We start from the raw sequence: 57,282 nt of genomic DNA, 5'->3' as shown, positions 1-57,282 counted from the left end.
CTGCTCGGTGGCGGGCTCACCCCGGACGGCCGTACGGCGTCAGCCCGGGCGCCCCGCGAGTCGGCGCTGTTCGACGGTGGCGTGCCGCTGCTCGGTGGCCTCGGCGGGCTGCTGCCGGCGAACGAGACACCGCGCACCCTCCCGGCCACCGGCGACGACACGCCCACCGGCATGCCGGCCGGCGGTACCGACGTCGACCCCGCCCTGGTCGACCCGTCCCAGGGGAAGCCGGCCGACGGACCGACCGGCGCCGGCCAGGACGGCGACGACCGGGCGGCCGGCCCGGCCGCGGACCAGCCGGTCGACGACCCGCGCCTGCACGAGGAGCCGGTCGACGACGAGGCCGGGGGCAAGAAGCGGCACTTCTCGGACGGTGGCCGGCCGGTCGCCGGCGAGGACGAGGACTTCCGGTAGGACCCGGACAAAGCACGAGCCCGCCCCCGGTCAGCGCCGGGGACGGGCTCGTGGCGTTGCGGTTAGTTGACCGCGCCGATCGAGACGGTGCCGCGGCCGACGACCGCACCCTCGTCCGTGATCAGCGTCATCTCACCGAACAGGTTGCGACCGGCCGCGGGCGCTGCCGCGGCGGTCACCGAGCCGGTGACCGTGGCCGTGGCACCGTTCGCGAGGGTCAGCACCGTGGCCGGCACCGTCATCGCGCCCAGCGCCGGGCTCAGGAACACGTCCCGGTAGTCGTACTGCGTGCTGCCCGAGGGCACCGCGTAGCCGTCCACCACGACCGTGTACGTGCCGGCCGCCGGGTTCGGGATCGACACCGACTCCTCGGAGTCGCCGTCGGCCGACGCCGCGACCTGCTGGCCGGCGAGCGACACCGTCAGGTCCAGGTCGGCCGCCGGGTCGCTGACGTTGCCGATCGCCACGTCGAGCCGCTGGGCACCGGCCGGCACCTCGACCGTGTACTCCTGGCTCGCGCCGTCCTCGATGGTCGGCCGCGCGGACTTCGCGCTGCCGAGCGGGCCGCCGGTGGCGGTGAGCCGCAGCGGACCGAAGTTGTTCTTGACGGTCCAGGTGACCGGCGTGGCCGCACCGGCCGTGACGCTGGGCAGCTCGACCGTCGCCGGCTGCACCGTGACGCCCTGCACCTTGGCGGTCAGCTCGTACGGGTTGCGCAGCGACGGCGAGGTCCGGCGGGACTCGACCTCGAGCTCCCACACGCCCGGCATCGGGTTCTCGTACGCCCGCTCCTGCGGCTTGCAGGCGGCCGCGTCCGAGAAGTTGGTGTAACACGCCGTGCTGGCCGTGCTCTCGACCGGAACGCCCCAAGGGTTGATGGCGATCCAGCGCGTCTGCGAGCCGGTCGCGATGCCGGACAGGTCGACCTGCAGCGCGCTGGCCCCCTCGGGCACGGTGATGAAGTACGAGTTCGACGAGTTGCGCTCGACGGAGTCCTCGACGGTCATCTCGTACGCCGGCTTCTTCGGCACGAAGCTGGTGACGACCGTGTTGAGCACCTCGAAGTCGGTGACCGAGGTCTTCGGGTCGTCCACCTTGAGGATGGCGCTGTTCAGGCCTTCGCCCGGCTTCACCGTCACAGAGACGTTCACCGTCTTGTTCAGCGGCAGCGAGACCGACGACTGCGAGCGGAAGGCCCGCTTGTCGCCGACCCAGGAGAGCCGGTGCGTGACCGAACCCTTCGGACCCGACGTACGGGTGAGCTTGACCGTGTAGCTCTTCGACTGACCCGCCTTGAGGCCACCGGCACCGCTCGCGCAGCGGTTGTAGATGCCCGTGCCCTGGTTCGGGGTGTCGAAGTCGGCCGAGAACGGCGTGCAGACCGGCGCGGACGAGGTGTACTTGCGCGCCTCGACCTTACGGGCCAGCAGCGCCCAGGTGCCCGGAACGTCCATCAGGCCGTTGCCCTGACCGGCGACCGAGGTGTCCGCGATCTGGTCGGCCGAGGTGTAGAGCGCCCGGCGCAACTGGGCCGGGGTGACGTCCAGGTCGGTCGCCTTGGCCGCGGACAGCAGCAGCGCGGCGCCGCCGGTGGCCTGCGGGGAGGCCATCGAGGTGCCGTTGAACATGGCGTACCCGGTCGGCAGGTTGTAGCCGGCCTCCGCGAGCTCCGGCTGGTCCAGCCAGGTGTTCACGGTGGAGATGGCCGAGCCCGGCGCGGTCAGGTCGGGCTTGAAGCCGCCGTCCTCGCGGGGACCGCGCGACGAGAAGTTGAACAGCGCGTTCTTCTTGGTCACCACGGAGCCGTAGTTGGCCAGCCAGGTCTCCTTGCTGACGCTGGCCGCCACGCTGACGACGTCGGTGGCCACCGACGGGTCACCGATCGTGTTCACACCCGGGCCGGAGTTGCCGGCCGAGATGAACAGCTGCACGCCGTAGTCCTTGATCAGCTTGTCGTACAGCTGGGCGCGGGCGTTGTTGCCGTCGTTGAGGGCCGGCAGGCCACCGATCGACATGTTGACGACGTCGACGTGCCGGTTGACGACCAGGTCGACCATGCCGGTGGTCAGCGCGGCCGCGGTGCAGCCGCCGCCCCAGGAGCAGGCCCGCGCGGAGACGATCTTGGCGCCGGGTGCCTGGCCGTCGAAGTTGGTGTTGCCCAGCATGTCGTTGGCGGCGGTGATGCCGGCGACGTGCGAGCCGTGCGCGTCCTCCGGGATGCCGATGTTGACGTAGTCGACAGTGCCGAGCCCGAGCGCGGAAGCGTCGACGTCCTCGCGGTACTCGACCACGAACGGCATGCTCTCGGCGAGCTCGGTGGCCGGAATGTCGGTGCCGAAGTGCCCGACGTCGAACTTCTCCCGGTACGGCCGCATCACGGCGTCGTCGGTGAAGTCCTTGTTCTGGTTCACGTCCACCCGGATGTCGTGGGTGACCGGGTTGTAGAGGATGCCGAACACGTCGGTGGTGTCACCGTCGCGGTTGACGTCACCGCCCGGCTCGCTGGCCGCGGTGATCGCCTCGGTGAAGCGGTTGACCTTCCAGGTGCCCTCGGGCGCCGTCCAGGTCGCGCCGAGGTACGTGAACGTCGGCCCGGCCACCTCGGTGGCCATGGCCCGCCAGGTCGCGTCGCCCTCGGTCACCGGGTCGGTCGCGGTCACCCAGTCGACGATCTTGCGCTCGCCGGTGGTGGTCTTCTGCAGCGCCGGGTGGTCCAGCTCGACGCCGGAGTCCATGATGCCGATCGTGACCCCGCGGCCGTCCCAGGTCGGGTGCTGCTTCTTGAACGCGACGGAACCGATCTCGTTCGTCGGCATGTACGGGTTCGCGGCCGGCGTGGTCGCGCCCGGGCCGGGAAGTGTCGCACCCTGGGCGGCAGCCTTGGCACCACCGCGGCTGCCCGCATCCGGGTCGGGGAGCTTGACGGACTCGTCGAGGTCCACTGCCGAGATGCCCGGCAGCTTCGCGGTCTTGATCACCTTGGCCGTCGGGACCGAGGCCAGCACGTAGCCGACCTTGTCGTAGCGCTGGGCGATCGTTCCGCCGAGCTTCTTGACCTGGGCCGCGACGTCGGACGCCTCGCCGGACTCGGTCGAGATGATCAGGGTGACGTTGCGGACGCCGCTGCTCTCGGCCTTGGCCAGCAGCTCGGCGTCGTGCGAGTCGAGCTCGTCGGTCGGGCCGTCCTTGGGGGTGGCCGGATCCGCCACCGGCGCGGGAGCGGGTGCCCGCAGCGGTGCGGCATTCGCGGGTGCGGGGCCGCTCAGCGCGGCGGCGCCGACGACCACGCCCGAGGCGAGCAGCGCGGTGAGTGTGCGCCGGCCCCGAGAAGATTGTTGTCTCACGTACGGGTCCTCCGAGGAGATGGGCGCCCGGGGGTACGAGCACCTCTGAAGCGGATCGTGGAGTTCACACGCTTCGATGTCACTACGGGAGGACTCATCGTGACGAGGACGTGACATTCAAGATTGTGCATGCAACCAAGATGTCCACGGAAGAACTGCGGCGCGAAAGCCGTTGCACCGTAAGACATCCTGCTTCGAACCAGGACTTCAAGGGCGGAAGATCATCTGATGCAGACATTCCTTCCCTACCCGGACTTCGTCGCCAGCGCCCGCGCGCTGGACCAGAAACGGCTGGGCAAACAGCGGGTGGAGACCGTGCAGGTGCTGCGCGGGCTGACGCTGCCGACGTACGGCTGGCGCCACCACCCGGCGGTGAAGATGTGGATCGGCTACGAGGAGGGGCTCGTCCGGTACGGCCTCGACATGTGCGAAGTCTGGATCTCCACCGGTCGCGCCGACTCGACGGCTGCCACGATGCGCGCGGACGTCGCCGAGGCGCGCGGGATCACGGTGATCCGCACCCAGGCGGAACTGGCGGCGGCCGGCGAGCTGCCACCCTGGCTCGGCGACGAGGCGCTGCACCTGAGCCACCGGTCCGCGCTGTTCCGCAAGGATCCCGACTTCTACCGGCCGCTGTTCGGCGAGGTCCCGGCCGACCTGCCGTACGTCTGGCCGCCCTCGGACCGGGTGCGCAACAACGCGGGCTAGTGCCCTGACTCGATCCGGTCCGGCACCCGGCGGCCGGCGGCCACCGTGATCGCCACCAGCGCCACCAGCAGACCCGCGATCACGAACACGGGCTTCGGACCGAACGGCGCCAGCAACGCCAGCACGGCCACGGCCGGGTACGCCACCACGAGCGCTCCCTGCTGGTGCGGGCGGATGTGCAACAGCCAGACGAAGAAGAGATAGAGCGCCACCGGTACGGCCAGCGCGAACCCGGCCGTGACCCCGGAGATGTGCGCATGGTGGGTGGCGTGGTCGACCGCCACCGCGACGCCGACCCCGACTGCCGCGGCCGAACCGAAGATGAAGTAGTGGCCGTAGCCCCACAACATCCCGGCCCGCAGCGAGGTCAGCAGCCCCTGCGCCGAACGGTCGAAGTACAGCCACCACAGCGCGAAGACGACGACCAGCCCGGCCACCGCGATCGACACCAGGTCGGTGACGTACTCGCCGGTGTCCAGGCCGGTGCGGATGGCGATCGTCGCCGCCGACACCGCCTCGCCCAGCATGATGATCGTGAACAGTCCGTAGCGTTCGGCGATGTGGTGCGGGTGCCAGGTGGTCGGACCGCCCGGAGCCCGCTCGGCGACGATCGGCACGAGCAGCTCGGCCACGACCAGCACCAGGAACGACGGCGTGCCCCACGCTTCCGGCAGCGCCAGCCGCAGCAGCCAGAGGACCTGCACGATCGTGATGCCGGCCGCGTACAGCAGGGCGGTGGCCCGGCGCTGCGGATCGGCGCGGGCGGCCCGCAGCCATTGCGCCACCATGGCCAGCCGCATGATCACGTAGCCGATCGTGATGCCGACGTAGTTGCCGCCGTCGAACGCCGAGGAGACGCCCGCCGCCAGCACCAGCGCCCCGGCGATCTGCACGAACGAGGTGATCCGGTAGACGTCGTCGTCGGTGTCGTACGCCGAGGCGAACCAGGTGAAGTTCATCCACGCCCACCAGATGGCGAAGAAGACCATCAGGTAGCTGGTGACCCCGTCCCACACGTGGTTCTCGGAGACGGCGTGGTGCAGCGGCAGGGCGGCCTGCGCCACCGCGACCACGAAGCAGAGGTCGAAGAAGAGCTCGAGCGGGGTGGCGACGCGGTGGTTCTCGTCGGCCGACCGGGCCCGCATCGGCGTCAGCCAGCCCCGCCGTTCCTCGGTGAACGTCATGTCGCCCCGTCTTCCGCAGTGAGATCCCAGTTCAGCAGCACGAACGGCGTCTGCTCGGTGGCGCCGGCCCGGCGGTAGGTGGCCTGGGCGGCCTCGTTGTCGACCTCGGTCCCCACCCACATGCCGTAACAGCCGCGCTCGCGGGCCAGCTCGGCCAGCGCCCGGACCAGGGCCGTGCCGACGCCGAGCAGCCGGGCGTCGGGCAGGACGCCCAGCTCGTACACGAACATCTCGGTGCCCTTGTCCGGATGGGTGGTCTCCACCCCGGAGATCATGCCGACCGGGCGGTCGCCGAGATAGGCGAAGAGCAGATGGTGGTCCGGCTGAGCGAGGAACTTCTCCGTCGCGGCCGCCAGCGGCGGCCCGTCGAAGAGAGCTGCCGCGAGGTGTACGGCCGCGACGTCCGCGACCCGCTCGATGCGCATGGCGCCACCCTAGGAGCCCCCGGTCGGAATCGAACCGACGACATCCTGTTTACAAGACAGGTGCTCTGGCCAACTGAGCTACAGGGGCGCGGACATCAGCATACCGGTTGCCGTCTGACAGGCCGAAACGCCCTTTACCGGGCGCTCGCCTTGGCAGTTGCCGAAAAAAGACCTACGGTGACCAGCGTGTGGCTCACCACACTGTTCCTCCACTCGGATCGTCCGGCACGTTCCTGCCGGTGGAAAGGAAGTCGATTCACCATGGCTACGGTCACGTACGACAAGGCGTCCCGGATCTATCCCGGGCAGGAGCGCCCCGCGGTCAACGAGCTCAGCCTCGAGATCGGCGACGGCGAGTTCCTGGTCCTGGTCGGCCCCTCCGGTTGCGGTAAGTCCACCAGCCTGCGGATGCTCGCCGGCCTCGAGGATGTGGACCGCGGTCGCATCCTGATCGAGGGCAAGGACGTCACGAACCTCCCCCCGAAGTCGCGTGACATCGCGATGGTGTTCCAGAACTACGCCCTGTACCCGCACATGTCGGTGTACGAGAACATGGCGTTCGCCCTGAAGCTGCGCAAGACCCCGAAGTCGGAGATCGACCGCCGGGTCAAGGAAGCCGCCCAGCTGCTCCAGCTCGACGAGTACCTGAGCCGCAAGCCGAAGGCGCTCTCCGGCGGTCAGCGCCAGCGTGTCGCCATGGGCCGCGCGATCGTGCGTGAGCCGCAGGTCTTCCTCATGGACGAGCCGCTGTCGAACCTCGACGCCAAGCTGCGCGTCCAGACCCGTTCGCAGATCGCCACCCTGCAGGCCAAGCTGGGCATCACCACCGTCTACGTGACCCACGACCAGGTCGAGGCCATGACGATGGGCCACCGCGTGGCGGTCATGCTCGACGGCGTGCTGCAGCAGTGCGACACCCCGCGGGCGCTGTACGACAAGCCCGGCAATGTCTTCGTCGCCGGCTTCATCGGCTCCCCGGCCATGAACATCAAGACCGTCGGCCTGACCGAGGGCGGCGCGAGCTTCGCGGAGCTGGCCGTGCCGCTGACCCGCGAGCAGGTCGCGGCCGCGCAGGGCAACGGCAAGGTGACCATCGGCTTCCGCCCCGAGGCGACCGACCTGGTCGCCCCGACCGCGGGTGGCCTGCCGATCGTCGTCGACCTGGTCGAGGACCTCGGCTCGGACGCCAACGTCTACGGCCACGCGGCCCTCGAGGGCAGCTCGGAGCGGTTCGTGGTCCGCACCGACCGGCGCAACATGCCGACCATGGGCGAGACCGTGTTCATCAAGCCGCAGACCGAGAGCGTGCACGTCTTCAACGCCACCACGGGCGAGCGCATCTGAAGCAAGTGATCGGCTGAACGGGCGGTCCCTGCGGGGGCCGCCCGTTTCGCTGTCCGGCTCGGCTGTCCCGCTCGGCTGTCCGGCTTCGCTATCCAGCGAATCGCTGGATGATGAAGTCCGCGTCGGCGACACAGGCCAGGTGGCTGGTGTCCCAGGCGCAGGTCGAGGACCGTACGTCGGCCAGCGACCCGAGCGGGACGGCCTTGTCGCCGACGTGCTCCCCGGCCAGCGCTGGGTCGTCCGAGGAGGTCGACAGCGCCTTGGAGAACTGCAGGGTGTTACCGGCGTCCAGCCGTCCCGCGACCCCGGCCCGGGTCCAGGCGATCCGCCCGTCGGAGGCCACCAGGCTGACCTGCGCCGGTGACGTGTTCTGCGGGACGAGCACAGCCTCCCCGACCGCGATCAGGTCCTCGGCGTCGACCACGGGACGCCGCCACACCACCCCGCCGTCGGCGGCGTTGATGGCCACCACCTGCGCTGTCTTGGCGTCGGAACCGGCGGTCTCGATCAGGCAGATCCGGTCGGCGCCGCACGGCGTCAAGTGCTCGAGCCGCGAGTTCGTGCTCGGCGGGGTGTAGAGCAGCTTCGGCTCCAGCTTCTTCAGGTCGTAGGCGAACAGCCGGTGCGCGTCGGTGGACTCGGCCACGATCAGCCGGCCGTTGTGCGCGATGACCTTGTCGTCGGTCTGCGCCACGCTCTGCCGCGGACCGGCCACCACCTCCCCGCTGTCCGCGTCTCTGACCTGCGCCGAGTCGTCGGCACCGATCTGCACGATGCGCTTGTCGTCGTCGAGCGGCTCGGCGAACGCGACCCCGTCGGTGCCGGCGGGACCGGCGAAGTCGTCCTCGGTCGTGACGGGGACGACCTGGGTGGTGGTCTGCCCGTACTCGCTCTTGGGGTTCCGCTTCTCCCACAGACCCTTGCCGGTGCGCGGATCGAGCCCGAGCAGCCGGCCCTCCCGCCGGTCGATGAGAACCACCCGGTCCCCGGCGAACAGCACGTTGTCGTAGCCGTCCATGGCCCGTTCCCAGCGCTTCTTGCCATCGCCCGCGTCGAGCACCACGACCCGCCGCTGCCCGGTGAGCGAATCGATGCCGGTGATGGCGACAACAGCGCCGGGAATCGTGAAGAAGAACTCCCAGCGGTTGGCCGACCCGGCCGCCGTGCTGGTCCAGGCGGTCTCGCCGGTATCGGTGGCCGCCGCCACGACCCCGAGCGTGTTCGTGTCGTCGGCGCTGGCGAAATAGGCCCGGCCGTCCCGCAGCGCGGCGGCACTGAAGGCGGAACTGACCGGCACGACGGGCTTGACCCGGTGCAGGTCGGCGAGCGGTTCGTAGTCCAGCGCCGGATACCCCGGCCACAACAGCACCACAACGGTCGCGGCGGCCCCCAGCACGACGGCCGTCACGGCCGCGACGATCCAGACCACCTTCCGCTTGTACGCCGGAAGCTTGGCCCGCGCCCCCGGCCCTCCGGCCTCATCGGGATCAGGATGCGTCGAGGCCAGCCACGACTCGGCCCCCGGCGGCGTGGCAGCGCCCGAGACGGGGGCACCCGACACCGGGTGGAGCACGGGTCCGCCGCCCTGATTCCCGAAAGCGGCGGCCTCACCGGTCGCCCAGGGATCGACCGGCTCGGCGTAGTGCGGCTCCGCACCCTGCGACCCGCCGGCGGCCACCACAGCGGCCGGCTTGGCGTGCTGCGACGGCCCCGAGAACGGCTGTTGCGACGGGGTCGCGGGCGGCATCGGAGCTTGCCCCGCTGCGGCGGGCGCTTTTGCGTGTTGTGCCGGGGCGGCCCCCTGAGGGGGAGGCGAGGCCGCGGCCGTATCCGTCTCCGTGGAGACCGCCGCAGCGGCGGAGGTGGGTTGCATGGCTTCTGTACTGAGCAGGCCCGGCCCATCGCCCTCGGCAGCGGGCGCCGGATGGGTCATGGTGTCGGAGATCGGCGGCACCGCCGCCGGCCGCATCGGCGCAGCCGGCGTCGCCCCACCATCCGCCGCCCCAGCACCCATCGACCCGGCCGGCGCTGCCGCACTGTCCGTTGTCGCCGCGCCCAACGACGCGGCCTGTGCCGGCGCGGCGCTTTCCGCCATCGCCGCTCCAGCCCGCGGGGCCGTGCCCGCCGGATCATCCAGCGTCGCAGCGCCCACCGATACCGCCCCAGCAGCCGCATCACCCGGACCTGCCGCCCGCACGGACCCAGGCGAGCTCGCCGCCGAGGCCACCGCGCTGTCAGCCACGGCGACCACGATGATCGCGCCCTCTGCCACCGGCAGCTCCGGCTGCTCCAGCACCGTAGGCGCGATGCCCAGCTCCCCGTGCAGCAACCGGGCCACCAGCGGCACCCGCGACGATCCCCCGACCAGGAACAACCCGGCCAGTTCGGTCGGCGCCACCCCGGCCGCCCGGATCACCGAGCCGGCCTCGGCCACCCCGCGCCGCAGCAACGGCCCCGCCGCGGTCTCGAATTCGTCCCGGGTCAGATGTGCCGCGTGCTCCACGCCCGGCACCGGCACCGGGGCGAGCGCCGTACGGGAAAGCATCTCCTTCGCCCCGCGCACGTCCTCCCAGAACTGCCGCCGCGCCCGCCACTGGGCCAGGGTGACCGGCCCGGTCAGCGCCGCCCACGCGCTCGGCTCGCTGACGCTCAGCTCAGCGCCCAGGTGCTCGACCAGCGCCGCATCGAGGTCGAGTCCGCCGAGGTCGTCGATGCCGCCGGACGCGGCCACCGCGAACCGGGGCAGCCCTTCCGGCGTGACTCCCTCGTTGCGGACGACGGCGATGTCCAGCGTGCCGCCACCGAAGTCGAAGACTGCCAGCGCCGATCCGACCGGCACCGGGCGGCGGAGGACATCCGCGAAGTAGTGCGCCGCGGCGACCGGTTCGGGCAGCAGCTGAGTGGCCGGCGGCCAGCCGGCTCGGGCCAGCGCGGTTGTCAGGACCTCGCGGCGCCGGGAGCCCCAGGCCGCCGGATAGGTCAGCACGGCGGGCGGCAGGAAGCCCGTGGCCGCGACGGCCTCCCGGGCCACCGCGCCGAGCAGCGCCGCCAGCAGGTCGGCGGTCGGCACCTCGGTGTCGCCGAGCAGCACGGATTCCGCGTCGACGTGCCGTTTCGGGTTCGGTTCGAGCCGGCCCGGCTCGGCTTGACCGAGCCGGACCGCGTCCCGGCCGACGTGCAGCCGGCCGGTTGTGTCCAGGTAGACCGCGGAGGGCAGCAGCGGCTGGCCGTCGAAGAGCAACGGCCGGGTACGGCCGTCGGGCCGGCGCAGCATCGCCACCGTGTGTGACGTGCCGAGGTCGACGCCGAGCAGCCAACCGCCGCGCGCCATGCCGTCGGTCATGCCCTGCTCCTCCGCGCCACGGTCCACTCGGCCCGTCACGTTACAGGCAGGGTGCGACTACCCGTAGATGCGGCGGCGGGACACTTCGGCGAGGGTGACCGCGGCGGCGACGCTGGCGTTCAGCGACTCCACCTCGGACATCATCGGGATGCTGACGCGCAGGTCGCAGGTCTCGCCGACCAGCCGGGACAGGCCGCGACCCTCGGAGCCGACGACCACCAGCAGCGGGCCGACAGCGACCTCGAGCTGGTAGAGGTCGGTCTCGCCGTCGGCGTCCAGGCCGATCGCGGTGAAGCCGGCCTGCTGGGCCGCCTTGATCGAGCGGGTCAGGTTGACCACCTGGGACACCGGCACGCGGGCGGCCGCGCCGGCGCTGGTGCGCCACGCGGTCGCCGTGATGCCGGCGGCCCGGCGCTCGGTCATGAAGACGCCGTGGGCACCGAACGCGGCCACCGAGCGGATCACCGCGCCCAGGTTGCGCGGGTCGGTCACCCCGTCGAGGGCCACCAGCAGCGGCGCGGTCTGCTCCATCGCCGCGGCCACGAGGTCGTCGAAATTCTCGTACGCGAACGGGGGCACCTGCAGCCCGACGCCCTGGTGCAGGACGCCGCCGGTCATCCGGTCGAGCTCGAGCCGGCTGATCTCCAGGATCGGGATGCCCCGGTCCCCGGCCGTACGGACGATCTCGACGACCCGGTCATCCAGATCGATGCCCTGGGCAACGTACAGGGCCGTCGCCGGGATGGACGCGCGCAGCGCCTCGTTCACCGGGTTGCGGCCGAGCAGCAGCTCGGGACCTTCCCGGGTCGGGTTGCTCTTGCGTCCGGGGGCGACCCGCGGACCGGTGCGGCCCTGCGCGCGGTTGCCGCGCTGCTGGGCCGGCCGGCCGGTGGTGCCCCGGCCGCCGCCGCGACCCCAGGTGGTGTCCTTGGTGCCCGGGATGCCGACCTTGGGCGCGCGGCCCTCGGCGGCGGCGGCGCGCCGCTCCTTCTCCTGCTTGCGCGCCGTCTTGTCGGGCAGCTTCTCCGTGCCGGAGTAGCCCTTGTGCCAGGGCCGCTCGTCGGCGGGCAGTGTCTTGCCCCGGCCCTTGAGGCCCGAGCTCGACCTGTTCTTACCGCCGGAGCCGGCGGTCGCGCCCTTCTTGGCCGACACGCGCTTGCTCACATTGAACGAATTACCCGGCATCAGTGCTGCTCTCCTACCGTCCAGCGCGGCCCGGCCGGAGTGTCCTCCACCTGAACTCCCGCGTGTTTCAACTGGTCGCGGACCGAGTCGGCCGCCGCCCAGTCCTTGCGTGCGCGCGCCTGCGCGCGCTGCTCGAGTGCGAGCGCCACCAGCGAGTCGACGATCGGCTTGAGGTCGCCGCCCTCGTCGCCGCTGCGCCAGGCGTCGTCGAGCGGGTCCAGCCCCAGCACGCCCAGCATCGCCCTGACCTCGGTCAGCGCGGCGCGCACGCCGGTCTCGTCGCTCGCGGCCAGCGCGGTGTTGCCCTCACGGATCGTGTCGTGCACGACGGCCAGCGCCGCCGAGGTGTTCAGGTCGTCGTTCATCGCCGCGGCGAAGGCCGGCGGCACGTCCTTCGGCCGGCCGGAACCGACGACCTCGACCGCCCGCTGCACGAAACCCTCGATCCGGCGGTACGCCGTGGCGGCCTCACGCAGCGCCTCGTCGGAGTAGTCGATGCGCGAGCGGTAGTGCGGCACGCCCAGGTAATAACGCAGCTCGACCGGGCGGATGCCCATCGCCAGCACCGCCTGCACGTCGATCACGTTGCCCAGCGACTTGCTCATCTTGGCCTCGCCGAGGTTGAGCAGCGCGTGGTGCACCCAGTAGCGGGCGAACGACAGCCCGGCCGAGTGCGACTGGGCGATCTCGTTCTCGTGGTGCGGGAAGGTCAGGTCGAGGCCGCCGCCGTGGATGTCGAACTCGGGACCGAGGTAGCGCCGGGCCATCGCGGAGCACTCGATGTGCCAGCCGGGCCGGCCGCGGCCCCACGGGGAGGCCCAGGACGCGTCGCCCGGCTCGTCGGCCTTGACGCCCTTCCACAGGGCGAAGTCGGCGGGGTGGCGCTTGCCGCGTTCCGGGGCCTCGCCGGCCGAGAGCATGTCCTCCGGGCGTTGCCCGGACAGCGAGCCGTACTCGCGGTAGCTGGGGACGTCGAAGTACACGTCGCCGGTGCCTTCGGCCGACACGTACGCGTGCCCGCGCTCGATCAGCTCGACGATCAGCTCGTGCATCTCGGTGATGTGCCCGGTGGCCAGCGGCTCGTACGTCGGCGGCAGCACGTTGAGGGCGCGGTAGTCGGCGTCCAGGACGAGCTTGTTCGCGTACGCGATCGCCCAGAAGGGGCGGCCCGTCTCCAGCGACTTCACCAGGATCTTGTCGTCCACGTCGGTGATGTTGCGGACGAAGGTCACGTCGAGGCCGATGTGCAGCAGCCAGCGCCGCAACACGTCGTAGTTGACCGCGGACCGCAAGTGACCGATGTGCGGCACCGACTGGACGGTGAGACCGCACAGGTAGATACCGACCTGACCGGGCGTCATCGGGACGAAGTCCCGGACGGATCGGGTCGCGGTGTCATGCAGGCGGAGCGTCACCGTACAAGGGTACCGACCTCCGCCACGAAGTAACCTCCCGCCCGAGTGACGCCGGGCGGGAGGTTATCCACAAGCTCGTCCACAGCCGCTCAGGGGCGGGTCATCCGGAGCACGTCGAGAGCCGTGTCGAGCTGCTCCTCGGTCAGCGTGCCGTTCGCCACGTGACCACGCTCGATGACCACGGCGCGGATGGTCTTGTCCTCCTTGAGGGCCTGCTTGGCGATCGCCGCGGCCTCGTCGTAACCGAGGAAACGGTTCAGCGGCGTGACGATGGACGGCGATCCCTCGGCGTAGCCGCGGACCACCTCCTCGTTGACCTCGAGCCCGTCGATGCAGCGGTCGGCCAGCATCCGGGCGGCCGCGGCCAGCAGTTTGATCGACTCCAGCAGGTTGCGGGCCATCACCGGCAGCATCACGTTGAGCTCGAAGTCGCCCTGGGTGCCGGCGAAGGCGACCGCCGCGTCGTTGCCGATGACCTGGGCCACGACCTGGCGGACCGACTCGGGCACCACCGGGTTCACCTTGCCCGGCATGATCGACGAGCCCGGCTGCAGGTCGGGCAGGCGCAGCTCGCGCAGGCCGGCCCGCGGTCCCGAGCCCATCCAGCGGATGTCGTTCACGATCTTGTAGAGGCTGACCGCGACCACCCGGAGCTGCCCGGACGCCTCGACCAGCGCGTCCCGCGCGCCCTGGGCCTCGAAGTGGTTGCGCGCCTCGCTCAGCGGCAGCCCGGTCATCTCCTTGAGCAGCGAGATGACCGCGGGCGCGAAGCCGGGCGGGGTGTTCACCCCGGTGCCGACCGCGGTGCCACCCAGCGGCAGCTCGGCCAGCCGGGGCAGGGTGTCGGTGAGCCGGTCGATGCCGTTCTGGATCTGCGCCGCGTACCCGGAGAACTCCTGGCCGAGGGTGACCGGCGTCGCGTCCATGAGGTGCGTGCGGCCGGACTTGACGACCTGCGACCAGTCGTTGGCCTTCGCGCCGAGCGCGACCACGAGGTGGTCCAGGGCCGGGATCAGGCTGCTGGTCATCGCCTCGGTGGCGGCCAGGTGGATCGACGAGGGGAACACGTCGTTGCTGGACTGCGAGGCGTTGACGTGGTCGTTGGGGTGCACCGGCCGGCCCAGCGCGCGGGTCGCCAGCTCGGCGATGACCTCGTTGGTGTTCATGTTGGACGAGGTGCCCGAGCCCGTCTGGAACACATCGATCGGGAACTGGTCGTCGTAGCCACCGTCGGCGACGTGCGCGGCGGCCGTCACGATGGCCTTGGCCAGGTCGTCCTCCAGCACCCCGAGCGACGCGTTGACCTGCGCGGCCGCGCCCTTGATCTGGGCCAGGGCCCGGATGTGCGCGGGTTCGAGCCCGCGTCCGGAGATCGGGAAGTTCTCCACCGCCCGCTGGGTCTGCGCCCGCCACAGGGCGTCGGCCGGGACCCGGACCTCGCCCATGGTGTCGCGTTCGATCCGGTAACCACTCTCGTCAGTCGTCGTCACCCTTCCATCCTGCCCCCGCCGGCCGGGGTCCGCAGTTGATCCCGGCCACTGTCGAGCCCGGCCAGCCGCCGCTCGACGTCGTGACGCTCGGGCACGCCCATCCGGGCGAACATGGCCAGCGCCTGCTCCAGGAGCCGGCGAGCGGATACACGGTCACCCTCGGCGAGATGGACCGCGGCCCGGCCGGACAGAGCCAGGGCCCACTCGTACGGGAACCTGGTGCGGGCCAGCCGCAGCGCGTGGTCACAGCTCTCCCGGGCCCCGCTGACGTCCCCGACGGCCAGCAGGAACTCACCGCGGTACGTGCAGCAGAGCGATTCGTACCGCTCGTGGCGGATGCGCTCGGCGATGGTGATCGCCCGCGCCACCAGCTCCAGGGCCGGCCCGGTACGGCCCTCGGCGTGCTCCAGCCGGGCGAGGTCGGCCAGCGCCTGCCCCTCGACCATCGCGTAGCCGGCTGAGCGGCTCAGCCGCAGCGCCGCGGTGACCATCCGTCGTGCGGTGGCGACGGTGGCCAGGCCGGCCTGCCACTTGATCACACCGATGGCGTGCAGCACCGCGGCCAGGCCGACGGAGTCACGCATCTCGATCGCCAGTTGCAGCCGGAGCCGGTAGTTGTGCAACGCCGGGCCGTACCGGCCGAGCCGGGCCTGCCCGGAGCCGATCGCGTTGCGGCGCAGCGCCAACCCCATCCGGTCCTCCGGGACGCGCATGCCGATCCGCAGGGCCTTCTCCGACAACGCGATCATCTCGGCGAAGCGGCCCTCCGTCTCCTCGATGACCGCGAGGTTGCCCATCGACCGGGCGACCCCGCGGTCGTCACCCAGCTTCCGGCGGATCCGGATGGCCAGCTCCAGCAGGGCGCGGGCCTCGTCCCGGCGGCCGAGGCGTTGCGCGGACGAGGCGAGATAATTGGCGCACGTGGCCACGGTCGGCTCGTCGCCGAACTGCTGGGCTGCCTCGAGCCCGCGGCGCAGCAGCAGGTCGAGCTCCGGCACGTAGCCGCGGGAGTAGAGATACCGCCAGGCCGCCCGCGGCAACCGCCACGCCCATGCCGGCTGGTCGACGGCCATCGCGGCGGCGGCGAACGCGGCCAGGTTCGGCCGTTCGCGTTCCAGGTGGGCGGCCGGGTCCGCGAGAGCGGCGGCCAGATCGGGACGGCGGGGCGGGCCGAGATCCAGGTCGGCCATCGTGAGCGTCCGTTGCGGGCCGTCGTTGGCCGCGACGAACGCGTGCAGGTGGAAGTCGAGGAGCCGGGCCACCGCACCCCGGCGGTCCTCGGCGGACAGGTCGGCCGCGAGGACCGCCGCGTACTCGCGCAGGAGGTCGTGCAGCCGGTAGATCTCCGGCTCGGGTTCCTCGACGAGGTGCACATCGACCAGGTCGTCCAGCAGGTCACGGGCGGACGCCAGGGGCTCGTCCGCGAGCGCCGCGGCGGCGAGCGCCTCGAACCGCTCACCGGGGTGCAACCCGAGCAGCCGGAACATCCGCTGCGCCCGTTCCGGCAGCTGCCCGTACGACAGGGCGAACGCGCTCGCCACCGTACGGTCCTCGGCGGCCAGCTCGGGCAGCACCGCGTCGCCCAGCCGGCGCAGCAGGTCGGAGACCTGCCAGCGCGGCCGGTGGGCGAGCCGGGCCCCGGCCAGGCGGATGGCCAGCGGCAGCCGGCCACAGCGCCGGACCACCTCGAGGGCGGCCTCGGGCTCCGCCGCGACCCGCGTCCCGACGATCCGCGCCAGCAGCGCCATCGCCTCGGCGTCGTCCAGCACCGGCAGCGACTCGGGCTGCACACCGTCCAGCCCGGCCAGCCGGCGCCGGCTGGTGATCAGCACCAGGGTGCTGCCGGACGCCGGGAGCAGCGGCAGAACCTGGGCCGTCGAGGCCGCGTTGTCCAGCACGACGATCGACCGGCGGGTGGCCAGCTCGCCGCGCCACAGCCGGATGCGCTCGTCCAGGTGATCGGGGATGTGGTCGGCCGGCACACCGAGCTGCCGGAGCAGCGTCACGAGGGCCGCCTCGGGAAGTAGGGGTCGCTCATCGCTGTGACCCTGGAGATCGACGAAGAGGCTCGCATCGGGAAAGCGGTCCCGGAGCAGCCCGGCGAGGTGGACCGCGAAAGTCGTCTTGCCGCTGCCCGGCATCCCGTCGACGACCCGGACGGCCGGCAGCGGATCGGCGCTGTCCAGGGTGGCCAGCAGGCGGGCGGTCAGCTCGTCCCGGCCGGTGAAGTCGCCGACCACCCGCGGCAGGCTGTCCACCGCTTCCGGGCCGGACGCGGACGGCGGCGGGGCGGCCGGGTCACCGAGCAGGATCTTCCGATGCACTTCCTGGAGCGCCACTCCCGGCTCGATGCCCAGTTCATCGCGCAGGAGCTCGCGGAAACGCCGGTATTCGGCCAGGGCTCCGGCCTGGCTGCCGGCCCGGTGCAGTGCCAGCATCAGCTGGGTGCGCAGCCGCTCCCGTAGCGGGAACCGCTCGACCAGTCCGGTCAGCTCCGCCACCAGGTCACGGTCGTGACCACCGGCCAGATCCAGGTCGATCCGGTCCTCGAGCACCATCGCGTACTGCTCGTCCAGGACCGCGGCCTGCCGGCGGATCATCCGGCTGTCGATGCCGGCCAGGACCGGGCCGCGCCACAGGTCGAGAGCCTCCCGCAACAGCTTGCGGGCGTCATCGGGCTCACCCGCCGCGCCGGCCGCGGTCACCAGCCGGGCGAACTCGGTGGCGTCCAGGGCGGCGCCGTCGGTGCTGATGCCGTACCCGGCCGGGTCGGTGAGGATCAGGTCCGGCGGCAACGTCCGGCGCAGCCGGGAGACGCACGTCTGCAGCTGTCCGCGTGCCGTGGCCGGCGGCCGGTCCTCCCAGACCGCGTCGATCAGCTCGTCCACGCTCACGATCCGGCTCGGCCGCAGCAGCAGCATCGCCAGGACGACCCGGTCACGACCGGCGGTTATCGCCACCTCCCGCCCCGCGGCCGTCACCGACAGCGGTCCCAGGATGCGGAACCTCAGCAGCACGTGCACCACCACCGGCTGACCCGACCGGCGGCGCGGATCGGACGCAGGCCTGGTCGCACAGGAGGTACACCTCATCTCCGCAGGTCGATCGGCATCGACCATAGCCGAATCCGACTCACGGACCGGCCCGCGCCGAGAGCGGAACGACAGCGGAACGAGAGCACCTTCCGTCATGCTCTGCGCAGGGCCGTTCCGCTTCGATGTTCCACATCGCCCCAGAGGAGCGGAACGGCCCCAACGGGGGGGTGTTCAGCTCGTCCGCGACGATGTCGCGGACGAGCTGTTCGCGTTCCGGCGCCGGACGCCGGTTGGACGTCACCCGGGCCGGAACGTATCGTCGCCAGGGGTTTGGACTTCCCCGACGAACAGGATCTTTGTCATGCGAACCGCCCTCACCGCTGTGTCTCTCGCCTGCGTGCTGCTCACCGCGGCCGCCTGCAGCAGCGACGACAACGGCGCCGAGCCGATCGCCGAGGCACCTGTGGCGGAGGCGCCCTCATCGGTGATCAGCACCGTGCCGGAGCCGGACTACGAAGCCAGCGACCGCAAGGTCTGCGCGACGCTGACCAAGGTCTTCGACGCGGACGTGGCCCAGTTCGGCACCGCGATGGGCAAGATGATCGCCTACAAGGAGGCGAAGCAGACCCCCGAGGCGGAGCAGGCCCGCAAGGCCGCCAGCAAGGAGCTCAAGGACGTCGCCGCCAAGGTACGCAAGGCGACCGCGGACGCCGAGAACCCCGAGCTCAAGCAGGCGGGCGCGGTGTCGGCGACGAAGTTCTCCAAGAGCGCCGACGACAAGGCCCTCTTCGACAAGGTGAAGACCACCAAGGACCTGGACCGCACACTGGCGGCGAAGATGCCCGACTGGATGGACCCGGTCGCCGGCCTCTGCGGCAGCTGAGCAACAGCGAGCGCAAGCCGCGAGTCATGGGCCGATCCACAGCGCAAGCCAGCCCGCAATCATGCTCATGACGCTGACCGCCAGCGAGAGAAGGTCGAACCCGCGAGGTCGGGTCGGCTCTCCCGCCGGTCTTCTCCCAGATAGTCCGGCCGAAGCAGCCCCCCGAACCGACCGATCGGGGTTTGGGTAGCGGGCTGCGGCCCGGTCGCGGTCCCGGCCGAAGACGCGGCCCAAGCGATCGAAGCGGTGATATTTGCAGCCGATCAGCCACCCATTGCCGATCAGCCGGCATGCTCGGCGCTCACGGGTGTACCCACCGCATCTGAAGGGCGCAACCAGCGCAAGATAGGGCACGAAGAGCCCGAGCACGACGAACAGAGCTAGCCGGCGCTGATCGGAGAACCACAACAGCGCGGCCACGATGACCAGCACTATGCCGACCGTTGCCCGCTCCGCGACCCCGGACGACCGACGACGAGGCATAGACCGACACTAATCTCTAACGGTCGGTAGGTAAACCCTTGCGCACAGTAGGTGACTCAAACGATCCCAACTCGCTGAAGGGTGATAGCGACCCGCTGTGCGGCAATCACTGCCCTTTCGGATCGCGAGGCACGACCAGGGCCTACCGCCGGCCGATGCTCAGCACCGGCTTGGTGACCTCGGCGAAGAAGTCGTTGCCCTTGTCGTCCACGACGATGAAGGCCGGGAAGTCCTCGACCTCGATCTTCCAGACCGCTTCCATGCCGAGCTCCGGATACTCCAGGACCTCGACGTGGCGGATGCAGTCCTGGGCCAGCCGGGCCGCCGGTCCGCCGATCGAGCCCAGGTAGAAGCCGCCGTGGCTCTGGCAGGCGCTGGTCACCTGGCCGGAGCGGTTACCCTTGGCCAGCATCACCAGGGAGCCGCCCGCGGCCTGGAACTTCTCCACGTAGGCGTCCATCCGGCCGGCGGTCGTCGGGCCGAAGGAGCCGGACGCGTAGCCCTCGGGGGTCTTGGCCGGGCCCGCGTAGTAGACCGCGTGGTCACGCAGGTACTGCGGCATCGGCTCGCCGGCGTCGAGGCGTTCGGCGATCTTGGCGTGCGCGATGTCGCGGGCGACGACCAGCGGGCCGGTCAGCGAGAGCCGGGTCTTGACCGGATACTTGCTCAGCTCGGCCCGGATCTCGGCCATCGGCCTGTTCAGGTCGACCCGGACCACCTCGTCGGTCTCCAGGTTGTCATCCGTCACGTCGGGCAGGAAGCGGGCCGGGTCGGGCTCGAGGCGCTCCAGCCAGACGCCCGAAGGGGTGATCTTCGCCAGCGCCTGCCGGTCGGCCGAGCAGGAGACTGCGATGGCCACCGGGCAGGACGCGCCGTGTCGGGGCAGCCGGATCACCCGTACGTCGTGGCAGAAGTACCTGCCGCCGAACTGCGCGCCGATGCCGAAGTCGCGGGTCAGCTCGAGGACGGCCGCCTCCAGCTCGACGTCGCGGAAGCCGTGCGCGGACATCGAGCCGGCCCGGGGCAGGTTGTCCAGGTACTTCGCGCTGGCCAGCTTGGCGGTCTTGAGGGCGTACTCGCCGCTGGTGCCGCCGATCACGACCGCGAGATGGTACGGCGGACAGGCGGACGTGCCGATCAGACGCAGCTTCTCGTCCAGGAACTCCATCATCCGCGCCGGGTTCAGCAGCGCCTTGGTCTCCTGGTAGAGGTACGACTTGTTGGCCGAGCCGCCGCCCTTGGCCATGAACAGGAACTTGTACGCGTCCGGCTGGCCGCCCGGGTCCTCGGCGTAGAGCTCGATCTGGGCCGGCAGGTTGGAGCCGGTGTTGCGCTCGTCCCACATCGTCAGTGGCGCGAGCTGCGAGTAGCGCAGGTTCAGCCGGGTGTACGCCTGGTAGACGCCCTGGGCGATGGCCTGCTCGTCGGTGCCGTCGGTCAGCACGTGCCGGCCGCGCTTGCCCATCACGATCGCCGTACCGGTGTCCTGGCACATCGGCAGCACGCCGCCGGCCGCGATGTTGGCGTTGCGCAGCAGGTCGAGGGCCACGAACCGGTCGTTCGGGGAGGCCTTCGGGTCGTCGATGATGGACCGCAGCTGGGCCAGGTGGGCCGGGCGCAGGAAGTGCGCGATGTCGTGCATCGCCTCGGCCGTGAGCAGCGTCAGCACGCTCGGGTCGACGGTGAGGAACCGCCGGCCGCCGGGCCCCTCGACCACGTCGACACCCTCGTCGGCCAGGAGTCGGTACTCGGTCAGGTCGTCACCCGTCGGCAACAGTGGCGAGTACGAGAAAGCGGCGGCTCTGCTCATGACGGGCAAGCCTAGGCCAGCGCCCGTACGAGGCGCGAACCAGCACGGTCACGGGTCGATCACTGTGCGGGCGAGGAACCGAACGGCAGGTACGCCATGTCCCGCCCGGCGACCAGGATCAGGCCCCCCGGTCCCACCGCGAAGACCTTCGCATCGGTACGCGCCTCGGTCAGCACCCCACCGGTACGCGGGCTCAGCGCGATCACCCGGGCCGGCTTGCGCTGGGCCACCACCGCCGCGTACGGCGTCAGCGCGGCCTGGGTGTCCGCGGTGATGCCCCGCCGCCAGGCCACCTTGCCCCGGCTGAACGACCGGGCCACCAGCGTCCGCTTGTCCTCGGTGCGGACCAGCCCGTACCGGTCGTCGACGGCGAGGACGTCCTGCCCCCGTTCGCCCCGCCAGAGCACCCGGCCGTCGTGGGCGGAGATCAGCTCGCGCCGGCCCACCGGGTCGACGCCGAGCACGACCTCGTCCCCGCCGGCCGGGTCGCGTTCCTGCTTGCAGGACGAGCCGTTGTCGGCGGTCCGCAGGTTGAGCCCGTCCCGCTGCCAGACCGGCCGGCCGTCGGGCGGGTCGTGCGCGGTGACGCCGTAGTAACAGGTGCCGTCGCGGGCCTCGCCGGTGACCGTGAGAACCCGGCTGCCGACGACGGCGACTCGCTGGTCACGGGCCGGGGTGCGGGTCTGCACGACCCGGCCCTGCGCGGTGTCGATCACGTCGATCTTGCCGTCGCCGGGCAGCCCGACGAGGGTGGGCAGCCGCCTCGGCCCGGCCGCCCGGCTGTCGATCTGCGACGAGCCCAGCGGCTGGGTGTCGGGCAGGTCCGGGTTGGCGGCGTCCAGCACGAAGCCGATGCCGGGCGTGCCGATCGTCCACATCGGCTTGCTGCCGCGCGGCTCCCATGCGCTCAGCTCGCACTCGCCGGCCTTGGGACAGCGCAGGTCGAGGATCGCGTCGGCATAGGTCCACACGGCCGTGGCCTCGGTGTCGCGGCGACGGACCGCGCCCGTGGCCGGGTCCAGGACCTCGTACCCCTTGGTCAGCAGGCGCCCGACGACCACGACCGCGTCGCTGTCGCCGCCGGCGACCCCGGCCCAGTCGGCGTCGGACTTCCAGAGCCGGACCCCGGCGGTGATCCCGTACGCCTCGACGGACGTCCTGTACTCGACGACGACAGCTCCGCCGCTGATCGTGACGCTGCGCGGTGAGCCGCCGATCGGGGTCTGCCAGGCGGCGACGCCCTCGGCGATCGGGTCGCTCTGGTTGATCCAGGACCAGATCTTCGGGAACGGGTTCCACACGCCGGTGGTGGCCAGGATGACGACGACCACGACGCCGACCAGCGCGTAGCCTTTCGCCGATCCGCCGGAAGCCACGTCGGACACGGTAACGAGATCGACAGGCCTCGACCGCGAGCCCGAAAGGCCCGTGTCGCGGGCTTATGCCCCGCTTGCCGCCCGGACCAGCGGCATGGTGCGGTACGGGATCTGCTCGGCCAGCGCGATGATGGTCGACGCCCGCAGGATGCCCTCGTAGGTGACGATCTCGTCGATGACCCGTTGCAGGTCGGCGTTCGAGCGGGCCACGATCCGGCACATCAGGTCCCCGCTGCCGGTGATCGTGTGCGCCTCCAGGACCTCCGGGATGTCCGCCAGGTGCGCGGTCACCGCCGGGTGGCCGTACCGCTGACTGATCTCCAGGGTGACGAAGCTCATCACGCCGTAGCCGATCGCGGCCGGTGACACGTCCGGGCCGAAGCCGCGGATCGCGCCTCGCGCGATCAGCTTGTCCAGGCGGGCCTGGACGGTGCCGCGAGCCACCGCCAGCCGGCGGGAGAGCTCCAGGACCCCGATCCGGGGCTCCGCCGCGAGCAGCGCCAGGAGCATGCCGTCGAGCGCGTCCAACTGCACATCTTGTCCAGCCATAGTGCCCCAGCACTCTACCGAATGTGCAGAGTGACCAGCAGCAAATCCCACTATTGCCCAGCAGGCGACGGAGGGCCAGCCTCTGGACATGACGCAGATGTTGGAAACCGCCACCGAGACCGTCGACGTTTTCCCCGTCAAGGGCGTCGACCACCTCCAGTTCCTCGTGGGCAACGCCAAGCAGGCCGCCCACTACTACTCGACCGCCTTCGGGATGACCTGCGTGGCGTACCGCGGCCCCGAGCAGGGCTTCCGCGACTACGCCGAATACGTACTGGTCAGCGGCTCGGCCCGGTTCGTCGTCACCGGGGCCGTGCACGCCGGGGCGCCGCTCGCCGGGCACGTCACCAAGCACAGCGACGGCATCTTCGACATCGCGCTGGCCGTGCCGGATGTGGACGCGGCGTACAAGCACGCCCTCTCCGCCGGCGCCACCTCGGTCAGCGAGCCGCACGACCTCACCGACGAGCACGGCACGGTCCGGCTCGCCGCCATCGCCGCGTACGGCGACACCGTCCACACCCTGATCGACCGTTCCCGGTACGACGGGCCGTTCCTGCCCGGCTTCGTGGCCCGCGGCCCGATCGTCGACCGGCAGCCCGCGATCGACGCCGGCCTGCAGCCCAAGCGCTTCTTCCAGGCGGTCGACCACGTCGTCGGCAACGTCGAGCTCGGCAAGATGGACGAGTGGGTGGCCTTCTACGGCCGGGTCATGGGCTTCACCAACATGGCCGAGTTCATCGGGGACGACATCGCCACCGACTACTCCGCGCTGATGTCGAAGGTCGTCGCCGACGGCACCCGCAAGGTCAAGTTCCCGCTCAACGAGCCGGCCGTCTCGCAGCGCAAGTCGCAGATCGACGAGTACCTCGAGTTCTACGGCGGCCCCGGCGCCCAGCACATCGCGGTGGCCACCAACGACATCCTGGCCAGCGTCGACGCGATGCGGGCGGCCGGCTGCGAGTTTCTCGACACGCCGGACTCGTACTACGACGACCCGGAGCTGCGGGCGCGCATCGGTGAGGTGCGGGCCCCGATCGAGGAGCTGAAGAAGCGCAAGATCCTGGTCGACCGGGACGAGGACGGCTACCTGCTGCAGATCTTCACCAAGCCGGTGCAGGACCGCCCGACGGTGTTCTTCGAGCTGATCGAGCGGCACGGGTCGCTCGGCTTCGGCAAGGGCAACTTCAAGGCCCTGTTCGAGGCCATCGAGCGGGAGCAAGAGCTGCGCGGAAACCTGTAACACTGTCTCCGTGACGCAAGCGAACGACGACGCCGCGGCCGCGGCCGGCCCGCCCACCGGTGGGCCGGTCCGCGCCCCGGTGCCGCCGCCGGCCGGTGGCCCCGTACCCCCCTCGGCCGGTGACCCCGTGCCGCCGCAGGCCGGTGGGCCGCCGGCATACCCTCCGCCGGCCCCCTACGGCCCCGCGCCGGGCGGGCCGCCCTACTACGGACCGCCCCAGCAGTACGGGTGGCGCCCACCGCCCGTCCCGGTGGCGCCGGACGGCCGGCCGCTGGCGGACTTCGGCACCCGGCTGCTCTCCCACCTCATCGACACCTCGATCCTCACCGGCATCGCGATGGTGATCTTCATCCCGGTGATCGTCGGTGCGTTCTTCGTGCTGACGCCGGACTTCACCGACTCGGTGTCCGGCGCCGCGACCACCGTGACCCCCGACGAGATGGTCGCGGAGTTCTTCCTGCCCCTGCTGGCGATCGAGCTGGGGCTGGTCCTGGTGCTGCTGGCGGGCTACTACGTCTACTTCGTCGAGATGATGTACCGCAGCGGCCAGACCCTCGGCAAGAAGCTGATGAAGATCAAGGTCGTGCCGCTGGAACCGGGCGCGACGCTGACCCGGGGCATGGCCGCGAAGCGGTACCTGATCGAGTTCCCGGCCGGCATCGTCGTGCCGTTCTTCAATTACGTCGACGGCCTGTGGCAGCTGTGGGACAAGCCGTACCAGCAGACCCTGCACGACAAGGTCGCCAAGACCGTCGTGATAAAGGTTGCGCCATGACTTCGCTGCCCGCCGGTTGGTACAAGGACCCGGCCGACCCGACGACCCAGCGCTGGTGGGACGGCGAGGGCTGGCTCGGCAAGGCCCTCCCGGCCGACGTGACGCCACCCGACGGCCCACCGCCGGCCGAGGAGCCTGAGCCGGCCGCTCCCGCGGCGCCGGGTGCGGCGGTGTCGGCTCGGGCTGCTTCGAGTGGCTCCGCTGCGGCGCCGGGCTCGCCTGGAGCGCCGGGCTCTCCTGGAGCGCCGGGCTCGCCTGGCTCGCCTGGAGCGCCGAAGCCGGGATCGCCGGCCGCCGGGCCACCCGCCGGCTGGGGTGCTCTCCCGCCGAGCTACGGACCGCCACCGCCGGGCTACGGACCGCCGCCCACGGGCTATCAGCCGCCGCCCGGCTGGACGCCGCCGGGGTACGGCCAACCGCCGCCGGGCTGGACGCCGCCGCCGGGGTACGGCCAGCCGCCGCCTGGCTGGACGCCGCCGCCGGGGCACGGCCAACCACCGTCCGGCTGGACGCCGCCGCCCGGCCACGGCCAGCCCCCTCCCGGTTGGGCGTCCCCACCGCAAGGCTGGACGCCGCCGCCCGATTCGGCCCCGCCAACCGGTTCGGCCCCGCCAACCGGTTCGGCCCCACCACCCGGTTCGGCCCCACCACCCGGTTGGGCGCCGCCACCCGGCTGGGTGCCGCCCCCGGGCTGGGCCCCGCCGCCCGGCTGGGTGCCCCCGCACGCCTACGCCTACCAGGTGCAGGCCCGCCCGCACGGTCAGCCCCTGGCCGGCCTGGGCCGCCGCCTGGTCGCCCGGCTGATCGACATCGTCGCCGTGCTGATCCTCAACGTGCTGGTCAACGGCTGGCTGGCGTACCAGTGGTGGCTCGAGGTCGAGCCGATCTTCCGCGCCACCATGGCCGACCCGTTCACCAGCCCGCAGCCCGCCTCGCCCCGTTCCAGCTATCTGATCCTGACCATGCTGGTCATCGCCACCGCCCTGTGGTTCGCCTATGAGGTGCCGGCGCTGGCCAACAGCGGCCAGACCTTCGGCAAGCGGCTGCTGCAGGTCAAGGTCGTGAAGCTGGAGAACACGGAGCCGCTGGGCTTCGGACGCGCGTTCGGCCGCTGGGCCCGGCTCGGCATGTGGACGCCGCTGTGGAGCTGCTACGGGCTGGGCTTCGTGGCGCAGCTCGTCGACTCCGGCTCGGTGCTCTTCGATCAGCAACTTCGCCAGGCCCTGCACGACAAGTCGGCCGCGACTGTGGTCGTCGCCGTGCCACCCGGCCATCGGGAGCAGCCCGTGAAGGCGCCCGAGAACGCCGACGACTCCACCGGAGGGAAGAGATGAGCAGGCTGACCCGCGCCGACCTGGAGGCGCTGCCGGCGTACGTGCCCGGCCGCAGCGTCGCCGACCTGGCCCGTGAGCTGGGCATCGCCGAGGCGATCAAGCTGGCCAGCAACGAGGTGCCGTTCGGGCCGCTGCCCGGCGTGCCGGAGGCGGTGGCGGCGGCGATGACCCAGTCGCACCGGTACCCCGACATGGGGGTGCTGGAGCTGCGGGACCGCCTCGCCGAGCGGTACGGCGTCAGCCCCGACCGGATCGTCACCGGCTGCGGCTCGGTGGCGCTGGCCGAGCACCTGGCCAAGGCGACGTGCCTGCCGGGCGACGAGATCGTCTACTCCTGGCGGTCGTTCGAGGCGTACCCGATCATCTCGGCGGGGGTGGGTGCGACCAGCATCCGGGTGCCCAACACCCCGGGCCACGGCCACGACCTGACGGCGATGGCCGAGGCGATCACCGACCGGACCCGCCTGGTGCTGGTCTGCAACCCCAACAACCCGACCGGTACGAGCGTACGCAAGGCGGAACTGGACCGGTTCCTGGACGCCGTGCCGTCGGATGTGCTGGTGGTCCTGGACGAGGCGTACCGCGAGTTCGTCACGGACGACCAGGTCCCGGACGGCCTGGTGACCTACGGCGACCGGCCGAACGTGGTCGTGCTGCGCACGCTGTCCAAGGCCTGGGGCCTGGCCGGACTGCGGATCGGCTACCTGGTGGCCCAGCCGGAGGTGGCCGCGGCGATCCGCAAGGTGCTGACTCCCTTCTCCACCAGCCTGGTGGCCCAGGCGGCGGCGCTGGCCGCACTGGACGCCGAGCAGGAGGTGGTCCGCCGCTGCGCGCTGGTGATCAGCGAACGGGAGCGGGTCACCGAGGCGCTGCGCAAGCTGTACCCGGATGTGCCGACCAGCCAGGCCAACTTCGTCTGGCTGCCGCTGGGCGACCGGGCGATGGCCTTCGGCGCGGCGTGCGAGCAGCGGGGCGTGATCGTCCGGCCGTTCCAGGGCGACGGTGTCCGCATCACCATCGGCACGCCGGAGGAGAACGACGCTCTCCTGGCGGCCGCCGAGGCGGCTCTCTAGCTGCTTCACCTCGAGGGGCGGGCGCGCAGGGCGGACGGCGTGCTCGCCACCAGAGCGAGGACGAGACACGCGGCGACGATCGCCGAGATCAGCGGCCAGGGCACGATCACGCTGATCTCGGCGCCGACCTGGGCGGCCAGGGAGCCGGCCGAGCCGAGCAGGGCCAGCATCGCGGTCGCGCCGCCCAGGAGGGACCCGATCGTCACGACCAGGGTCGACTCCAGGGCCACCGTGAGGGCGACCTGGCGTGGGGTCGCTCCGGCCAGGCGCAGGACGCGGTAGTCGCGTACGCGGTGGCGGGTGGCCATGAGCAGGGTGTTCGCCACGGCCAGGGCTCCCGCACCGGCGGACATGACCAGCAGGAGCACCGTGAACGACCAGACCAGGCGGTCCTCCTCGGCGTCGGCCCGGTCGGCGTACGTGGCCACGGAGACCAGTTCGGCCCCCGGTGTGGTGGCGGCCGTGGCGGTGAACGCGGCCGGGGCCAGCGCTGACTTGTCGTGCTTCCGGACGACGTCGCGGGCCAGCACAAGCTCCGCCGGGACCGGGCCCGCCGGTGCTGTGCCGGTTATCCGCAGCGTTTCGCGCACGCCGTCCGCGTAGGTGAGCGTGACGCTGTCGCCGAACTTCCCGGCAGCGTCCGGGCTCACCAGTGCCGTGCCCGGTGACTGGGTCGGCAGCCCGACGGCGGCGACCGACGCGCCGGCCACGTACACCTGGGTCGGCAGCGGCGCGCCGGGCGCCGCGGCGTCGGTCAGCCCCGGCGTGCCGTTCGGGATCAGTACGGTGCCGGTGTCCACAGTGGCGGACCGGCGGACCGCGTAGGCCGCTGTCGAGGTCTGGACCGTGCCGGTGATGAAGACCCCGAAGGCCACGGTGAGCAGCACCGGTGCGGCGGTCGAGGCTGTGCGCCGGACCCCGGTGAGGGCACTCTCGCGGACCAGCGATCCGGTGATGCCGGTGACCGGCCACAGCAACAGCCGGACCAGCAGCGGCACGACCGCGGGAGCCAGCAGGGCGGCCGCTACGACCAGGGCCATGGCGCCGAGCAGCGCGAACTGCGCCATGTCGGTGACGTCCGCCGCGGTCGCGGTGTAGACGCCGGCGGCGGCACCGATCACGGCTGCGGTCAGGCCCCCGAACCAGCGCGGGCGGGACATCGGCCGGTCCTCGACCTCGGCCACCCGCAGGGCCTCCAGCGGACCGATCCGGGACGCCCGGCGGGCGGACGCCGCCGCGCCGAGCAGCGACACCACCGGTCCGGCGAGGAAGGCCACGGCCGGCGCCCACGGCACCCAGTGCACGGTGAAACCCACCGGCTGGAAGCCCGCGTCGACCAGGAAACCGTCCAGCACCAGCGCGAGCCCCGCGCCCAGCAGCACGCCCAGCGCGGCGGCCACCGCGCCGGTCAGCAGCGCCGACCGGTACAGGGTGGACCGGATCTGCCGGGGTGTCGCCCCCACCGCGCGCAGCAGCCCGATCTCGCGGCGGCGCTGGTTGACCGCGAAGGCCGAGGTCGAGGCGACCAGGAAGACACAGGCGAAACCGGCCAGGGCCACGGTCGCGGTCAGCACCTGCGTGCCGATCCATCGGGTACGCGCGTCGGCCCGCGGCTCCAGCGCCCCACGCGCGGCGCCGGTCAGCACCGTCCCCGCGCCCTGGACGGCCGCCCGCACGGCGGCCGGGTCGGGATCGCCGCCGAGCCCGAGCGCCCGTACGCCCGGTTGCAGCCGCGCCGCGACCGTCTCGGCCACGAACACCGCCGAGCCGTCGACGTGCCCGGTGACCCGCCACGCGGCCGGACCGGTGGCGGTCAGCAACGTGACGTCCTGGCCGACCGGCACCCGCAGATCACCGCCGACGACCACGTCACGCTCCCCGGTCGGTGGCGTCCCCGCGACCAACGGGGGCGCGACCGTGCTCCAGCCGTACCCCGTGGTGAGGCCGGGGACCGGCCGCCCGGAGCGGATCGGCTGGGCGTAGAAAGGCCGGTCCGGCACAACGGCTGTCACGCCCGGCAGCCTGCCCAGCCGATCGGCCAGCTCCTGAGCGGTGGCAGCGGGCCAGGGCACCGGCTCGGCGAAGAACTCGGCCGGGTTCGCCGCCGCCGGACTTCGCACCACGACGCCGAGGAGCTCGAACCGCTCCGGGACCTGCGGCCGGGAGGACGCCCAGAGCAGCAGCGCCGCCGCCACGATGGCCGTGCTGAGCACCACGGCGACGAACGTGCCCAGCCGGTCGCGGGTCAGCACGCCGACTCCAGCATGGTCATCCGGGCCGCGACGGCGCCCGCGTCGGCCCCGGTCAGCTCGCCGGCGAGCCGGCCGTCGGCCAGCAGCAGCACCCGGTCGGCCATCGCCGCGGCGACCGGGTCGTGGGTCACCATGACGATCGTCTGGCCGTGCTCGTCCACCAGCGCGCGCAGCAGGTCGAGCACCTGCCGGGAGGTGCGGGTGTCGAGCGCGCCGGTCGGTTCGTCGGCGAACACCACGGCCGGGCGGGTGATCAGCGCGCGGGCGATCGCCACCCGCTGCTGCTCACCGCCGGAGAGCTCGCTCGGGCGGTGCCGGGCCCGGTCGGCCAGCCCCACCGCGTCCAGCGCGGCGGTCACCTCACCGGCGGCCGGGCGACGGCCGGCCAGGCGCAGCGGCAGGGCCACGTTCTGCGCCGCGCTGAGCGACGAGACCAGGTTGAACGCCTGGAAGATGAAGCCGACCCGCTCGCGGCGCAGCCGGGTCAGCGCTGTCTCGTCCAGGTCGCCGAGCGATGTGCCGGCGATCGAGACGACACCGCCGGTCGGGCGGTCCAGCCCCGCGGCGCAGTGCAGCAGCGTCGACTTCCCGGAGCCGGACGGCCCCATCACGGCGCTGAACGTCCCGGGCGGGAAGTCCACGTTCACGTCGTCGAGGGCGAGCACCTGCCGGGTGCCCGAGCGGTAGATCATCCGCACGTCGCGGAGGGAAACGGCCATGGCGAAAACAATGTCGGCCCGGCTGCGGCCCGTCGTCAGGCTCAGGTCGACACCTCGAGTCCTCCTCGGGCAGGACGGCCGGACGCCGCTTCATCCCCAGGGATGACGACTCAGGGACGACGACCCCGCAGCCCGGCGCCGCTAGGGTCGGGAACGTGCCTGCCCCGCCCTTCCTGCTCTGGCGACCCGGCCCGGTTCAGCAGCGGATCTCCGACGCCGTTCTGGCCGCCGCGGTCACGCTCGTGTGCCTGCTGTCGGCGGTCGAGTCGCCGGCCACGGGCCCCCGTGAGCCCGCCTGGGTCACTCTCGTCGCAGCTCTGGCGATGGGTGCGCCCCTCGCGGTCCGCCGGCTGGTGCCGCTGAGTGCCGCAGCGGTCGTGCTGGGCACGGCGGCGGTCTGCCTGGCCACCGGCGTGGTTCCGGACTTCGCTTTCCCCGGGCCGGTGCTGGCGGCGGGCACCGCGCTGTATTCGGTCGGTGCGCAGGTTCCCGGCCGCCGCTCGGTCGCGACTCTGGTGGCCGGGGCCGCCCTGGTGGCCACGGCCACCGTGGTCGCCGACGACTCCGCCGACGGTCCCGGGTCCTTCGAGGTGGCCCTCGTGGCGCTGGTGTTCGGCGTCTGCTGGCTGCTCGGCTGGACGCTGCGCGAGCGCCGGGCCCATGCGGCCCGGACGGCCGCGCAGGCGACCACCCAGGCCGTGACCGAGGAGCGGCTGCGGATCGCCCGCGAGATCCACGACATCGTCGGGCACAGCCTCACCGTGATCGCGGTCAAGTCGGCGATCGGCAGTCACGTCGCCGCCGAACGCCCGGCGGAGGCGAGCGCCGCCCTGGACGTCATCGCGGCGACCAGCCGCGGTGCCCTCACCGAGTTGCGCCGCGCGGTCGGCGCCCTGCGGACCGAGCCCGACTTCGCCCCGACGCCGACCCTGGCCGAGCTGCGCAAGCTGGCCGACCGGGCCGCCGAGGCGGGGATCGACGTGCGGCTCGACGTGCGCGGTGACTGCGAGGTGCCGGAGGGCGTCGCGCTGGCCGCGGTTCGCATCGTGCAGGAGTCCCTGACCAATGTCGTCAAGCACGCGGGGCCGACCAGCTGCCGCGTCGACGTCGAGGGTGTGCCGGGCGAGCTCCGGGTGGAGGTGACCAACGACGGCACGCCGGCCCGCCGGCCGGCCGTCGACGGTGCGGGCCTGACCGGCATGCGGGAACGGGTCGCCATGCACGCCGGCGCGCTGACCGCCGGCCCGCGGGACCAGGGCGGCTTCCGCGTCCGGGCGACCCTGCCCTATGAGCAGCCCGCATGAGCGCCCGCAGCGAGCCGATCCGCGTTCTCATCGCGGACGACCAGGCGCTCGTGCGCGCCGGTTTCCGCCTGCTCATCGACGTCACCCCCGACCTCGTCGCGGTGGGCGAGGCCGCCGACGGCAACGAGGCCGTCGCCCTGACCCGGCGTGAGCAGCCCGATGTCGTCCTGATGGACATCCGGATGCCCGAGCTCGACGGCATCGCGGCGACCCGGCTGATCACCGGCTCACCCGATACGCCGGACACCAGGGTGCTGATCCTGACCACCTTCGACCTCGACGAGTACGTCTTCGCCGCGTTGCGCGCCGGGGCCAGCGGCTTCCTGCTCAAGGATGTGCTGCCGGCCGATCTGGTGGCCGCCGTCCGGGTCGTCGCCGCGGGTGAGGCGCTGCTGGCGCCCACGGTCACCCGGCGGCTGATCACCCATTTCGCCGGGCTGGCCGGGTCGGCGAGCGAGCCCGCCGACTCGCTCACCGGTGTCACGGACCGCGAGCGTGACGTGCTCACGCTGGTCGGCCGAGGCCTGTCGAACACGGAGATCGCCGAGCATCTGCGGCTGAGCCTGGCCACCGTCAAGACGTACATCGGGCGGTTGCTGGCCAAGCTGCAGGCCCGGGACCGGGCTCAGCTGGTGATCGTGGCGTACGAGACCGGGCTGGTCAGACCGCTGCCGGCTCCGGCGCCGGCGCCGGGACGCGCACCGGGAAGGCCCGCCGAGCCGCCAGGACAGTCAGGGCGGCGACCACGGTGAGCACCGCGGCCAGCGCCGGCAGCCACCCCAGCCGTCCGGCCGAGACGAAGCGCTCACCGAGCAGGGCGCCGCCGCCGATGCCGATCTGGAAGGCGACCACATAGACGGCCGAGGCGGCATCGCGGGCCAGCGGCGCGACCCGCAGGATCGCCGCCTGCAGCACCACCGGGATCGCCGTGAACGTGCCGCCCCAGATCAGCGCGGCCAGCACGGTCGCGCCGGCGCCGAGGACGGGCACGAGCACGGCCAGCGACAGGGCCATGAGGACGATGAGCGTGATGAGCAGCGGTCCGGGCCGCCGGTCCACGAAGCGCCCGACGATCGCGTTGCCGATCAGGCCGGCCGCGCCGTAGCCCAGCAGCAGGGCGCTGAGGCCGAAGCCCTCCAGCCCGCCGTCGCGGCGCACCAGCGGGGCGATGTAGGTGTACGCCGCGAAGTGCCCGATCACCAGCACCACCGTGCTCAGGCAGACCGCCGCGACCGGCCCGTTGCGGATGATCCGCACCGACGCCTTCAGCCGAGCTCCGGCGCGCACGGTCAGGTCCTGGGGCAGCGCCGGCAGCTTCGGCAGCACGACCAGCAGCGCCACGACGCACGCCGCACCGGCCACGGCCAGCACGGCCAGGGCCACCCGCCAGCCCAGCCACTGGCCCAGGGCGGTGCTCAGGGGCACGCCCAGCACGATGGCCAGCGAGTTGCCGAGAAAGACCAGGGCGGTGGCGCGTCCGGCCCGGTCCGGTGGCACCAGCCGGGCCGCCACCGGGGCGATCGTCGACCAGAAGACGCCGTGGGCCACCGCACAGATCAGACGCGACAGGGTGAGGATGAGCAACGAGCCCGCGAAAGCGGCGATGAGCTGGGAGATTGCAAATATCGCCACGGTCACGGCGATGAGCAGGTGCCGCGGGATCCGCATGGTGAGCGCGGTCAGCGGGATGGTGGTCAGCGCCGCCACGACGGCGTAGCTGGTCAGCAGCAGTCCCACGTCTGCCTCGCTGACCGCCAAGCCGTCGGCGATCTGCGGGAGCAATCCGACCGGGAGCGTTTCCGCGGTGACGTAGACGAAGCAGGCAGCACTGAGCACGATCAGTCCACCTCGGTGCCGGCTCACCACACGACAATATGCTCTTGATCCGAGCAAATGAAGGGGGAACGCTGTGCCGACGCGCGCAACTGAGCTGCTGCGGGTGGTGCACGCCCGTCCCGGCGTCACCCGGGCGGACGCCGCCCGGCTCATCGGCGTCGGCACCGGCGCGACCACTGAGCTGGTCGGCCGCCTCGGGCAAGCCGAACTGCTCGCGGAGGGCCCGACCGCGCCGAGCGGGGCCCGCGGCCGCCCGACGACCGCCCTCATCCCGCACCCCCGCGGCCCACTCATCGCGGCCGCCTCGATCACCCACGAGTCCTGGCGGGTCGACGTGGTCGAGCTCGGCGGCAGCATCCTGGCCACCGCGGGCGAGGAACTCGCGGGCCGGGCCGGCGACGAGGTGGTCGCGGCGCTGGGCGCGGCGGTCCGCCGGCTGCGGCACGAGTACGGCGACCGGATCCGCGGCATCGGGATCGCCGTGCCGGGCACCGTCTCCCGCGACCTCATGCTGGACGCCAGCAACCTCGGCTGGCACGACGTCGACCTGGCGGTGGCCTGGCCCCGGGCCGAGATCTTCGTGGCCGGCAACGACGCCACGCTGGCCGCCTCGGCCGAGTCCCGGCGCGGCACGGCCGTCGGCGCGGCGGTCGCCCTGCACCTGCGCATCGAGGCGGGCCTGGGCGGCGCGGTGGTGGACGGCGGCAAGGTGCTGATCGGTGCGCTCGGTGCGGCCGGCGAGTTCGGGCACATGCCGTTCGGCGACCCCGCGGTGCGCTGCCCGTGCGGCGCGTACGGCTGCTGGGGCACCGCCGTGGACGGCTCGGCCCTGGCCCGCCTGCTGGGGCACGAGCCGCCCCGCGACCCGATCACGTACGCCCGGCGGATCATCACCTCGCCGGAGCCCGAGCCGGCCGCTGCCGCCGCGACCGTGGCAACGGCCCTGGGCCGGGGCATCGCGGGCATGGTCAACGGCCTGGACGCGGACCTGGTCACGCTGGGCGGCCTCGGCGTCGACCTGCTCGCCGCGGCGCCGGAGCAGCTGCTGACCGCGTACGAGGCGGGCCTGATGAGTTTCCGGCGCGCGGCACCGCCACCGGTGGTGCCCGCGCTGCTGGGCGACGACGGCCCGATCGCGGGCGCGGCGGAGGAGGCGTGGACGGCCCTGCTGACCCGGCTGGTCTGAAGGATCTAGAGGGTCACGGCGACGAGCTGACCGGCCGGTCCGTCTTGGCTGGGGTAGACCGCGGTGACCGCGTACAAGGTGCCATCACCGACCGCGCATGCGAAGCCGCCGCGGTCCAGCTCGACGGTCCGCAGGATCTCGCCGCCCTCGCGCACCCGCACGCAGCACTTGTTCGGCACGTCGGCGTACCAGACAGCACCCTCGGCATCGATGCAGATGCCGTCCGGGACGCCTGTCCCGAGCGCTGCCCAGGTCCGCCGGTCGCCGAGGCTGCCGTCCGCCGCGATGGTGAAGGCGGTGAGCCGGCCCGCGTACGACTCGGCGACGATCAGGGTGCGGTCGTCGGCGGTCACCGCCATGCCGTTCGGGAACTGCACGCCGTCCGCCACCTGCCGGGCCGTGCCGTCCGGGTCGACCACGGCGATCAGGCCCGGGGCCGGCTCCCCGCCCGGGAAGGCGAAGCCGATGTTGTTCACGTAGGCGTGCCCGCGGGAGTCGACGGCGATGTCGTTCCACGGGTGCGTCCCGCCCAGCGCCGTCAGGTCCGCGTGGGTGACCAGGCGGCCGTCCGGCTCGCGGCGCAGCAGCAGCCCGCGTCCGGTGATCACCAGCAGCCGCCCGTCGGGCAGCCAGTCGATGCAGAACGGGAAGTCGTCGATCCGGGCGACCACCTCGGGCCGGTCGTCGTTCATGACGACGATCTCCCCGGCTCCCCAGTCGCAGAACCAGAGCCGCCCGTCGTGCCACCGGGTCGACTCGCCCATGACCAGGCTGTCCAGCACCACTCGCATGCGACCCACCCTAGAGTCTGTCCAACCGGCATGGCGGCCGGACAGACCCTAGATCGCGGCGATGACCACCGGGTCCGTCGTGTAGAAGCTCGAGTCCGGCAGCAGTCGCTGCACTGCCACATAGCCGTCCGTCAGCTGCCATCCGTCCGGCGTCCACGGCTCGACGCGTTCGTCGGGCACATAGAGGGGGAACGTCGCCCGCTGCGCGCCCGTAGCCGCGTCCAGCACGATGAGCCGCCGGTCCGGCGTCAACAGCACGGCCCGTCCGGCCCGGACGCCGAGCACCTGCGCCGCACCGGTCCACCGCCACACCTCAGTGCCCGCGCGGGAGGCCGCCACAGCGCCGCCCGACGTGCTCAGCACCAGGTCACCGCCGGCCGTGGCGTCCGGGGCGTCCAGGGCGGGGGCCCGCTCCGGACGCCGGCCGCCGGTCAGCCAGCCCTGGCCGGTCCCGTCGCGCAGCCCGGCGCAGTCCGAGCGGGCCACGTCGCATCCGATCGCGGTGAACGGCCCGGCCGGCCAGCCCCGCACCGGGTTGCCCGACAGCACGTCCCACGCGCCTGAGCTGCACACGTACCGGCCGCCCGCGGTCACGAAGCCGGCGCCGCAGCCGGGCGGCAGAGTCACCGCCCAGCGTTGCGTGCCGTCCTCGCCCGCGCGGGCGATCAGCTGCCGGCCGTCGGTGATCAGCACGCTGGTCCCGGCCGTGTGCAGACCCGGCGGGGCCCAGACCGCCGCGGAGCCGGTGCGTCCGGTGAAGGGTTCGGCGCCGGGCCCGGCGGCCCGCCAGACCGGCTTCCCGGTACGCCCGTCCAGCGCCACGAGCGCACCGTCCGACCATCGGGTGACCACCGTGGCCGCCACCGCGACGATCCCGGTGAGCTGCTCCGGCCAGCGGCGGAACGACCACCGCGGGGTGTACATGGTCTTCGCCTCGACCGGACCGTCCGCCTTGACCAGGCGCTTACCCGCGTAGACCCGGACCCGGCCGGCGACGATCAGCGGGGCCATCGTCGTCTTACCGGTGGGGCCGGGCGGCAGGGTGACGGCGACGGGCAGGGCATCGACGGCCGGCTCGAGGACCTCGGCGGGGGCCAGCACGCGCCAGCCGATCAGGACCGCGGCCGCCAGCACGACGACGGCGGCCGGCACGCGCAGCAGCTTCCCGGTCACCACAGGGACGATAGGTCAGGCGGCTGCGGCCAGGTCCTCCAGGTCACGCCGGAGCGCGCCCTCGAGCGTACGGGCAGCCAGCCCGCCGAAGACCAGCGCCAGAAACCGGCCCGCCGGCGCGGTGGGGGTGCCGTCCTGGACCACGGTGACCATCGTGCCGCCCCGGTGCCGGCCCTCGACCACCGGCACGAACGTGTAGGTCATGCGGTACTCGGCGCCGATGCCCGGCGAGCTGACCACGAAGCGTTGCGGGCTCACACACTCGTCGACGCGGAACTCCTCGGTGATCTCCGTGCCGTCGGCCATCGTGCGGGTCTCGCGCCATTCGGTGCCCGCGCCGAAGGGTCCCTGGGTGAGCAGCTCGACGGCGATGACCGTGGACAGCCGTTCGCAGCGGCTCGGCAGGTCGGTGAAGACGCGCCAGACGGCAGCCACCGGCGCCTCGACCAGCCGTGTCACCGCAACCGTGGACATCCCCGACCTCCCGCCTACAAGGTACGGCGAGTCGTCCCTCAGCGACAGACAGTTCCGGTTACGGACCCCAGCCCGATCGGCGCGCCGTCCACGCCGGGTGCGGTCGCGCTGATGGTGACCGTGTCGCCGTCCAGCAGGAAGCCCCGGGCCGAGCCGTCGTCGAGCTTCACCGGCTCGGTGCCGTTCCAGGTCAGCTCCAGGAACGAGCCGGCCTGTGCGCGTTCCGGGCCGGAGACCGTGCCCGAGGCGAAGAGGTCGCCGGTGCGGACGCTGGCGCCGTTGACGGTGAGGTGGGCGAGCTGCTGGGCGGGCGTCCAGTACATCTGGGCGAACGGCGGCGAGCTGACCGTGGTCCCGTTCCAGTCGACGGTCAGGCTCAGGTCCAGGCCGTCGCCCGGGGGCCTGAGGTATTCCGCCGGGACCGGGTCCTGCGCGACTGCGGGCACGAGCGCACCGGACAGCGCTTCGAGCGGCACGACCCACGGGGACACCGAGGTGGCGAACGACTTGGCCAGGAACGGCCCGAGCGGCTGGTACTCGAACGCCTGGATGTCGCGTGCCGACCAGTCGTTGACCAGGACCACCCCGAAGACGTGCTCGGCGAAGTCGGCCGTGCTGATCCGCCGGCCCGGTACGCCCACCACGAAGCCGACCTCGGCCTCGACGTCCAGCCGCCGGGAGGGCCCGAACTCGCCGGGACCGAGCTGGCCCGCGGGCCGCTCGACCGGGGTGCCCGAGACCACGACCGTGCCCGCGCGTCCGTGGTAGCCGATCGGCAGGTGCTTCCAGTTCGGCTGGAGCCCGGGTCGTTCGGGCCGCAGGATCCGGCTGACCTGGGTGGCGTGGTGCTCGGAGGAGTAGAAGTCGGTGTAGTCGGCCACCTCGAACGGCAGGTGCAGCTCGACGTCGGACAGCGGGATGGCCGGCAGGGTGGGGGCCAGCTGCACGATCCGGGCCCGGATGGCGCTCCACAGCGGACGCACCAGCGCCATCAGCACGTTGAGCGCCGGCTGCCGCAGCGCGCCCCCGGCCAGGATGAGGTCCTGCTCCTCGGCCCGGGACAGGTCCAGCACCGCGTCGCCCAGCCGGACGCCGATCCGCCGCACCCGGTCGCCGGTGCTGAACACGCCGTACGGGAGGTTGCGCAGGTCGAAGAGGGTCACTCGTAGCCGCCGTTGATCAGGCCGAGACGGATGAGCTCCGTCAGCGGCTCCAGCACGTTGAAGGCCCCGAAGCCGACCCACAGCGGCCGCGGCTCGGTCCGGCGCGAGCGGGCCGGCTCGACCAGCGGCACCGGGTGCGTCGCGGCCAGCGCCTCGGCGACCTCGGCCACCTCACCGCCGTCGCTGGCCACCGCCGAGGCGACCAGCACGTTCAGGAAGCCGTGGTGGGTGAAGCCGGTCTCGGGGTCGGTGTGCCGCAGCGCGTGGCGCAGCCCGGCGGCGAGCTTGAACGGCAGGTTGCGGTCGCGGCAGGCGCAGATGACCGCGGCCAGCTCGACCGGGGTGGGGAACAGCTCGGCGGCCAGTCCGCCGACCCGGAACTTGGGGGCGATCCGCAGGCCGTCGGCGCGCTGGGCGGCCACCGTGTCGAGGCCCGCGAGCAGGCCCCAGCTGAGCGGGATCTCCGCGTACACGTCCAGGTCGGGGGTCTCGACGGCGAGCGCGCCGAGCGCGCTCAGGCCGGGCTGCGGGTCCTCGCCGCGGCGGGCGACGGCCGCCTCGACCCGGGCCACGTCGCTGCCGGCGGCCCGCAGCTTGGCGACCACCGCGGGCAGGGCGCCGATCGCGGCGTCGTTGACGACGCCGACGGCGAGGCCGCGCGGGGAGAGATCAAGATTGACGAGCGACGAGGGTACGAGCAATGCCCCGATCAGTCCCGAATACCAGGAGTCACGGTGTTTGGTATGGGCGGCGAGCGCCTCCGGGGTCCCGATGATGCCCGGCGGAAGCAGGGACGCGTCATCGACGAGTCCTGCGAACAGCGGCGGCACCAGCGTTGACACGAAACTGAACCTAATGGACGCTTCGAGAGGCGGACAACACCGTCCGTAATGTCAGTTTTCTAGGGGTGGTGGCAACGATGCCGTACTACCGCAGCGTCGGGGAGATCCCCCGTAAGCGGCACACCCAGTTCCGCCGGCCGGACGGCGGACTCTACGCGGAGGAGTTGATGGGCCAGGAGGGCTTCTCCTCCGACTCCTCCCTGCTCTATCACCGGTACGCCCCGACGGCGATCAGCTCGGCGGAGGTGTACGAGCCACCGGCCGTCAGCCAGTCGCCGAACCTGCCCCTCAAGCCGCGCCACCTGCGTACCCACAAGCTCGACGCCGGCCCGGGCGACGCGGTCCTGGGCCGCCGCCCACTGCTGGCCAACGGCGACGTCCGGATCGGCTACGTGGTCGCCGACCGTCCGTCACCGCTCTACCGGGACGCCGTCGGCGACGAATGCCTGTACGTCGAGGACGGCGCGGCCACGATCGAGACGACCTTCGGCGCGCTGCGGGTCGGGGCCGGCGACTACGTGATCATCCCGACCTCGGTGGTGCACCGGATCGTGCCGGACGGCCAGGTGCGGATGCTGACCATCGAGGCGACCGGGCACATCGGGCCGCCGAAGCGCTACCTGTCGGTGCGCGGGCAGTTCCTGGAGCACTCGCCGTACTGCGAGCGCGACGTCCGCGGCCCGGACGCGCCGCTGCAGGCCGAGGGCACGGACGTCGAGGTGTACGTCAAGCACCGCGCGGGCTGGACCCGCCACGTGTACGCCCACCACCCGTTCGACGTGGTCGGCTGGGACGGTTGCCTGTACCCGTGGGCGTTCTCGATCCACGACTTCGAGCCGATCACCGGGCGCGTGCACCAGCCGCCGCCGGTGCACCAGACGTTCGAGGGGCCGAACTTCGTGGTGTGCTCGTTCGTGCCGCGCAAGGTCGACTATCACCCGCTGGCCATCCCGGTGCCGTACAACCACCACAACGTCGACTCGGACGAGATGATGTTCTACACCGGCGGCAACTACGAGGCCCGCCGCGGTTCGGGCATCGAGCAGGGCTCGATCTCGCTGCACCCGTCGGGCTTCACGCACGGCCCGCAGCCGGGCGCGGTGGAACGCGCGATCGGCGCCGAAGCCTTCGACGAGCTGGCCGTCATGGTCGACACCTTCCGCCCCCTGGACCTGTGCGACGCGGCACTGTCCGTCGAGGACACCGCCTACGCCTGGACCTGGAACAGGTGAGAAAAGGCGGGGGAGCTTGTGGCTCCCCCGCCTTCCTTTCCCCGGAGTGGTTCGACTATCCGATGTGGAAAGACTCGCCGTAGACGGCGAAGTCGAGCGGGGTGTTCAGGTCGAGGTTGCCGTTGCGCAGGAAGACTCGCTGGGCGGTGTCGATGCGCGTGACGTCGGAGTGGGCTTCTTCCTTCTTCATCTCCACGACACGCTCGTCGAGGAAGGCGTTCAGCCACGTGGTCTCGTTGCCGCCCTGCGACGGCGGCTTGGCCAGCTTGAGCGCCCGGCTGCGGATGGACCGCATGCCCTCGTAGCCGTGCACCACCGAGGCGTCGTAGTAGGCGAACTGGCCCAGGGCCCGGACGCCGTCGGACTTGCCGTCACGCACGGACGGGTTGAAGTACACCCGGTCCCGCTCGCTCTCCTGCGCGGCCTGGAACACCGGGTCGGCCGCCGCGGTCTTCCAGTCCCGGGTGAAGTTCGGGTCCAGGCCGGCGTGCGACGAGGTCCCGTTGACGTTGCGCAGCGCCGGCAGGTACTTGGCCAGCACGTTGCCCGGCTTCGTGGCCGTGTACGCCTCGACCAGCTCCAGCATGTCGCCGGTGCCGGAGCAGAAGCCGATGATCCCGGCGGTGTAGCCCCGGCCGTCCTTGATGTCCTCGATGTAGGAGAACTGGGCGCGCCAGTTGAGCGAGGAGTTCTCGGCGGCCGAGACGATCTGCATCGCCACGTCCTTCTTCGCCGGGTTGTCCAGGCCGGCGCCGCTGTTCGGCGGGGTCGTGGTGGGTGGCGTGGTCGGCGTGGTGGTGCCGCCGGGCAGGGTCCACTTCTGGTTGGCGCCGGTGCCGCAGGTCCAGATCTGCAGGCGGGTGCCGTTCGCGGAGTTGTTGTCGGGCACGTCGAGACACTTGCCGGAGCCGGTGTTGACGAGCGTGCCGCCGGCGCCCGCGGTCCACTTCTGGGCGGCCGTACCGTTGCAGTCGTAGATCTGGATCTTGGTGCCGCTGGCCGTGCCGGCGGCGGTCACGTCGAGGCACTTGCCCAGCGCCCGGATCGAGTTGTCGGTGTTGCCGACGCTCCAGGTCTGAGCGCCGGTGCTGTTGCAGTCGTAGAGCTGCACGGCGGTTCCGTTCGCACTGTTGGCGGCGGCGACGTCGACACACTTGCCGCCGAGGCCCTTGATGGCTCCCGCGGTCGCCGCGCTGGCCGGCATGAGGCTGTAGGCGATGCCGGCCGCGGGGATCAGCACACCGCCGAGGGCGTACGCGATCAGCTTCTTGCGGCGGTGCGGGCGTGAGGGGATGGTCATGGCGCTCCTCGTGGGGGTGGAGGCGGGTGGGCGCGCAGGGTTGAGCCATCGATGACGGGCGTTGGGGGTGCCCGTCGCCGAGGCGATGACTGGTCACGCTAGGTCAGTTAAGTTGATTAATCAATCCCCGTCGATTAATCACTTTTGCCCGCTCCGGAGGCGATTCGCCGGGCAGACTTTCCCCACGGCAGGGACGCTCCGCGACGAAGTATTGACAGCTCATCAGCGACAGCCCTACGGTCCAGCTAATTGTTAGCTGGTTTGCCAATCCGAGGGGGCCCCGTGCCGCGACTGGCGGGATCGTCCAAGCTGCTGCGCGCCATGAACGAGAGCGCGGCGCTCGCCCACCTGCTCGAGCCGGGCCGGCTCACCCGGGCCGATCTGCGCCGGCTGACCGCACTCTCCACCCCGACCATCTCCGAGGTGCTGCGCCGGCTCACCGACGCCGGCCTGGTGACCGTCGTCGGCTACAACAGCGGGCGCCCGGGGCCGAACGCGGAGATCTATGCCGCCAATCCGGACGCAGCGTACGCCGCCGCCGTGTCGGTCCGCGACATCGGCGCCAGTGGGGCACCGTCGGTCGAGGCCGCGCTCTGCGACCTGACCGGCGCCGTCCGGGCCCGGATCGCGACCCCGGTCGACTTCCTGCAGACCGATCCCCGCACCGCCCTGGTGGACGTCGTGGCCGCACTGAGCGACGCAGCCGGCGTCCAGGCCGACCGGGTCCACCACGTGCAGCTCGGCGTACCCGGTTCGTACGACGTCGGCGCGGCGACGATCCGGCACGTGGACGTGCCGGGCCTCGGCCGGGCCGGCCTGGTCCCGGAGATCGCCGCGGCGCTGGGCACCCACGTCGGCGTCGACAACGACGTCAACCTGGCCGCGGTGGCCGAGCGCCGCCGGGGCGTGGCCCGCGAGGTCGACGGCTTCGCGCTGCTCTGGCTCGGCCAGGAAGGCCTCGGTCTGGCCATCGACATCGCCGGCACCCTGATCCGCGGCGCGCGCGGCGGTGCGGGCGAGATCGGCTACATGCCGCTCTACTCCCCGGACTCCACCCATCGCAAGGTCGACCTCCAGGACCTGTTCGGCGGCGCGGCCATCCTCGCCCTCGGCCAGGACCACGGCGTCTCCGGCGGCACCCCGTACGAGATCGTGGCCGCCGCGGCCGCCGCCCCGGACGCCTCCGGCGAGTTCTTCACCCACCTGGCCGACCGGATCGCGGTCGGCCTGGCCGCCGTGATCGCCGTGCTGGACCCCTCGCTGGTCGTGCTGGCCGGCCCGGTCGCCCAGGCCGGCGGTCAGACGCTGCTCACCGCGGTCAAGGGCGCCCTGCGCCGGGCCGCGCCGCTGGAGAGCACCATCGCCGTCACCACGATCGACGACGACGCGGTCCTGCTCGGCGCCCTCGACGCCGGGCTCACCGCCGTCCGCGAGGCGCTGATCGCCTCGATCCGCGACAACCAAGCCTGAACCCCCTGCTGCACCACCCCTGAGAGGACCCCTCGAAGTGAACAAGCGGATACCTCATGCCCAGAAATCGATCGTCGCCGCCGCTGCCGCTCTGCTGCTGACCGCCGCCTGCACCCCCGCGGTCAAGGAGCAGAAGATCGCCGACCCGGGTACGGAGGTGTCCGGCACGGTGGAGCTGTGGCACTTCTTCACCGAGCGCGAGGCCGCCGCCATCGACTCCGTGATCAAGGACTTCACCGCCGGCCACCCGAACATCAAGGTGACGGTGAAGCCGGGTCAGGACGACTCGAAGATGACCCAGGCCATCGGCGCCGGCAACGGGCCGGACATCGGGCTCTCGTACTCCACCGACATCGTGGGCAAGTTCTGCTCGTCCGGGGCCTGGGTGGACCTGGCGCCGTACATCAAGCGGGACAAGGTGGACCTGAACCGGCTGAACGAGACCACGCGCTCGTACACCGAGTTCGACGGCAAGCGTTGCGCCATGCCGTTCCTGGCCGACGCGTACGGCATCTACTACAACAAGGACATGTTCGCCAAGGCGGGCATCGCCGGGCCGCCCAAGACCCTCGACGAGCTCACCGAGGACGCCAAGAAACTCACCGTCAAGAACAAGGACGGCTCGCTGAAGACGGTCGGCTTCCTGCCGCTCTTCGACTTCTACGAGAACGCCGCCGCGCACCTGGCCCCGGCCGTCGGCGCCAAGTGGCTCACCCCGGACGGCAAGTCGGCGGTCGGCGCCGACCCGGCCTGGAAGACCCTGATGAACTGGCAGAAGAGCCTGGTCGACTGGTACGGCTACGAGAACCTGCAGAAGTTCCGGGCCGGCCTGGGTGACGAGTTCAGCGCGGACAACGCCTTCCACAAGGGTCAGGTGGCGATCAACGTCGACGCCGAGTACCGGCTGGCATTCCTCAAGGACCTGGCGCCCGACCTGAAGTACGGCGTCGCACCGATCCCGGTCAGCGACCCGGCCCGGTACGGCGGCGGCTACGTCACCGGCAACATCATGGGCATCTCGAAGAACGCCAAGAACCCCGAGGCGGCCTGGGAGCTCATCAAGTACCTGACCACCGACGACAAGGCCGTCGTCAAGCTGGCCAACTCGCTGAAGAACGTACCGACCACCACCGGCGCCGTCAGCGACCCCGGGCTGCAGGTCGAGCCCGAGTTCAAGACCTTCATGGACATCTTCGCCAACCCGAACTCGCTGACCTCGCCGCCGGCCGCGTCCGGGCCGGCGTACCAGGAGACCTTCGGCACCTTCGCCACGAACTGGCAGTCCGGCAAGGTCAAGGATCTGGACGCCGGGCTGGCCGACGCGGACAAGCAGATCAACAGCGTGATGACCCTGGGCGGCTGAGGGATGCGCCTGCGCCGGAACCTGACCGCGTGGTCGTTCCTCGCCCCCGCGCTGATCGGCATCGTGGTGTTCTTCATCTACCCGCTGCTCAGCGCCGTGTACTTCTCGTTCACCAAGTTCGACCTGCTCACCGTGCCCGAGTGGGTCGGGCTGGCGAACTATCGGCGGATGGGCGAGGACCCGTACCTGCTCCAGTCGATCCGCAACACGTTGTGGATGGTCGTGGTGTTCGTACCCGTCCGGATCATCAGCGCGATCGGGCTGTCCATGCTGCTGAGCCAGCTCAAGCGGGGAGCGGGCTTCTTCCGGACGATCTTCTACCTGCCGGCGCTGGCGCCCCCGGTGGCCGCCACCATCGCGTTCGTCTATCTGCTCAAGCCGGGCACGGGTCCGGTCAACAACTTCCTGGCCCGGATCGGCATCGAGGGACCGCTCTGGTTCAACTCGCCCGACTGGTCCAAGCCGTCGCTGGTGCTGCTCGGCCTCTGGGGCATCGGCGAAATCATGATCATCTTTCTGGCGGCGGTGCTGGGCGTCCCGGCCAGCCTCTACGAGGCGGCCGCGCTCGACGGCGCGAACGCCTGGCACCGCTTCCGCTACGTCACCCTGCCGACCATCCAGCCGGTGATCCTGTTCGCCACGGTCACCGGCGTGATCTACACGCTGCAGTACTTCGACCAGGCCGCGGTGGCCGGGTCCATCGCCAGCGGGCAGGCCGTGACCGGCGGCGGCATCTCGTCGTCGTTCGGCTTCCCCGAGGGCTCCACGTTCACCTATCCGCTCTGGCTCTACACGGTCGGCTTCCGCTACAACGCGCTCGGCTACGCCAACGCGATGGCTGTCGCGCTCTTCGTGGTCGCCCTGTCCGTGACGGTCATCCTGCTGCGCCGCTCCAAGGCCTTCTCCGGGGAGGAACAATGACGGCTCTGCTGGAACGACCGGCCGCGGCCGCGCCGCCCACCATCCGACAGGTACGGCGTCAGCACCGGCTGGCGTGGATAGCCCGGCACAGCATCGCGATCGTGCTGGCCATCATGTTCCTGACCCCGGTGGTCTACCTGTTCCTGATCTCGGTGATGACCAGTGACCAGGCGCTGACCAGCGACTACTGGCCCAACACGTGGCACTTCGAGAACTACGTACGGGTCTTCGAGATCACCCCGCTGCCGCGCTACCTGCTCAACACCGTCATCTACGCGGTGTCCGCCACAGCGCTGATGCTGCTGTCCAGCGTGCCCGCGGCGTACGCCCTGGCCAAGCTCAGGTTCCGCGGCCGCAACGTCATGTTCCTGACCGTGCTCTGCGTGATGATGCTGCCCCCGCAGGTCGTGACCGTCCCGCTCTACCTGATGTGGGCCCGGTACGGCCTGACCGGCTCGCTCGCCCCGCTGATCATCCCGATGCTGTTCGGCGACGCGTTCTGCATCTTCCTGCTGCGCCAGTTCCTGCTCACCATCCCGACCGACTACCTGGACGCGGCCCGGGTCGACGGCTGCGGCGAGTGGCGCACCCTGCTGCGGGTCGTGGTGCCGATGGCCCGGCCGGGGATCGCGGCGGCCGCGCTGTTCCAGTTCTTCTACGCCTGGAACGACTACTACGGCCCGCTGCTCTACACCAGCGAGAACGAGCACGCCTGGACGCTGTCGCTGGGCCTCGCCTCGTTCCACGGTGTCCATCACGTCGACTGGAACCTGGTCACCGCGGCCACCGTGCTGGCCATGGTCCCGATCGTCGTCGTGTTCTTCTTCGCCCAGAAGGCATTCGTCCAGGGCGTCACACTCACGGGAGTCAAAGGGTGAAGATCGCTGTCGTCGGCGGCGGGTCGACGTACACGCCGGAGCTGGTGGACGGGTTCGCCCGGCTCGGCACCATGGTGTCGGAGCTGGTGCTGATCGACCCCGCGCGGGAACGGCTCGACATCGTCGGCGCGTTCTCGGCCCGGATCTTCCAGCACTACGGCCACTTGGGGAAGGTCACCTGGACCACCGATCTGGACGCCGGGGTCACCGATGCCGACGTCGCGGTCATCCAGTTGCGGGTCGGCGGACAGGCGGCCCGGATCAGCGACGAGACGTTCCCGCTGGACTGCGGCTGCGTGGGCCAGGAGACCACCGGCGCGGGCGGGCTCGGCAAGGCGCTGCGTACGGTGCCGGTGGTGCTCGACGTGGCCGCCCGGATCCGGGCCCGGGCCAGGCCGGACGCGTGGATCGTCGACTTCACCAACCCGGTCGGCATCGTCACCAGAGCCCTGCTCGACGACGGCCACAGAGCGGTCGGCCTGTGCAACGTGGCGATCGGCTTCCAGCGCCGCTTCGCCCGGATGCTCGACGTGGAACCGGCCGCGGTGGTCCTGGACCACGTCGGCCTGAACCACCTGACCTGGGAACGCGCCGCGTACGTGGACGGCGTCGACCGGCTCCCGGAACTGCTGGCGGCCCACCTGGACGAGCTGGCCGACGAGGTGGACCTGCCGGCGGAAGTGCTGACCACGCTGGGCAACGTGCCGAGCTACTACCTCAGCTACTTCTACGCGCATGACCGGCATGTCCGGCAGTCCCGCGGAGCCCCGACCCGGGGCCAGCGCGTCGCGGAGATCGAGGCGACGCTGATGGAGATGTACCGCGACCCGGCCCTGGTCGAGAAGCCGGCCCTGCTCGGCGAACGCGGCGGCGCCTACTACTCCGAAGCCGCGGTCGGTCTGATCGCCGCCCTGCACGGCCACGACCCGGACGGCGTCCACTCGGTCAACATCCGCAACAACGGCACGCTGCCGTTCCTGCCGGACCAGGCGGTGATCGAGGTGTCGGCCCGGGTGGGCCACGCCGGCCCGGTGCCGCTCCCGGTCACCCCCCTGGCCCCGGACCTGGCCGGTCTGGTCGCGCACGTCTCCGGGTACGAGGAACTGGCGCTGGACGCAGCGGTACGCGGCGGCCGCAACCGGGTCTACCGTGCCCTGCTCGCCCACCCCCTGATCGGCCAGCACGAGGACGCCGAAGCGCTGACCGGCAAGCTGCTCGCCGCGGGTGCGCAGCACCTGGCCTGGGCTCGATGAAGCCGCTGTACCTGGCCGTGGACGGCGGCAACTCCAAGACGGACGTCGTCCTCGGCACGGCGGAGGGCGAGATCCTCGGCTTCGTCCGAGGACCGACCAGCTCCCCGCACATCCTCGGACTGACCGGCACGATCGAGGTGCTGCGGGACCTTGTCGCCGCGGCCCGCACCGACGCCGGACTGGCCCCGGGAACGCCGATCGACCTGGCCGCGGTCTACCTGGCCGGCGCCGACCTGCCGATCGAGGTCCAGCGCCTGCACACGGCGATCGAAGCGCAGTCCTGGACCGCACGGACGATCGTGGACAACGACTGCTTCGCCCTCATGCGGGCGGGCACCTCGATGCCGGACGCGATCGCGGTCGTCTGCGGCGCGGGCACGAACTGCGTGGGCCGGGCCGCCGACGGACGCACGGCAAGGTTCCTGGCCCTGGGCCCGATCTCGGGAGACTGGGGCGGCGGCCACGACCTGGCCGACCACACCCTGCGCATGGCCGCCCGAGGCGAAGACGGCCGCGGCGACGAGACGTCCCTGTCGCCGGCGGTCGCGAACCACTTCGGCTACTCGACTGTGGAGGAGGTGAGCATCGCCCTGCACCTGGGCGAGCTGAACCCGGTCCGGGTGCGCGAGCTGACGCCGCTGTTGTTCAAGGTCGCCACCGAGGGGGATCGGGTGGCCGGGCAGCTGGTCGATCGTCAGGTGACGGAGATCCTGGCCCAGCATCGGGTGGCGGCCAACCGGCTCGGGCTGCTGGACGAACCGCACGCGCTGGTACTGGGCGGCGGGGTCCTGCGGGCGCAGCATCCGGTCCTGCATGACCAGGTGGTCCGGGGAGCGGTGGCGCAAGCCCCCCAGGTACGGGTCGGCGTCCTGGACACGCCGCCGGCTGTGGGGGCGGCGCTGCTGGCCCTGGACGCCCTCGGCGCCGCCGGCCGAGCCGAAACAGCAGTACGCACAGCCCTCGCCACCACCGAACCCGGCGGCGCGATGCCGGCCGCCGCCTGACACCGCAGCCTGACGGGCGTCCCGCATCAGGCCGACCTCACCCGCATCAAGCCGCCCCAACTCGCATCAGCCTGACCTCACCTGCGTCGGGCCGACCTCACCTGTATCAGATCGCCCTTATCGGCGTTGGGTCAGGACGGCGAGCTCGGCGGCGGCAGCGACGAGCATCGCGATGACCAACGGGATGACGCCGCCGAACACCGCGAAGGCCACCAGGCCCAGCGGTGCCAGCGCCGTCGCATAGACCGCGGTGACCAGCCGGCCCGAGCCGCGGATCTCCCCGAGCGCAACCCCGATCGGGACCGGCAGAGCACGCGTCAGCCAGACGGCGACGGCCACCACGACCACCACACCGATGACCCCGCCCCACATCCGGGCCACGCCGGTGCTGGCGGTGGTCATCACCGCGGCGAGCACAGCGGCGATCAGCACGCCGTTGCTGCCGTACAGCACGGCCTGCCGGAACGTGTCCGCGACCAGCGCCGAGCGGTCCAGCACCGGCCCGGCCGGCCGGATGACCGGAGGCGGCGGCGGGGCCGGCACCTCCTCGGCGACCGGCTCCGGAACGGGCAGGGCGGCGTCGGCCAGGCTCTCGAGGGCCAGCGCCCACCGGCGGCGTTCCAGCCGGACCACGCCGACGTCCTGCTGCGCGTCGCCGATCGTGGCGTCGAGGTCGAGGGCTTCCCCGTACGCCCGCTGCGCCAGGTCGAACAACCGCAGCCGGGCCGCCACCACCGCCAGCACCAGGTGCGCTTCGGCGTCGGTCGGGGTGAGCCGTACCCCGTTCCACGCGGCATTGAGCGCGTCCTGGCCGTTGCGCGCCTCACTCAGCAGGGCCGCCCCGGTGCGCTGCGCGTACGGGTCAGCCGGCCAGGCCGCCAGGACGGCCGCCGCCACCTCGGCCGCCTCGCCGAACCGCCGCTCGTCGGCCAACGCCATCGCCCGCGCGACCAGCGGTCCCACCGTCCCGGGGGCGGCCGCGACGGCCCGGTCTGCGGCAGCCAGCGCATCCACCGGCTGCGCCGCGGCCAGGTGCACCCGCGCCAACGTGGTCAGCAGCGCGGCGTCATCAGGCGCGGCGGCCAGTCCACTGGCGATCTCCCCGACCGCCTCGTCGTAGCGGCCGAGGTCAGCCATCAGGAGGGCCCGCTGCCGGTACTCCTCAGGGGTGGTTTCCGGCTCGGACTGGGACGTGGGCTCGCTCGACACCCATCGAGCGTAGGTCTTCCACCGCGAGATCACCCTGCCCGGGGCGGCCTCAGACCGAATAGATCAGCGCGGTGGCGACAGCAGCGAGCCCTTCACCACGCCCGGTGAGCCCGAGCCCGTCGGTGGTGGTGCCGGAGACGGTGACCGGCGCACCGACCGCCGCGGAAAGCACCTGCTGGGCCTCCTCGCGACGCTTACCGATCTTCGGCCTGTTCCCGATGACCTGAATCGACACGTTGCCGACCGCGTAGCCATGCTCGGCCAGCCGCCGAACGGTCTCGGCCAGCAACGTCACCCCGGCGGCGCCGGCCCACTCAGGCTCGGCGGTGCCGAAGTTGCTGCCGAGATCACCGAGCCCGGCGGCGCTGAGCAGCGCATCACAGGCGGCGTGGGCGGCGACATCAGCGTCGGAATGCCCGGCCAGCCCGGACTCACCGGGCCACATGAGGCCGGCCACCCAGCAGACCCGCCCCGGATCGAAGGCGTGCACATCAGTACCGATCCCGACACGCTGACCGGGCGGGCTCACAGAAGTCACCGCGTCAGGCTACGTGCAGCAGCGCCTCGGCGATCACCAGGTCCAGCGGACGGGTGATCTTCATGGCGAGCTCGGACCCGTGAACGCAGGTGACCGGAACGCCGGCCTTCTCGACCATCCCGGCATCGTCGGTATGCGCGCCGAGCCCGGCAGCATGCGCGGCAGCAAGCACATCCCGCCGAAACCCCTGCGGCGTCTGCACACTCCGCAAAACAGACCGATCAACCGTCCCGAGCACAACCTCAACCGGCGTGGGAGCGGGGGCGAGGCTGACGGGACCGGCTATTGCGCGGTCGGGGTCGGCATCCACCGCACGACCCGAATCCGCCGGGTCGGCAGAATCGGCCGGGTCGGTAGGACCAGCCGGGTCCGCTCGATCCGCCGAGACCGCGAGGTCCGCAGAGTGGGCGCCGCCCGCGGGGTCGGCGCGATCCGCGGGGTGGGCGAGGCCCGCAGCGTGGGCGCGATCCGCGGGGTGGGCGAGGCCCGCAGCGTGGACGCCGCCCGCGAGGTCAGCACGACCCGCGGGGTGGGCGACATCCGCCTGGTCAGCCGGATCGGCAGGGCCGACGGATCCGAGGTCGGCGCGTGCAGCAAGATCAACGGGGTCGACGAGCCCGACCTCTTTGATGGTGTCGACCACCGGCAGAACCGGGATCACCGCCGGCCGCCCACTTCGAACCGCAGCCGCGACCGACTCGATCAGCTCCGGCGGCGTAAGAGCTCGCGCCGCGTCGTGCACCAGCACGATCCCGATGTCCTCCGGCACGACTGCCAGTGCCGCCGCCACCGAATCCTGCCGTTCGGCGCCGCCCGCGACCACGGTCACCGCGGCGACCGGGGCGAGCAGCGCGCGGACCGCGTCGAGCTCAGCGGCCGGGGCGGCCACGACGATCAGGCGCACCGACGGGGCTGCCGCGATGCGCCTGACCGTGTGAACGAGAAGGGGCTCCCCGGCGAGCAGGCGCAGGGCCTTCGGCCCGCCCGGGCCCAGGCGCAGACCTGCACCGGCGGCCGGAACGAGGACCGCGACGTCACCGCGAGCGTTGAGCTGCGCGGTCACGTCGCGGTCCTGTTCGGCTGCTGTCACCGTGGGGGTGGTGCTGAGGTGGTGGGAACGTCAGGCCTCGGTGAGCACCTTGTCGAGGAGGACTTCCGCCTCGTCCTTGGTGCTCTTCTCGGCGAGGGCCACCTCACCGACGAGGATGTCGCGGGCCTTGGCGAGCATGCGCTTCTCCCCAGCCGAGAGACCACGCTCGCGCTCACGACGCCAGAGGTCGCGGACGACCTCGGCGACCTTCAGCGGGTTGCCGCTGGCGAGCTTCTCGAGATTGGCCTTGTAACGCCGCGACCAGTTGGTCGGCTCCTCGGTGTGCGGTGCGCGGAGGACGTCGAAGACCTTGCCCAGGCCCTCCTCGCCGACCACTTCGCGCACGCCGACGATCTCGGCGTTCTCAGCGGGCACCCGGACAGTAAGGTCGCCCTGGGCGACTCGCAGAACGAGATATTGCTTCGGCTCGCCCTTGATGACCCTAGTCTCGATTGCCTCGATGAGTGCGGCCCCGTGGTGGGGGTAAACAACGGTCTCGCCGACACTGAAAACCATAGGTTCGAAACCCCTTTCGCTGTGTCTAGGGTAACACGCTCAGGCAGCGATGTCCCACCCTGGCCGTGACTGTTAGTGCAGCTCAGAGGCCCTGTGAGCCGTCTTTCTACCGCTTGACATGCGGGCGAAGAGCTGCCTCAGTAACGGAGGGTGACTACGTCGTGACCACTTGACTCAGCGAGTCGGATATTCCGGACCTGAAGCGTTTGCGAGGTCAAGCTTATCGCTAGCGACCGGAACCGCCCACCACTGGCGGTCGAGGGCGTGCTTGGGGGAGGCTGGACGCAGGTCCCCGGCCACGCGAGACTCGTCGGCAGGGGGGAGGGTGAATCGTGGGCAGTATGAGCGACAACGGCGGCAACTGGCCGCCCGATGGCGGCTCCCCTGACGGTCTGCCGGACCTCCCCGAGGAGTGGGGCGTCATCGTCATCCCGGATGACCTCTCCGAGCTGTCCGAGGAGGTCAGCGCCGTCCAGGCCGAGCTGCACCGGTCGCTGGAACGCACCCGCTGGCAGCGCTTCACCGACCGTCCCGGCATGCGCGTCCTCCGCCGGGTCGGCGCTGCCTGCCTGCGCGCCCCGGTCCTGATCATCTCGATGGCCGTCCTGGTCACTGTGGCCAGCCTGTTCGCCTCGGCCTGGCCCGGGCCGTCCCGTTCACCGGCCACCCAGCGCACGGCCACCACGACCGACGACCGCGGTGACACCCTGCCCGCCCTGGAGTTGATGGGCGGCGACGGCAAGACCGTACCGTTGCGGGCCCAGTTGCCGGCGGTCGTGCTGCTCACCGACGGTTGCGACTGCGCCGGCCTGGTGGCCGACACCACCGCCGCGGCGCCGCCCGGGATCGCCGTGGTGACGGTCGTCGCCGGTGCCGCCGCCGGGCAGACCGGTGGCGCCCCGCCGACGAACGCCACGCCCCAGACTCAGCCCAAGTCGGCCCGCGCACTGCGTGACCCCACCGGGGAGCTCCGCGCGGGGCTCCACCTCGGCACCCCCGACGGCACCGCGGCGGTCCTGCTGGTCAACCGCGGGGGTGAAATCGTCCGCAAGATCGCTCGGACCTTCTCGATCGAGGACTTCCGCCCCGACCTCGCCCGGCTCTGACGCTCCGTGACAAGCGATCCGCCCGGGGGCTTCGACCGGCGGAATGAGGCCGGCACGATCGACCGGTAAGTGACGCTTGTCATGAGCCGCAGCAAATGCGAGACGGAAAGCTTCCGAGGCGGCCCAGCCCCGCGACCGGCCGACTCCCGCGGACAGGCCAGCCCAGGCAAGAGCTCATCCCGCGACAGCTGAACCCGCGCGAAGACCAGCCCAGTCCGCGACACGCGGTCAACCGGCGAACGGCCAGCCCACTAATGGCCCAGCCCTCGCGACAGGATCAGCCCCGCGAAACGGACGGGAGTGGGACCTCCACGCGAAACGCACCAGCCCGCGAGACGGCCGGTTCGTGAAACGAGTCAGTAGGAGCGGGTCCGGATGACGCGCCAGCGGAAGACCGCGGCGCCTCGGGTCTCTGCCGACACTGCCATGAAGAGGTCGTCCGCCAGACCGACCGTCAGCTCCACCGGCTCCGGCTCCTTCGCCGAGCACGGCACCGCCCGCCCCGAGTCCTCACCCGTCGCGCTCAGCCGTACCCGGACCTGGCCGTCGCCCACGCACAGCATCGCCAGCGCGTACGCGCCGCCGACCACCGACGTGTTGAGTTCCTTGCGCCCGCCCGCGGCCAGCACCATCGTCTCGGCGCCGGCCTGCCGGGGCAGGTCGGGCAGCAGCCGTTCGACCGTGGCCCGGCCGGCCACCACCGCGGGGTCCTCTCCCACCTCCGGGGCCGCGCGCACGAACCACACACCCCCGGCCAGGAGCAGGACCAGGGCGAACGCGTAGAGCGTTGCGCCCGCAACCCGGTCCTCTCGCACCCGACAACCCTAGGGCGTGTCGAGCAGGACGCCATAGAGCGTGAGACCCGGCCCGAACGCCAGCATCACGATCCGGCGCGGCGGCTGCGGCCTGCGCCGCAGCGCGTCCAGGACCAGCAATACCGTCGGGGACGAGCAATTCCCGTACGTGGCCAGCACCTCCCGGGACGCCGTCATCGCCTCGGTTGTCAGACCGAGCTGTTCCTGCACCACGTCGAGGATCTTCGGGCCGCCGGGGTGCACCGCCCAGCCGTCCACGTCCTCGATCGTCAGGTTGTTGCGGGTCAGCAGGTCGTCGACCATGGCGCGGACGTGCAGCGCCAGGACGTCGGGGACCTGCGGTGACAGGCCCATGCGGAAGCCGAGGTCGGTGACGTCCCAGGTCATGTGGCCGGCCGTGGTGGTGTCCGTGAGCGCGGCGACGTCGCTGACGACGTACCCTCCGGGTCTGCTCTCCGGGGTGAGCACGACGGCGGCCGCGGCGTCCGAGAAGAGCGCGTGCGACACGATCTGCTGGATGTCCGCCCGCGAGTCCGGGGGCTGGATGTGCAGGCTGGTCAGCTCGGCGCAGAGCAGCAGCGCCGGAAGGCCGCGGGCCGCGACGTAGTCGCCGGCCGTGCCGAGGCCCGGCAGCGCGGCGTAGCAGCCCATGTGCCCGACGAAGAGCCGCTGCAACGACGGCGCCATCCCCATGTCGCGGGCCAGCAGGATGTCCAGGCCGGGCGTCGCGTAGCCGGTGCAGGAACAGACAGCGAGCATGCCCAGCTCGTCGGCGGCGACACCCGCTTCGGTGAGGGCCCGGCCGACCGCCTCCTTGGCCAGGGGCATGGCCTCCACCTGGTAGCGGCGCATCCGGCGCTCGGTGGACCAGCCGGAGACGTCCTCCAGCAGCGGGCTGACCGCCGCCTGCCGCGTGCGTACCCCGGAGTTGGCGAAGATCCGCTTCGCCAGTCCGCGGCGGCCGCCCGTGTAGTGCTGCGAGAAGAAGCCCTCCCACAGGTCGTCCTGTGCCGCTGCCGGCGGCAATGCCGTACCCAGGCCGGCGATCACTGCCTGACCGATTCTTTTCACTTGTGCCTCCCCAGGCCGAACCCCGCCGACTGGTGCTTTACCCGCGAAAAGCGTTCACCACCGCGGGGCGGAGCCTTGCGAGTCCGGATCACCGCCCAAGGCCTCGACGCCGAGCCAGTCCGCGCACACGTCGGAGGTCGCGGGCTGCAGTGATCCGGCCCGGGCGTCGCGGTAGAGGCGTTCGAGCGGGTGCCCGCGCCGCATCGCCGAGGTGCCCGCCGCCTCCAGCATCGAGGCGGCCACCTCCGCCGCCGTCGTGCCGGCCAGCAGCTTGGCCCGCCACACCCAGCGGTTGGTCTCCGCCTCGCCCGGCTCCTCGTCGACCCGGCGGGCGGCCTCCATGACGGCCAGGTGCGCGGCCGCGACAGCCGCGTCCGCGCGCCCGATCCGCGCCCGTACGGCCGGCAGGTGCCCGAGCCCCCGGGCGGTGACGTGCTCGACCGCCGCGTCCACCGCCGCCCGGGCCACCCCCACGTAGACGGCCGCGTAGCTGGCCACCATCCAGTGCGGGGCCAGCTGGGCGACCACGAGCGCCAGCCCCTCCACCCCGCCGAGCAGGGCTGTGGCGGGGACGGTGACGTCGATGTGCACGTCGTTGGAGCCGGTCGCCCGCATGCCCAGCGCGTCCCAGGTCCGCTCGACGGTCAGGCCCTCACCCGGCGGGACCAGGAACTGGGAGACCTTGTCCGGGTCGGCCACGCTGCGGGCCGCCACCAGGTACGCGTCCGCGTGCCCCGCGCCCGAGCAGAACGTCTTGGCGCCCTTGATGTGGAAACCCTCGTCGGTCTCCTCGTAACTCGTGGTCATCTGTGAGAGCCGGGACCCGGCGCCGCGTTCGCTCATCGCCACCGCGTACCAGCTGCCCTCGGCGGCCGCGCGCAGATAGCGGTCGCGGGCCTCCAGTGCCTCGGGTGGCAGGCCCAGCGCTTCGGCCAGCTCGTTGGTGACGCCGCCGAGCGCGCCGGTGACCGAGGCGTGCATGTTGAAGATGAGCGCCGTGGCACCGTTGCCCCGGGCCAGCTCGTAGGCGACCGCCGCGTAGTCGGCGAAGCCCGCTCCGGCGCCGCCCAGCCGCTCGGGCACCATCAGCCCGAACATGCCGGAGCGGCGCAGGTCGGCGAAGTCGTCCGCCGGGAACACACCCTCCCGGTCGTGCTCCGCGGCCCGGGCCGCGAACCGCGGCGCCAGCCTGCGCGCCTCCTCGACAGTCGTCATGCCATCTCCCCCTGTTTACGGCCCATGCCCTGGTAGACCACTGCGGTGGAACGGGTCGGGATCATCCGGCCCAGCGGACCCGCCGTGGGACCGGTGGGCAGGAACAGCCACCGGATCAGCCCGGCCACGCTCGGACGCAGTCCGCGGACCAGCAGCTGGACGCCGTGCTTGGCGCATTCCATGGTCAGCTCGCCCGGATCGACGAACAGGTCCGGATCGTGCAGGCCGACCGGCGCCACGCCGAAGCGCTCGCCGAGGGTGACCGTCAGGAACCGGCCGGCCCAGGTGCCGTTGACCGTGTCCAGCACCAGCAGCCCGCCCGGCCGCAGCACCCGGCACAGCTCGGCCACCGCGGCCTGCAGGTCGGTGACGTGTTCGAGGATCTCGCCGGCCACCACCACGTCGGCCGAGCCGTCCGCCAGCGGCAACGCGGTGATGTCGCCGGTCACCGGGGTCACCCCCCGGGCCGCGGACTGCTCCAGCCCGGCGCGGCGCAGATCGACGCCGACATGCCGGTAGCCGAGCCGCTCGACGTGCGGGGCCAGCAGGCCGCCGCCGCATCCCGCGTCGACCAGGATCGCCGCCGGGCGCTGCGCGGGCGGCACCAGCGCGCCGCGGGCCCGGGCCAGCCAGTGCAGGATCTCGAAGCCTCCACCGGGCCGCCACCACTCGCCGGCCAGGTCGTCGTACTGACGAGGATCATTGCGGGGCAGCGGGGGCATGTGATCGAGCGTGGCACGAGTGGGTCACAACCACCACACTGCTTTCATGTTCCGACCCGTCGCTCTGCTCAAGGCCTCCCATCCCGAACCGGGCGGAGCCGTCACGCTGGCCATGACTCTGCTCGCCGTCGGGGTGGGGCATCGGGGCTGGAGCGTGCTCGGCGTCGCCGCCGCCATCGGGGCCACCCAGCTCTCGGTGGGCTGGGTGAACGACTGGCTGGACGCCGATCGGGACCGGGTGGCCGGGCGGACCGACAAACCTGTGGCCTCCGGGGTGGTCTCCCGCCGTACCGTGGGAGTCGCGGGCCTGGTCGCCTCGCTGGCCATCCCCCTGCTCGGGCTGCCCTTCGGGGCAGCTGCCGCGATCTGCGTCACGCTGGTCGGGATCTTCGCGCTGCTCTACGACTGGCCGCTCAAGTCCACCCC

General features: G+C 71.9%; 48 protein-coding genes, 1 tRNA gene and 2 pseudogenes (2 of these 51 only partly in view). 20 read left to right on the top strand and 31 right to left on the bottom strand.

Annotated elements, in window-relative coordinates; translation table 11 throughout:
* Positions 1-414 carry the final stretch of a hypothetical protein gene (locus ACWEOZ_RS20170; RefSeq protein ID WP_451912193.1) on the top strand. The gene continues 528 nt to the left of window position 1, outside the view, so 414 of the gene's 942 nt are visible here — the last part of the coding sequence; its start codon lies beyond the left edge, outside the window; it ends in the stop codon at positions 412-414.
* A 62-nt stretch (positions 415-476) separates the two neighbouring features.
* Here the strand turns inward: ACWEOZ_RS20170 and ACWEOZ_RS20165 are convergent, their stop codons facing one another.
* Entirely contained in the window at positions 477-3,758 is a 3,282-nt protein-coding gene (locus ACWEOZ_RS20165) for a S8 family serine peptidase (protein WP_451912192.1), read from the bottom strand.
* 228 nt (positions 3,759-3,986) lie between these two features.
* On the opposite strand from ACWEOZ_RS20165, the gene ACWEOZ_RS20160 reads away from it, so the two are divergent.
* Entirely contained in the window at positions 3,987-4,466 is a 480-nt protein-coding gene (locus ACWEOZ_RS20160; RefSeq protein ID WP_451912191.1) for an MSMEG_6728 family protein, read from the top strand.
* Here the strand turns inward: ACWEOZ_RS20160 and ACWEOZ_RS20155 are convergent.
* From ACWEOZ_RS20155 to ACWEOZ_RS20145, 3 genes are all read right to left on the bottom strand, one after another.
* Entirely contained in the window at positions 4,463-5,650 is a 1,188-nt protein-coding gene (locus tag ACWEOZ_RS20155) for a low temperature requirement protein A (RefSeq protein WP_451912190.1), read from the bottom strand. The two genes, ACWEOZ_RS20160 and ACWEOZ_RS20155, sit on opposite strands and share 4 nt — an antisense overlap.
* Positions 5,647-6,075: a GNAT family N-acetyltransferase gene (locus ACWEOZ_RS20150; RefSeq protein ID WP_451912189.1), complete on the bottom strand. Its 429-nt coding sequence runs from the start codon at positions 6,073-6,075 to the stop codon at positions 5,647-5,649. The genes ACWEOZ_RS20155 and ACWEOZ_RS20150 overlap by 4 nt, the downstream gene beginning before the upstream one ends.
* 14 nt (positions 6,076-6,089) lie before the next feature.
* Positions 6,090-6,163 (bottom strand) — tRNA-Thr (locus tag ACWEOZ_RS20145).
* Positions 6,164-6,336: 173 nt separating this feature from the next.
* Between ACWEOZ_RS20145 and ACWEOZ_RS20140 the strand changes: the two genes are divergently transcribed.
* Positions 6,337-7,419: an ABC transporter ATP-binding protein gene (locus ACWEOZ_RS20140; RefSeq protein WP_360545978.1), complete on the top strand. Its 1,083-nt coding sequence runs from the start codon at positions 6,337-6,339 to the stop codon at positions 7,417-7,419.
* An 88-nt stretch (positions 7,420-7,507) separates the two neighbouring features.
* Here the strand turns inward: ACWEOZ_RS20140 and ACWEOZ_RS20135 are convergent, their stop codons facing one another.
* From ACWEOZ_RS20135 to ACWEOZ_RS20115, 5 genes are all read right to left on the bottom strand, one after another.
* Positions 7,508-10,762 (bottom strand): Hsp70 family protein, encoded by a 3,255-nt coding sequence (locus tag ACWEOZ_RS20135; protein ID WP_451912188.1) that lies wholly within the window; start codon positions 10,760-10,762, stop codon positions 7,508-7,510.
* A 57-nt stretch (positions 10,763-10,819) separates the two neighbouring features.
* Positions 10,820-11,947, bottom strand: coding sequence for a 23S rRNA (guanosine(2251)-2'-O)-methyltransferase RlmB (gene rlmB, locus ACWEOZ_RS20130; RefSeq protein WP_451912187.1), 1,128 nt, complete (start codon positions 11,945-11,947; stop codon positions 10,820-10,822).
* Positions 11,947-13,362, bottom strand: coding sequence for a cysteine--tRNA ligase (gene cysS / locus ACWEOZ_RS20125; protein WP_451912186.1), 1,416 nt, complete (start codon positions 13,360-13,362; stop codon positions 11,947-11,949). The genes rlmB and cysS overlap by 1 nt, the downstream gene beginning before the upstream one ends.
* An 89-nt stretch (positions 13,363-13,451) precedes the next feature.
* Entirely contained in the window at positions 13,452-14,807 is a 1,356-nt protein-coding gene (locus ACWEOZ_RS20120) for a class II fumarate hydratase (protein WP_451912246.1), read from the bottom strand.
* A 41-nt stretch (positions 14,808-14,848) separates the two neighbouring features.
* Positions 14,849-17,869 carry a BTAD domain-containing putative transcriptional regulator gene (locus ACWEOZ_RS20115; RefSeq protein WP_451912185.1) on the bottom strand — a complete coding sequence of 1,007 codons (3,021 nt, stop codon included), beginning with the start codon at positions 17,867-17,869 and terminating at the stop codon, positions 14,849-14,851.
* Between the two features lie 379 nt (positions 17,870-18,248).
* Between ACWEOZ_RS20115 and ACWEOZ_RS20110 the strand changes: the two genes are divergently transcribed.
* Positions 18,249-18,770, top strand: coding sequence for a hypothetical protein (locus ACWEOZ_RS20110; RefSeq protein ID WP_451912184.1), 522 nt, complete (start codon positions 18,249-18,251; stop codon positions 18,768-18,770).
* A 24-nt stretch (positions 18,771-18,794) separates the two neighbouring features.
* Here ACWEOZ_RS20110 and ACWEOZ_RS20105 read toward each other — a convergent pair whose 3' ends face one another.
* From ACWEOZ_RS20105 to ACWEOZ_RS20090, 4 genes are all read right to left on the bottom strand, one after another.
* Positions 18,795-19,202 (bottom strand): hypothetical protein, encoded by a 408-nt coding sequence (locus ACWEOZ_RS20105; protein ID WP_451912183.1) that lies wholly within the window; start codon positions 19,200-19,202, stop codon positions 18,795-18,797.
* A 193-nt stretch (positions 19,203-19,395) separates the two neighbouring features.
* Positions 19,396-21,063 carry a fumarate hydratase gene (locus ACWEOZ_RS20100; protein WP_451912182.1) on the bottom strand — a complete coding sequence of 556 codons (1,668 nt, stop codon included), beginning with the start codon at positions 21,061-21,063 and terminating at the stop codon, positions 19,396-19,398.
* Between the two features lie 59 nt (positions 21,064-21,122).
* Positions 21,123-22,439, bottom strand: a complete 1,317-nt coding sequence (locus ACWEOZ_RS20095) for a hypothetical protein (RefSeq protein WP_451912181.1) — start codon at positions 22,437-22,439, stop codon at positions 21,123-21,125.
* Between the two features lie 63 nt (positions 22,440-22,502).
* Positions 22,503-22,988, bottom strand: coding sequence for an Lrp/AsnC family transcriptional regulator (locus tag ACWEOZ_RS20090; RefSeq protein WP_451912180.1), 486 nt, complete (start codon positions 22,986-22,988; stop codon positions 22,503-22,505).
* An 88-nt stretch (positions 22,989-23,076) separates the two neighbouring features.
* Between ACWEOZ_RS20090 and hppD the strand changes: the two genes are divergently transcribed.
* From hppD to hisC, 4 genes are all read left to right on the top strand, one after another.
* Entirely contained in the window at positions 23,077-24,231 is a 1,155-nt protein-coding gene (gene hppD / locus ACWEOZ_RS20085; RefSeq protein ID WP_451912179.1) for a 4-hydroxyphenylpyruvate dioxygenase, read from the top strand.
* A gap of 10 nt (positions 24,232-24,241) precedes the next feature.
* Positions 24,242-25,006 (top strand): RDD family protein, encoded by a 765-nt coding sequence (locus ACWEOZ_RS20080; protein ID WP_451912178.1) that lies wholly within the window; start codon positions 24,242-24,244, stop codon positions 25,004-25,006.
* Positions 25,007-25,683: 677 nt separating this feature from the next.
* Positions 25,684-26,340 carry an RDD family protein gene (locus ACWEOZ_RS20075; RefSeq protein ID WP_451912177.1) on the top strand — a complete coding sequence of 219 codons (657 nt, stop codon included), beginning with the start codon at positions 25,684-25,686 and terminating at the stop codon, positions 26,338-26,340.
* Positions 26,337-27,413: a histidinol-phosphate transaminase gene (gene hisC / locus ACWEOZ_RS20070; RefSeq protein WP_451912176.1), complete on the top strand. Its 1,077-nt coding sequence runs from the start codon at positions 26,337-26,339 to the stop codon at positions 27,411-27,413. The genes ACWEOZ_RS20075 and hisC overlap by 4 nt, the downstream gene beginning before the upstream one ends.
* A gap of 5 nt (positions 27,414-27,418) precedes the next feature.
* Here the strand turns inward: hisC and ACWEOZ_RS20065 are convergent, their stop codons facing one another.
* Both ACWEOZ_RS20065 and ACWEOZ_RS20060 read right to left on the bottom strand, forming a co-directional pair.
* Entirely contained in the window at positions 27,419-29,665 is a 2,247-nt protein-coding gene (locus ACWEOZ_RS20065; RefSeq protein WP_451912175.1) for an FtsX-like permease family protein, read from the bottom strand.
* Positions 29,659-30,384, bottom strand: coding sequence for an ABC transporter ATP-binding protein (locus ACWEOZ_RS20060; protein WP_451912174.1), 726 nt, complete (start codon positions 30,382-30,384; stop codon positions 29,659-29,661). Before ACWEOZ_RS20060 ends, ACWEOZ_RS20065 begins: the two co-directional genes overlap by 7 nt.
* Before the next feature lie 155 nt (positions 30,385-30,539).
* Between ACWEOZ_RS20060 and ACWEOZ_RS20055 the strand changes: the two genes are divergently transcribed.
* Both ACWEOZ_RS20055 and ACWEOZ_RS20050 read left to right on the top strand, forming a co-directional pair.
* Entirely contained in the window at positions 30,540-31,688 is a 1,149-nt protein-coding gene (locus ACWEOZ_RS20055) for a sensor histidine kinase (protein WP_451912173.1), read from the top strand.
* Complete coding sequence (locus ACWEOZ_RS20050; RefSeq protein WP_451912172.1) at positions 31,685-32,440, top strand: response regulator transcription factor; 756 nt, start codon at positions 31,685-31,687, stop codon at positions 32,438-32,440. The genes ACWEOZ_RS20055 and ACWEOZ_RS20050 overlap by 4 nt, the downstream gene beginning before the upstream one ends.
* On the opposite strand, the gene ACWEOZ_RS20045 is transcribed toward ACWEOZ_RS20050, so the two are convergent.
* Entirely contained in the window at positions 32,349-33,551 is a 1,203-nt protein-coding gene (locus ACWEOZ_RS20045) for an MFS transporter (RefSeq protein WP_451912171.1), read from the bottom strand. The genes ACWEOZ_RS20050 and ACWEOZ_RS20045 overlap by 92 nt on opposite strands.
* A 46-nt stretch (positions 33,552-33,597) precedes the next feature.
* On the opposite strand from ACWEOZ_RS20045, the gene ACWEOZ_RS20040 reads away from it, so the two are divergent.
* A complete protein-coding gene (locus ACWEOZ_RS20040) occupies positions 33,598-34,710 on the top strand; it encodes an ROK family protein (protein WP_451912170.1) in 1,113 nt (370 codons plus the stop codon).
* A gap of 5 nt (positions 34,711-34,715) precedes the next feature.
* On the opposite strand, the gene ACWEOZ_RS20035 is transcribed toward ACWEOZ_RS20040, so the two are convergent.
* The 5 genes from ACWEOZ_RS20035 to ACWEOZ_RS20015 are packed head-to-tail and all read right to left on the bottom strand — an operon-like array spanning position 34,716 to position 39,153.
* Complete coding sequence (locus ACWEOZ_RS20035; RefSeq protein ID WP_451912169.1) at positions 34,716-35,501, bottom strand: SMP-30/gluconolactonase/LRE family protein; 786 nt, start codon at positions 35,499-35,501, stop codon at positions 34,716-34,718.
* Between the two features lie 48 nt (positions 35,502-35,549).
* Positions 35,550-36,674 carry a PQQ-binding-like beta-propeller repeat protein gene (locus ACWEOZ_RS20030; RefSeq protein WP_451912168.1) on the bottom strand — a complete coding sequence of 375 codons (1,125 nt, stop codon included), beginning with the start codon at positions 36,672-36,674 and terminating at the stop codon, positions 35,550-35,552.
* A gap of 15 nt (positions 36,675-36,689) precedes the next feature.
* Positions 36,690-37,148 (bottom strand): SRPBCC family protein, encoded by a 459-nt coding sequence (locus ACWEOZ_RS20025; protein WP_451912167.1) that lies wholly within the window; start codon positions 37,146-37,148, stop codon positions 36,690-36,692.
* Positions 37,149-37,186: 38 nt separating this feature from the next.
* Positions 37,187-38,311: a fumarylacetoacetase gene (fahA, locus tag ACWEOZ_RS20020; protein ID WP_451912166.1), complete on the bottom strand. Its 1,125-nt coding sequence runs from the start codon at positions 38,309-38,311 to the stop codon at positions 37,187-37,189.
* Complete coding sequence (locus tag ACWEOZ_RS20015) at positions 38,308-39,153, bottom strand: hypothetical protein (RefSeq protein WP_451912165.1); 846 nt, start codon at positions 39,151-39,153, stop codon at positions 38,308-38,310. The genes fahA and ACWEOZ_RS20015 overlap by 4 nt, the downstream gene beginning before the upstream one ends.
* A gap of 77 nt (positions 39,154-39,230) precedes the next feature.
* Here ACWEOZ_RS20015 and ACWEOZ_RS20010 point away from each other — a divergent pair, with 77 nt between their 5' ends.
* A complete protein-coding gene (locus tag ACWEOZ_RS20010; RefSeq protein ID WP_451912164.1) occupies positions 39,231-40,385 on the top strand; it encodes a homogentisate 1,2-dioxygenase in 1,155 nt (384 codons plus the stop codon).
* Between the two features lie 55 nt (positions 40,386-40,440).
* On the opposite strand, the gene ACWEOZ_RS20005 is transcribed toward ACWEOZ_RS20010, so the two are convergent.
* Positions 40,441-41,685, bottom strand: a complete 1,245-nt coding sequence (locus tag ACWEOZ_RS20005; protein ID WP_451912163.1) for a chitosanase — start codon at positions 41,683-41,685, stop codon at positions 40,441-40,443.
* 282 nt (positions 41,686-41,967) lie between these two features.
* On the opposite strand from ACWEOZ_RS20005, the gene ACWEOZ_RS20000 reads away from it, so the two are divergent.
* Genes ACWEOZ_RS20000 through ACWEOZ_RS19975 form a run of 6 tightly spaced genes read left to right on the top strand, consistent with a single transcriptional unit; the run spans position 41,968 to position 48,574 of the window.
* Complete coding sequence (locus tag ACWEOZ_RS20000; protein ID WP_451912162.1) at positions 41,968-43,155, top strand: ROK family protein; 1,188 nt, start codon at positions 41,968-41,970, stop codon at positions 43,153-43,155.
* 37 nt (positions 43,156-43,192) lie between these two features.
* Positions 43,193-44,518, top strand: coding sequence for an ABC transporter substrate-binding protein (locus ACWEOZ_RS19995; RefSeq protein WP_451912161.1), 1,326 nt, complete (start codon positions 43,193-43,195; stop codon positions 44,516-44,518).
* Between the two features lie 3 nt (positions 44,519-44,521).
* A complete protein-coding gene (locus ACWEOZ_RS19990; RefSeq protein ID WP_451912160.1) occupies positions 44,522-45,439 on the top strand; it encodes a carbohydrate ABC transporter permease in 918 nt (305 codons plus the stop codon).
* Positions 45,436-46,317: a carbohydrate ABC transporter permease gene (locus tag ACWEOZ_RS19985; RefSeq protein WP_451912159.1), complete on the top strand. Its 882-nt coding sequence runs from the start codon at positions 45,436-45,438 to the stop codon at positions 46,315-46,317. Before ACWEOZ_RS19990 ends, ACWEOZ_RS19985 begins: the two co-directional genes overlap by 4 nt.
* Positions 46,314-47,570: a family 4 glycosyl hydrolase gene (locus tag ACWEOZ_RS19980; protein WP_451912158.1), complete on the top strand. Its 1,257-nt coding sequence runs from the start codon at positions 46,314-46,316 to the stop codon at positions 47,568-47,570. Before ACWEOZ_RS19985 ends, ACWEOZ_RS19980 begins: the two co-directional genes overlap by 4 nt.
* Positions 47,567-48,574, top strand: coding sequence for an N-acetylglucosamine kinase (locus tag ACWEOZ_RS19975; protein WP_451912157.1), 1,008 nt, complete (start codon positions 47,567-47,569; stop codon positions 48,572-48,574). Before ACWEOZ_RS19980 ends, ACWEOZ_RS19975 begins: the two co-directional genes overlap by 4 nt.
* A 117-nt stretch (positions 48,575-48,691) precedes the next feature.
* On the opposite strand, the gene ACWEOZ_RS19970 is transcribed toward ACWEOZ_RS19975, so the two are convergent.
* From ACWEOZ_RS19970 to ACWEOZ_RS19950, 5 genes and pseudogenes are all read right to left on the bottom strand, one after another.
* Positions 48,692-49,783, bottom strand: coding sequence for a hypothetical protein (locus ACWEOZ_RS19970; RefSeq protein WP_451912156.1), 1,092 nt, complete (start codon positions 49,781-49,783; stop codon positions 48,692-48,694).
* Positions 49,784-49,832: 49 nt separating this feature from the next.
* Complete coding sequence (ispF, locus tag ACWEOZ_RS19965; protein ID WP_451912245.1) at positions 49,833-50,312, bottom strand: 2-C-methyl-D-erythritol 2,4-cyclodiphosphate synthase; 480 nt, start codon at positions 50,310-50,312, stop codon at positions 49,833-49,835.
* Between the two features lie 13 nt (positions 50,313-50,325).
* Positions 50,326-50,604 (bottom strand): annotated as a pseudogene (locus ACWEOZ_RS19960) (IspD/TarI family cytidylyltransferase); the annotation flags it as partial.
* Between the two features lie 333 nt (positions 50,605-50,937).
* A pseudogene (locus ACWEOZ_RS19955) lies at positions 50,938-51,384 on the bottom strand (IspD/TarI family cytidylyltransferase); the annotation flags it as partial.
* A 57-nt stretch (positions 51,385-51,441) separates the two neighbouring features.
* Positions 51,442-51,927: a CarD family transcriptional regulator gene (locus ACWEOZ_RS19950; RefSeq protein WP_026206027.1), complete on the bottom strand. Its 486-nt coding sequence runs from the start codon at positions 51,925-51,927 to the stop codon at positions 51,442-51,444.
* Positions 51,928-52,268: 341 nt separating this feature from the next.
* Between ACWEOZ_RS19950 and ACWEOZ_RS19945 the strand changes: the two genes are divergently transcribed.
* Positions 52,269-53,033, top strand: a complete 765-nt coding sequence (locus ACWEOZ_RS19945; protein ID WP_451912155.1) for a hypothetical protein — start codon at positions 52,269-52,271, stop codon at positions 53,031-53,033.
* A 356-nt stretch (positions 53,034-53,389) separates the two neighbouring features.
* Here the strand turns inward: ACWEOZ_RS19945 and ACWEOZ_RS19940 are convergent, their stop codons facing one another.
* From ACWEOZ_RS19940 to ACWEOZ_RS19925, 4 genes are all read right to left on the bottom strand, one after another.
* The gene (locus ACWEOZ_RS19940; RefSeq protein WP_451912154.1) at positions 53,390-53,848 is read right to left on the bottom strand and encodes a DUF6023 family protein; all 459 of its coding nucleotides are present in this window, start codon (positions 53,846-53,848) and stop codon (positions 53,390-53,392) included.
* A gap of 9 nt (positions 53,849-53,857) precedes the next feature.
* Positions 53,858-54,910 carry a type III polyketide synthase gene (locus tag ACWEOZ_RS19935; protein ID WP_451912244.1) on the bottom strand — a complete coding sequence of 351 codons (1,053 nt, stop codon included), beginning with the start codon at positions 54,908-54,910 and terminating at the stop codon, positions 53,858-53,860.
* Between the two features lie 63 nt (positions 54,911-54,973).
* Positions 54,974-56,134 (bottom strand): acyl-CoA dehydrogenase family protein, encoded by a 1,161-nt coding sequence (locus ACWEOZ_RS19930; protein WP_451912153.1) that lies wholly within the window; start codon positions 56,132-56,134, stop codon positions 54,974-54,976.
* Positions 56,131-56,856 (bottom strand): methyltransferase domain-containing protein, encoded by a 726-nt coding sequence (locus ACWEOZ_RS19925; protein ID WP_451912152.1) that lies wholly within the window; start codon positions 56,854-56,856, stop codon positions 56,131-56,133. The genes ACWEOZ_RS19930 and ACWEOZ_RS19925 overlap by 4 nt, the downstream gene beginning before the upstream one ends.
* 46 nt (positions 56,857-56,902) lie before the next feature.
* On the opposite strand from ACWEOZ_RS19925, the gene ACWEOZ_RS19920 reads away from it, so the two are divergent.
* Positions 56,903-57,282: the start of a UbiA family prenyltransferase gene (locus tag ACWEOZ_RS19920; RefSeq protein WP_451912151.1), read on the top strand. It continues 457 nt past the right edge of the window; the window shows 380 of its 837 coding nt (coding positions 1-380); the start codon lies at positions 56,903-56,905; its stop codon lies off the right edge, out of view.

It is taken from the genome of Actinoplanes sp. NPDC004185, from assembly GCF_053603475.1.
Note: the sequence above shows the minus strand (reverse complement) of the source record. Positions and strands in the feature narration are given on the sequence as shown.

Excerpts from the sequence above, each read along its gene's own strand:
- ACWEOZ_RS20160 (WP_451912191.1), top strand. The coding sequence starts at position 3,987 with ATGCAGACATTCCTTCCCTACCCGGACTTCGTCGCCAGCGCCCGCGCG.
- ACWEOZ_RS20155 (WP_451912190.1), bottom strand. The coding sequence starts at position 5,650 with ATGACGTTCACCGAGGAACGGCGGGGCTGGCTGACGCCGATGCGGGCC.
- ACWEOZ_RS20150 (WP_451912189.1), bottom strand. The coding sequence starts at position 6,075 with ATGCGCATCGAGCGGGTCGCGGACGTCGCGGCCGTACACCTCGCGGCA.
- ACWEOZ_RS20140 (WP_360545978.1), top strand. The coding sequence starts at position 6,337 with ATGGCTACGGTCACGTACGACAAGGCGTCCCGGATCTATCCCGGGCAG.
- ACWEOZ_RS20135 (WP_451912188.1), bottom strand. The coding sequence starts at position 10,762 with ATGACCGACGGCATGGCGCGCGGCGGTTGGCTGCTCGGCGTCGACCTC.
- rlmB (WP_451912187.1), bottom strand. The coding sequence starts at position 11,947 with ATGCCGGGTAATTCGTTCAATGTGAGCAAGCGCGTGTCGGCCAAGAAG.
- ACWEOZ_RS20120 (WP_451912246.1), bottom strand. The coding sequence starts at position 14,807 with ATGGGCGAGGTCCGGGTCCCGGCCGACGCCCTGTGGCGGGCGCAGACC.
- ACWEOZ_RS20110 (WP_451912184.1), top strand. The coding sequence starts at position 18,249 with ATGCGAACCGCCCTCACCGCTGTGTCTCTCGCCTGCGTGCTGCTCACC.
- ACWEOZ_RS20100 (WP_451912182.1), bottom strand. The coding sequence starts at position 21,063 with ATGAGCAGAGCCGCCGCTTTCTCGTACTCGCCACTGTTGCCGACGGGT.
- ACWEOZ_RS20090 (WP_451912180.1), bottom strand. The coding sequence starts at position 22,988 with ATGGCTGGACAAGATGTGCAGTTGGACGCGCTCGACGGCATGCTCCTG.
- hppD (WP_451912179.1), top strand. The coding sequence starts at position 23,077 with ATGACGCAGATGTTGGAAACCGCCACCGAGACCGTCGACGTTTTCCCC.
- hisC (WP_451912176.1), top strand. The coding sequence starts at position 26,337 with ATGAGCAGGCTGACCCGCGCCGACCTGGAGGCGCTGCCGGCGTACGTG.
- ACWEOZ_RS20060 (WP_451912174.1), bottom strand. The coding sequence starts at position 30,384 with ATGGCCGTTTCCCTCCGCGACGTGCGGATGATCTACCGCTCGGGCACC.
- ACWEOZ_RS20050 (WP_451912172.1), top strand. The coding sequence starts at position 31,685 with ATGAGCGCCCGCAGCGAGCCGATCCGCGTTCTCATCGCGGACGACCAG.
- ACWEOZ_RS20035 (WP_451912169.1), bottom strand. The coding sequence starts at position 35,501 with ATGCGAGTGGTGCTGGACAGCCTGGTCATGGGCGAGTCGACCCGGTGG.
- ACWEOZ_RS20025 (WP_451912167.1), bottom strand. The coding sequence starts at position 37,148 with ATGTCCACGGTTGCGGTGACACGGCTGGTCGAGGCGCCGGTGGCTGCC.
- ACWEOZ_RS20010 (WP_451912164.1), top strand. The coding sequence starts at position 39,231 with ATGCCGTACTACCGCAGCGTCGGGGAGATCCCCCGTAAGCGGCACACC.
- ACWEOZ_RS20005 (WP_451912163.1), bottom strand. The coding sequence starts at position 41,685 with ATGACCATCCCCTCACGCCCGCACCGCCGCAAGAAGCTGATCGCGTAC.
- ACWEOZ_RS19990 (WP_451912160.1), top strand. The coding sequence starts at position 44,522 with ATGCGCCTGCGCCGGAACCTGACCGCGTGGTCGTTCCTCGCCCCCGCG.
- ACWEOZ_RS19985 (WP_451912159.1), top strand. The coding sequence starts at position 45,436 with ATGACGGCTCTGCTGGAACGACCGGCCGCGGCCGCGCCGCCCACCATC.
- ACWEOZ_RS19975 (WP_451912157.1), top strand. The coding sequence starts at position 47,567 with ATGAAGCCGCTGTACCTGGCCGTGGACGGCGGCAACTCCAAGACGGAC.
- ACWEOZ_RS19950 (WP_026206027.1), bottom strand. The coding sequence starts at position 51,927 with ATGGTTTTCAGTGTCGGCGAGACCGTTGTTTACCCCCACCACGGGGCC.
- ACWEOZ_RS19945 (WP_451912155.1), top strand. The coding sequence starts at position 52,269 with ATGAGCGACAACGGCGGCAACTGGCCGCCCGATGGCGGCTCCCCTGAC.
- ACWEOZ_RS19930 (WP_451912153.1), bottom strand. The coding sequence starts at position 56,134 with ATGACGACTGTCGAGGAGGCGCGCAGGCTGGCGCCGCGGTTCGCGGCC.
- ACWEOZ_RS19925 (WP_451912152.1), bottom strand. The coding sequence starts at position 56,856 with ATGCCCCCGCTGCCCCGCAATGATCCTCGTCAGTACGACGACCTGGCC.